Here is a 47,059-nt window from a genome sequence, read left to right on the forward strand (position 1 = left end):
AGGCGGCGGTCGGCAACGTCCCCTGTTGCGGTGCCCGAAATTTTCTGCTCGCTGTTCGCTTCGCAAAATTTCGACCGCTGCCACTCCTTATTGCTCCCTTTATCCGCCACAGGCGGCGGTCGGCAACGTCCCCTGTTGCGGTGCCCGAAATTTTCTGCTCGCTGTTCGCTTCGCAAAATTTCGACCGCTGCCACTCCTTATTGCTCCCTTTATCCGCCACAGGCGGCGGTCGCAAACGTCCCCACTTCGATACGTATCCGTATATACATATATTGTGCCAAATTAGAATATCGCATTTGAAGTTAAAAGTCAATAGCTTTAAATTAAAAAAAAGTGCAAAAAATATTTTTTCAAAATTTGTTATTTTTGACGTTGAAAAAAATATTTAATAGTTATATAATGTATATATGATTTAATGGTATAAAAGCGGCTTTTTGCTGTGTTTACATTGAGGAGGTTTTGTTATGTTTAAAGTTGGAGATAAGGTTTTATGTCCTATGCACGGTGCAGGCTATATAGAGAGCATAACCCGTAAGGAAACGGAAGGCGGAGAGATAGATGTTTATTTTGTTCGTCTTTTAGGTGGGCTTAAGCTTACTATTCCCGAAACAATAGCAGATTCTTCTCATATGAGAGAGATTATAGAGAAGGAGACAGCTCTTTCTGTTATTGAGGGCTTTGAAGCCTTGGAGACCGACTTTGATGATAACTGGTCCAAGCGTTATAAAGAAAACATTGAGCGCATTAAAAGCGGAGATGCGCATGAGGTGTCAAGAGTTTATAAATATCTTTGTCTTCGCAACGTGACAAAGGGGCTGTCTGCAGGGGAAAGAAAAATGTATCAGACAGCGCGTCAAATTTTACTTAGCGAGCTTTCAATGGCGTTGGACACCGACAAAAGTGAAATTGAGAAGCGTCTGTCCGATATGCTTCGCAGAAATTGATTAAAAGATGTGATTTTTTGAATAGATATACTGTTGCTGTTATTGCGGCTGCGGGAAGCGGCTCCCGAATGGGAATGGATAAAAACAAACTTTTTCTTGAATTTGTAGGAAAGCCTGTTCTTTTGCATACTCTGCAGCAATTTCAAGATGCTGAAAATATTGACAGAATTATTATTTCTACACGCCCTGAGTTTATTGATGAAATTAAAAAACAGGTGCATAACAATAAAATAACAAAGGTTTCAGACATAATTGCCGGCGGCAGCACCCGTCAGCAATCAGTTCGTGCGGCTGTTGAGCTTTGTAAGGATGCAGATTTTATTGCAATACACGACGGCGCCCGTCCCTTTGCAGACGGCACTCTTGTTGACAGAATTTGCGAGGCGGCGTATGAGTACAATGCAGCGGCGCCCGGAACAAAGGTTAAGGATACTGTTAAAAAGGTTGACGAAAATGGCTTTATTTGTGCTACTGTTAACCGTAATGAGCTTGTAAATATTCAGACTCCTCAGATTTTCAGCTATAAGCTTTATTGTCAGGCAATAGACAATGCCGAAAAAAACAAGGCTGACTATACCGATGACTGTCAATTGATTGAAAGCTTAGGCGTGAAAATTAAAATTGTTGAAGGCGATTATCTCAACATTAAAATAACTACTCCCGAGGATATTCTCTTTGCACAACAGATTTTTTCAAGCAGGTGTGATAAATGTTCAGAATAGGAAACGGCTACGATGTTCATAAACTTGTAGAGGGCAGAAAGCTTATAATAGGCGGGGTTGATATTCCCTATGAAAAAGGTCTTTTGGGCCATTCTGACGCCGATGTTTTAGTACACGCTGTTATGGATGCTCTTTTGGGAGCTTTATGCTTAGGCGATATAGGAAAGCTTTTTCCAGACAGCGACGAAAAATACAAAGGGGCAGACAGCCTTTTGCTTTTGAAGCACGTTGCTTCTCTTATTAAGGAAAAAGGCTTTTTTATTGAGAATATAGATTCTATTGTTGTTGCTCAGGCTCCGAAAATGGCGCCTCATATTGTTCAAATGCGAGAAAACATTGCAAAGACTTTAGAAATTTCAATAAATCAAGTAAATGTAAAGGCTACAACCGAAGAAAAAATGGGCTTTACAGGTGAGGGCTTGGGAATAAGCTCATATGCAGTTGCTATGCTTAAAAGCAAATAATTTGATTACAAACAGTAGTTTTTATATGTATAAATACATTTAGTATTCAAAAAAGGAGAGGTGAAAAGAGTGAAGCTGAGAATTTTTACGTTTATAATTACAGCTATATTTCTTTTCAGCTCTTTTTGCGTTTTTGCAGAGGAAACAAATCAGCCTGAAATAAATGCGCAATCTGCTATTGCTTTGCATATGGGTACGGGCATAAGCGCTTTTGAAAAAAATGCTGACGAAAAGGTATTTGTTGGCTGTGCGGCAAAAATAATGACGGCAATTCTTGCCATTGAGAAAGACCCTGATATGACACAAAAGGTAGAGGTTTCGGAAGAGGCGCTTAAAGGAATAACCTCTATAAGCTCGGCAAAGATTAAAGAGGGCGAAATTCTGACGGTTGAGGATTTGCTGTATTGTCTTATGGTGGCAACCTCCAATGAAGCGGCGGCAATCCTTGCGGAGTTTGTATCGGGCACAGAGGAAGAATTTGTCAAGCTTATGAATGAAAAGGCTAAGGAGATAGGAGCGCAGAGCACAACCTTTACAAATCCTCAGGGCACTTATTCTGCTTCGGCGCTTACCACTGCCAGAGATGTTGCGAAAATAGTCGGATATGCGTATTCCTTAGACGGCTTTATGGATATTGCAGATGCCACTGTATATAAAATTGATAAAACCAATAAAAACGAAGCAAGAAGAATTTATTCCAACAATCAACTTATAAATAATGTTTCCGATTATTATTCTTCTATTGCAAAGGGTGTTAAAACCTCTGCTACGGCGGAAGGCGGAGCAAGTCTTGCTACAATAGGAGAGAAAAAAATAGGGAACGCTTTAGAAAGAGTTATAGTAGTTGTTATGGGCTGTCAGAAAACTCAGGAAAACTCTGCTCTTAACAATACCTTTGTAGATTGCAAAACCTTGCTCAACTGGTTTTATAACAATCATAAGGTTGTAACCTTAGTTAAAAAGAATGAGCCTGTTACCGAGATAAAGGTTGAGCTGTCTGACACAAAGGATTTTGCTCTTTTGGCTATCAGCGAAAATTTCAGCTCTCTTGTACCTAAAAACTATTCAAGTGACAAGCTTGAGATAACCTTTGACATTCCCGAAAGCATTATGGCACCTGTTCAAAAGGGTCAGGTAGTGGGAAAAGCGTATCTTAAATATGACGGGTATGAATACGGAAGCGTAGATTTAATATCACAGTCGGATATTTCAAGAAGCGCTATGCTATACTATTCTTATCAGCTCAATTTGTTTTTCAAAAACATATGGGTAAGGGTTATATCTATAATTATAGGAATACTTTTTGTTCTATACATTATTTATACCATTCTTTATAACAAATCAAGGCGTAAGCGCAAGCGTGTAAAACGCAGAATTAAATTTTAAAAAAGGACGGCGCAAAAGCAAAAATGAATTTATTGGCTGTTGAATGCTCTGCGGTTGCAGCATCCTGTGCCATATTTACACAGGGTAAGCTGACTGCTGAATTTTTTATAAATAACGGATTGACTCATTCTCAGACGCTTATACCTATGATTGAGGGCGCTTTTGAAATGTCAGGGCAAGCTTTGGACAGTATTGATGCTATTGCAATCAGTATAGGTCCCGGCTCCTTTACAGGCGTCAGAATAGGAATATGCACGGTGAAAGGACTTGCGGCATCAAGAAAAATCCCCTGTATTCCTGTTTCCACTTTAGAAGGAATGGCATATTCCCATCTTAATTTAAAGGGAATACTATGTCCTGCTATGGATGCAAGATGCAGTAGAGTTTATAACGCTCTTTTCAGATGCGAAAACGGCAAAATCACCCGTCTTTGTCCAGATAGGGCAATTACGGTTGAGGATTTATATAAAGAACTTTCCGAATTTAAAGAAGATATATATCTTATGGGGGACGGAGCAGAGCTTTGCTATGAAAGCTTTGAAAAAAAGCTTGCTCTTTTACTTCCCGAAAACGTAAGATTTCAGCACGCATCGGGGGTTGGGCTTGCGGCGCTTGAAAAAAATTACGAAGAAAGTATAATTTCACCCGATAAACTATTGCCTTTTTATTTAAGAGGTGCTAAAATAAATTAGATTTTAAAGTTAAGAAAGGAAAGAATTACAATGATAGCTATCGGTTCAGACCACGGCGGCTATGAGCTTAAACAAGCAATTAAAAAACATCTTGACGAAAGAAAAATTGAATATAAGGATTACGGAACCTATTCCACCGACTCTTGTAATTATGCCGATTTCGGTGAAGCTGTTGCAAATGCTGTTGCGGGCGGAGAATGTGAAAAAGGTATTCTTGTATGCGGAACAGGTATAGGAATTTCCATAGCCGCAAACAAGGTTAACGGAATAAGAGCAGCTTGCTGTTCAGATACCTTCTCAGCACGTATGACAAGACTTCATAATGACGCAAACATTATTTCTATGGGCGGTCGTGTAGTAGGCCCCGGACTTGCTTGCGATATGGTTGACTTGTTCTTAGATACTGAATTTGAAGGCGGAAGACACGCTGAAAGAATAGCTTGCTTTACCAAAATAGAAAATAAGCAAAAATAAATTTATATAAAGGAGAACAGTTATGAAAAAATCACTTTATAACGAGGTTAAAGAAAAGGCACTGGAAATATACAAGAAGGCAAACATTGTGCTGACACAGGAGGAGATAGACAATCTTGAAATAGCAGATTTCGGACTTGATGATATTTACAAAACAGGTCTTGAAATAGTTACTTATGTAAATACCGACAGATGCTGTGCTAAAGAGCTTGCTATGCTTCCCAATCAGACCTGTCCTGAGCACATTCACGTACCGATAGAAAATATCGGATATATAGGCAAGGAAGAGACTTTCAGATGCAGATTCGGTGAAGTATATTTATATGTAAGCGGTCCTAAGGAGAAGGAGCCTTCCGTACAGCATCCCGAAGGAAAATATACAGTTTTCCACGAAATCAAATTATTACCCGGTCAGCAGTACACTCTTGCTCCCAATACATTACACTGGTTCCAGGCAGGAGATGAGGGCGCTGTAGTTTCCGAATTTTCAACCTCAAGCTATGACGAGTGCGACGTATTTACCGACGAAAGAATTTCAAGACTTCCCACAATAGAAGACTAATATAAGGAGAATAAAAAATGAAACCTACAACTCATATAATGACTCACCCCTTGGTACAGCACAAAATTACTCTTTTGAGAGATAAAAACACAGGCTGTAAACAAATCCGTGAGCTTGTAAACGAAATTGCTATGCTTATGTGTTATGAGGCTACAAGAAATCTTCCTTTGGAAGAAATCGAGGTTGAGACACCTGTAGCAAGAACTCGCTCAAAGGTAATAGGCGGAAAGAAAATGGCAGTTGTTCCTGTTTTGCGTGCAGGCTTAGGTATGGTTGACGGTATTCTTTCTCTTATCCCCAGCGCAAAGGTAGGACATATCGGTCTTTACCGTGACCCCGAAACACTCAGCCCTGTTGAGTATTACTGCAAATTGCCCGCAGATATTGAGCAAAGAGAAGTATTTATTATAGATCCTATGCTTGCAACAGGTGCTTCAGCTTCTGCGGCAATTCAGTTTGTTAAAAATCACGGCGCAAAGAAAATTTCCCTTATCAATCTTTTTGCGGCACCTGAGGGAATTGCAGTTATTGAAGAAAATCATCCCGACGTTGAAATGTATATCGCATCTCTTGATGAAAAGCTCAACGACCACGGATATATCGTTCCCGGAATGGGCGATGCCGGAGACAGACTTTTCGGTACAAAATAAGGACTATGATAAAAGCCGAAAAGACACTTCATTATATATGGCTTACTCTTTGCGGCGGTGTCGGAACGGCTCGCACCTCGAAGGTTTTCGGGCATTTTAAAAACGATGCTACCGCTGTCTACAAGGCAAAGCTCAGCAACTATCTTGATGTTGACGGATTGTCGGAAAAAGATGCTCAGCTCTTTTGCAATAAGGACTTGAGTGAGGCAAAAAGAATTGCAGAGCTGTGCAGGAATAAAGGAATTGACATAATAGCCTTTGAGGATGAAAGATATCCTCAAAGGCTAAAAACAATTAAGCCCCTTTGTCCTGTTCTATATGTAAAAGGCGTTATACCTAAAGGCATTGACGGATTTTCAATAGCTGTGGTAGGAACAAGACGTCCTACCGAATACGGCTTTTTCTGTGCTAAATATATCGCACAGGAGCTTGCCGATAATGGAATTATTGTAGTCAGCGGAATGGCAGAGGGTATTGACGGAGCAGCGCAAAGACAGGTGCTTGACAATCAAGGTCAAACGGTGGCAGTGCTTGGCTCATCGGCAGACTATCCCTATCCTTATATAAATAGAGATATCTATAACAGGATTTCAAAAAGCGGAGCAATTATAAGTGAGTATCCGCCTATTACAAAGCCTTTTCGTCAGAATTTTCCTGTAAGAAACCGTATCATTTCGGGTCTTTGTGCAGGAACGGTTGTTATAGAGGCGGGAGAAAGAAGCGGAGCTCTCATAACTGCCCATTGGGCACTTGAACAGGGTAAGGATATTTTTGCAGTGCCCGGAGAAATAACAAGCGCTCAAAGTGCGGGAACTAACCTGCTTATTAAAGACGGCGCAATTATGGTAACAAAAGCGCAGGATATAATTGATTATTATGACGGTATTTATTCAATAAATAAAAAGGAGATTAAAAAAGAAAAAACTTCTGAGCTTGAAGTCAGTTCCGAGGCTCAAAGAGTTTTAAGCTTTCTCTCTAAAACTCCAATTCATATTTCCGAACTGTCGGAACGTTCTCAAATAAGCATAGCTGAGCTGTCAGTTTCTATAATTGAGCTTGAAATTGCAGACAAGATTATTTGTCAGGCAGGCGGATTTATAAGACTTGGGTATGATGAATTCACTAAGTGAATTCATCAACTAAGTTTGCCCTGACGGGCAAGTGAAGTTATCTGAGATAGTGAAGTTTACTTCGTAAGTGAAGTTCTGCCTTGCGGCAGAATGGCAAACTTAACTTCATTTTTGAAAATCAAAAATTTCACTGCGTAAGCAACTTCACTTTGAACGGATGTTCAAAACTTCACAAAATGCTTTGCATTTGAACTGTTCATTTTCAGCGTTGCATAGCAACGCATCAATATAAATTTTGTGAGGAATTTACATCATATCGACAATGAATTTCTCCTGACTTGGCACAAATTTTCCTCAAAAGAAAAAAAGTGCTTGCATTTTCTTTTTAGATGTGGTATAGTATCATTACCTATTTGTCAGGTAATGTATCAATTTCATAAAAAATCCTTTAACAGATGCGGTTTTCCGAGCTGTTTTTTTCAGCGGAAATTGTATCGAGTGATTTTTTATGCGCAAAAATACGGTTGCAGAAAATCTGCTTTTGCACCGTTCTGACAGTGTACTGTGTCAGCAGTATTAGGGAGGCAAAACAGGAGGTGCCGAAAAATGAGAGTAAAAATTACTTTAGCGTGCACAGAGTGCAAGCAGCGCAATTACGACACAATTAAGAACAAGAAAAACGATCCTGACAGACTTGAGATGAACAAGTATTGCAGATTTTGTCGTAAGCACACTCTTCACAGAGAAACAAAATAATGTTAAAGGAGGAAGTTTGAATGTCTACAGAAACAACAAAAAAGTCCTTTTTTAGCAAAATCAAGAATTATCTTAAAGAAAGCAAGAGTGAATTCAAGAAAATAGTTTGGCCTGCAAAGAAGCAGATTATCAATAACAGTATCGTTGTTATCATCGGTATTTTGGTATGCGGCTTGCTCGTTTCGGCTATTGACTTTATATTCACTAAGGGTATCGGTTTTATAATCGGACTTTTTTAATTATCTGAAGAGAGCAGGATGATACCGCTATGTCAGAAGAAGCAAAATGGTATGTTGTCCACACTTATTCGGGATATGAAAACAAGGTAAAGGCAAATCTCGAAAAAATAGTGGAGATACGTAAAATCGAAAACCTTATATGCGATGTTCGTGTTCCTACCGAAATCGTTGAAGAAATAAAGGAGAACAACGAGCGCAAAGAGGTTGAACGTAAAATTTTCCCCGGCTATGTTTTAGTAAAAATGGTTATGAATGACGATACCTGGTATATAGTTCGTAACATCAGAGGCGTAACCTCTTTTGTAGGTCCTGAGTCTGTGCCTGTTCCTCTTACTGAGGCTGAGGTATATGAACTGGGCGTAGAGAAGAAGGTAATAGAAGTAAGCTATAACGTAGGCGACAATGTCAAGGTTGTTGACGGTCCGTTGGACGGCTTTATCGGCGTTGTTGAGGAAATAGATATCATTAAGGAAAAGGTAAGGGTGACCGTTTCCATGTTCGGCAGAGAAACACCCGTTGAGCTTGATTTAAATCAGGTTTTGGCTATAGATTAAATCAAGTTTTTATCCAAGGTAAAAGCGTTTTGCGTTTTTATAATGGTTAAACACCAAATCATTGATTTGGCAATAACCCTTGCAATGAGTGTTGTGTACAAGCAACAATCATTCACAGTGGGAGAGAAATTAAAATTTCTCGAAATTTACCACATATCTTTTAAGGAGGTGTAAGAAATGGCTCAAAAGGTAACAGGCTTTATTAAGCTTCAGATTCCGGCAGGAAAAGCAACCCCTGCTCCCCCCGTCGGCCCCGCATTAGGTCAGCATGGTGTTAACATTATGCAGTTTACAAAGGAATTCAACGAAAGAACAAAAAATGACGCAGGTCTTATAATTCCGGTTGTTATAACCGTTTATGCAGACCGTTCATTTTCCTTTATAACAAAAACTCCGCCTGCAGCAGTTCTTATCAAAAAGGCTTGCGGTATTGAAAGCGGTTCAGGAGTTCCCAACAAGACAAAGGTTGCAAAAATTACACGTGAGCAGGTAAATGCTATCGCTACACAGAAAATGCCCGACCTTAATGCATCCAGCGTTGAATCAGCTGCAAGTATGATTGCAGGTACAGCACGCAGCATGGGTATCGAGGTTGTTGACTAATTTTGTGTGCCATGTCGGATAAAGCTCCGACGCAAATAAGTGGGAGGGGCAAAAAGCTCCGAAAAACCACGAAGGAGGATATATTTTGAAAAGAGGAAAGAAATATCAAGACAGTGTTAAGCTTATAGATAAGTCAAAGCTCTACGATCCCGCAGAGGCTCTTGACATAGCTGTTAAAGCTGCACATGCTAAATTTGATGAAACTGTTGAAGTTCATGTTAAATTGGGTGTTGACTCCCGTCACGCAGACCAGCAGGTTAGAGGTGCTATCGTACTTCCTCACGGAACAGGTAAAACTGTTAAAGTTCTTGTTTTCGCTAAGGGCGACAAGGCTAAGGAAGCAGAGGCAGCAGGTGCTGATTTCGTAGGCGCAGAGGAGCTTATCCCGAAGATCCAGAACGACAACTGGTTTGATTTTGACGTTGTAGTTGCAACTCCCGATATGATGGGCGTTGTAGGTCGTTTGGGTAAGGTGCTCGGTCCTAAGGGACTTATGCCTAACCCCAAAGCAGGTACTGTTACTATGGATGTTACCAAGGCTATTGCAGAAATCAAAGCAGGTAAAATCGAGTACAGACTTGACAAAACAAATATCATTCACTGCCCTATCGGAAAAGTATCTTTCGGCGGCGAAAAGCTTGCTGAAAACTTTTATGCATTACTTGGCGCTATTGTTAAGGCTAAGCCTGCAGCAGCAAAAGGTCAGTATATTAAGAGCTGTGTTGTTGCTTCAACAATGGGCCCTGGCATAAAAATCAATCAGTCTAAAGTAACTGAGTAAAAAAGGGTTGACAAACGTTATACTTTGATGTATAATGTTTTGCGTATCTAAAAAACATCATTTTTGATGTTCATAATGCTCACCGATTTTTATCGGTCCGCAGACAGCAGGTTGTTAAGTCTGTTTTTACAGCGCCCGCCGAGGAAGAGCTTTTCGCATAATGTGATTTTGCGCTCTCTTTGGCTTGCTGTCAGGGAGAGCGTTTTTGTTTTCCAATTTTAAAATAAAAAAACGGTGGTGAAATTAAATGCCAAGTGAAAAGGTTTTAGACCAGAAAAAAGCTGTCGTTGCTTCTCTTATAGAGAAAATGCAGGCTTCCAAATCAGCAGTTCTTGTTGATTACAGAGGTATCACTGTTGAGGACGATACAAAGCTTCGTGCAAAGCTCCGTGAAAATAACGTTGATTATTTCGTAGCAAAGAATACTCTTATTCGCCGTGCTGCAAACGAGCTTGGTTACAGCGAGCTTGATCCCATTCTTAACGGTACAACAGCTATGGCTCTTTGCGCGGAGGATGAAATCGCTCCTGCAAGAGTATTGAACGAGTATGCAAAGGAACACGAAAATTTCGTATTCAAAGGCGGTATTTTCGAGGGCAAGGTTGTAGATGCTGCATTTATTAAATCAATAGCAAATCTTCCTTCCAAGACAACTCTTATTGCAATGACATTGGGCGGCTTGAATGCTCCTATTACAAAGCTTGCTTGTGTTATTAAAGCTATCGCAGAGAAAAAAGAAGCTGCTGAAGCTTAATTAAAAATTAAAAAAACATATTAAAAAATAATCGGAGGTAAATTAAAATGGCATCAGATAAGATTTTAGCACTTATAGAAGAAGTTAAGGCTCTTACAGTATTAGAGCTCAGCGAGCTCGTATCAGCTCTTGAAGAAGAATTTGGCGTAACTGCAGCAGTTGCAGCAGCAGGTGCAGCTCCCGCAGCAGGCGGCGCAGCTCCCGCAGCAGCAGAGCAGACAGAATTCAACGTTGAACTCGTTGAAGCTGGCGCTTCCAAAATCAACGTTATCAAGGTTGTTCGTGAGCTTACAGGTCTTGGCCTTAAGGAAGCAAAAGAGCTTGTTGACGGCGCTCCCAAGACAGTTAAAGAAGGCGTAAGCAAGGAAGATGCTGAAGCTATGAAAGCTAAGCTTGAAGAAGCTGGCGCAAAGGTTGAACTTAAGTAATTTAGCCTTTAATTCACCAATAACAGCCTGAGCTGTCATTATGACAGCCCAGGCTGTTTTTTCATTTCCAAATGTTGACATAATACAAGCATAATGGTATAATATTTACATAAAAGAAATGAGATTTGCAAACATTATAGCTACTTTTTACAATAAAGTAATGTTAAATAATACAAAATAAACAAAAGAGCTGTTTTATGGAGGTAAGCTTATGAGAAGCAGAAGAATATCAAAGGTCTTTGAAATAGCTATTGTTTCATTTTCCGTTATAGTTTCTTTAATTGTTATTGTTTGTGCTATATTGTTCATAAGCGCTCATGCGAAACGTTATTTTTATCATAAAAACTGCCCATCACACCAAGAAAACACAGTATGGGTTTCCGAAAACGGAGAAATTTCAATCTATATTGACGAAAATACCAATGGAAAGATTTTTTTTGAACAAAACGGAGTTGCTATGGAGTGCTCTTTTGTTAGCGGGCTGTTTTATTCTGCCTGCGTTGATTCTTTAGAAAACATTGAGGAAGAGTACGGCTCAACACGCCCTAAAGAACATTACGAAACTTGGACTTATTCAGAAGTAAAAAAAGACTCTTTTACAATTGTTGTTGAAGAAACAACTTATTTTACCAAAGGTCAAAAAATCATTTTTCATAAGGTTTCACAGTAAGAGTAAAAGGACTGTTTTAAGAGGGGGAGATAGGGTGAAAAAATATTTTAATTTTATTTTTAAATGGATAAATTTTAAAAGAAAAAAATATTTATTGGAGTTACAGCACAATCTTGTAAATTTACCGCTGTGTTATGGTATAAAAAGCCCTGATATGTTTTTTTATGATTTTGGATTTGGTGAAATTTTTAAGACTGTAGATTTATATGGCGGTAAAGATAGAGAAATACCCACTTTTGCTTTACACGTTTGCTGTGCATTTGAAGTAATTTGGAAAGATAAAAGTAAACACAGTGATATATTCTCAAATGATACTCCTTGCGATAAATTCAATGCTGTTATGGAGCGTTTAATAGGCATACCTATTAAACGAGTGAGTTTAAGCGAAAAATATGATTTGTGGTTGGACCTCGGTGTATGTTGGATAGTGTTTGCAACAAACGAAGATAAAGAAGAATCTTGGAGATTTTTTTCTCCAAACAATAGGGAACGTCATCTTGTAGCATCAAATAAAAAATTAAAAAAACAATAAACTGACAAGCGGTTTTTTGAACAGTAGTTAAAATGGTTGCTGCTTTAGCAAAGGGGGAGAGATAGGGTGAAAAAGAAGTTAATAGTTATAGCAATAGTATCGGCGTTAGCTATCGGAGCAATTTTTGCTATTGGTTTAATATTTAACAGAAATGAAAAGCTGTCTATTCTCCCACAAGCAATAACAGAGATTAACTATAATAATTATATACTTGATAATTATATTGATTATAAAGAAAATCAATTTGCTTGGCTGAAAGCAAATTTATGGGGTGCAAAATTAACCGTTGTTGACAATGATGGCAATTATAGTTATTTTGATAAAATTGATGCTCCGTTTCAAATCAACAGCAAACAAATTATTTTTGTTAAAAATAATAAATTGCAGACAAAAGATATTGTCAAAAACGAAACCGTTAAAATTGCAAATAATGTTGATAAATTTATTGCGTATCAAAATTATATCATTTATAGCTCTGTCAGCATTTTCGATGATAATGACGGAAAATGGAAAAACAAGCTTTACGTATATGATTTATCGTCAAAAGAGAGCAAAGTTATTTATGAAAATATAACGCAGTTTTATATTCATAAGAAAAAGCTGTTTGCTATCAATGACGATAAATGGCTTGTGGAAATTTCATTGAGTGATTACAACACAAAAAATATTATTGATTTCGAAATAGACCAATACCCTTTTTATGTAATGCCCCAAGGAAATAACATATTATATCGAAGCTCTAATGAATTGAAATTTCTTAATTTAACCGACAAAAGCATAAAAACTGTTTCTATTGTTGAAAGTCAATATGCAAACAATAGGATAAGCTATATTTGTGACGATAATAATGTGTTTTTATCCTTTCAGGCTACAAAAACGAACGGCTCAATCGTAACTGATATCAAAGATGAAAACAACGGAGTGTGGGCAATAAATACGCTAACCTTTGAAAAGAGCAAGCTTTGTTCTGATGTTTTTGACCGATTGTATTTATTTGACGGCGAATGGCTGTTCGGTACAAAAAACAATTCACTTTATAGAATTGATATTAAGACAAAACAAGTAACGAAAGTTTCAAAGGATAGGTAAAGGGGCTAATAGAATGAAAAAGATTGCTTTTATTATGGCAATAGCTGTTTTGTTGAGCTTTTCTGGGTGTCAGAGCAAAGAGCCGGGTGCTTCATCTGAGATAAATGAAAGTGATATATCTTCGCAGATTGCGGAAGCATATGACGGATATTTAGAAAACATATATGATGTCTACGATATTATTGGTTCGGACAGTACTTTTTATGATGCTATGCGGTATAATGATATAGATAAAAAGGCGGATTTGATTTTAAAAGACTTAGTTACAACAAGAGAATTAGAAGCAGGCGCTATATCAATTTATGAAATGTGGAAGGATGAGCTTGAATATTCTCTTAGCGAAATTGAAAAGGTCTTATCAAAAGAAAAATTCGAAAAACTTTTGACATCGCAAAGGGATTGGGAAAAATATGTTCAAAGCACCCTTTCCTGCGATAAAGATATTATGACAGATGAAAACGGCGGTTTTGCATCAGAGCTGTGGTTTAAGTTTCCGCTTGAAAGAGCAAAATTATATCGTGCAAGAACAATAAAAATCAAGTATTTGCATTACCTTGTTGAATCGGAAATGTATGATTCCGAAAGCCAATATAAATCTCTTACTTTTAAAAACAAGGCATAATTACAGCAGAGAAAAGGCGGGCATAAAATGAAATATAAAAAAAGTACTGTTAAAGTTGTTTTATTGCTTATTACTTGTTGCTTAATAGTTTTGTGTGGTGGTATAGCTTGTTATATGATAAAACAAAACAGCAAACACAGTACATTTGGCGGATTTGGAGCAATTATGGTTGCATACATAGTTTTTTTTATATCGGCTTTTTTAAAAATAAAGGCTCAGTTTACACAAACGATTGAATTAAATGACAAAATTGTTTTTTATGATAGTGGAAGTGAGCTTTTTATACAATATAGTGAAATAGAAAAATTATCATACTCGGGAACTAAATTTGTTCCTATGAGTGAAATAATGACAATACATTCAAAAGACAAAAAGATATATATAGACTTTAATTTTTTAGAATACAGAAAAATATGGGCAGAAATTATTAACGAATGTCAAAAACGAAATATAGATTGCAAAATTGATGATAAGCTTATAATGAGAGTTTGTCGAAACGCTTAAAAGCGTTTCAATAAGCCGATTTTATCGGCTTCGTGCAATTGAAATTTCATACTATTCAATTGCACACGACACTCATTTCAATGAATATGTTCAATTACCGTTGGTAATTGTTTGCGAATTCAAAGAATTCGCAGTCGAAATAAGGCTTTGACCTATTTCGACATCCACATAGTCATTATAAAGAGAATAAAAGAATATAAAGGCTGATATACAGCAGGGAAACGGAAAGGTTGATTTTGTGAAAATTTATGCCGAAAAGGATATAGAAACCGATAGTGTTGAGATATTACTTAATTATCAAGAATTAAAAACTTTAGCAAGTGCTTTGACAAAATTTGAAGATGAAGTTAAGCGATTTAAAATAGAAAATGAAGATAAAAAAGAGTTAGGATTTACGCACTTGCATTTTAAAGACTGCGGTTTAATAGGTAAAAACAGCAATTCGGATATTGTTTTTTATGTAGATTTGAACGAAAAGATTGATTAAGATAGCGGTTGTTGTTTTGTTAGCGAAAAGGAGTTGATAGAATGAAAAAGATTGCTTTTATTATGGCAATAGTTGTTTTGTTGAGCTTTTCGGGCTGTCAGAGCTCTGATATAACATCCTCTGAATTTTCAGGTATACCTCTTGATGAAAACTGTAAAAATGTTGAGTTTTCAAGCATTGATAAAAAGCTTATGGTAATTCCGTCGGACTCTGAAAATATGTTTTGCTTATCGGAGGACGGTACATATAACAAAAGAATATTTACAGATTTTTATATTTTTAACCCTTTACGCAGCACTCCGATAATAGAAATGTCTGAAAATAAATGGCTTTTGTTATATAAAATAGAGCCGAGTTATTATCTGACTGAAAACAAAACGATTGTTGATAATGAGGGGAAAATTCTGGCAGATAAAAATAAAAAAGAATTTTCCGATGCACCTGATTATCATACTAAACGCAATCCCGTGAACCTTTGTATTAAATATAATGAGTTTTCTAAAAGCATTGTTGCAACACAACAGTTTCCGTATAATGCATGGAGTGAAATAGCGGCAATAAAACACAGCTTTTTTACAATATCAACAGAAGCAACCGAAAAATATGAATTTTTGGATAGTGATACTGTTGCAATAATGGATATTGACGAGAACTATTTAGACGGAGAAAACAGCTTAGGAGTAGAAAGAGCTTTAAACTGTGGCTGGCTTAAAGAAAAATATACAAATGTATTGGCTGATTGCAGCTTGAATTATCTGTATTATGAAGAGGTTGAAAAAGATTTATCTCCCAAAATATACCGAAGAAACATTGGCGCCGAATACAGCAAAGATAAAAATATAATTCTTTATAAAAAAGATGCCTGCAATCCGATTGTATCGTCAGATGATTCTATTTTTGCGTATAACAGTTGCAAAAATGCTTCTTACAATAGTGAGAATAAATGGCATACAGTAGTAGAAAAAAACGGCAAAGTGATTATTGAATTTGATAACCAACGAATTGTTCTCATTGATGAATTTGATAATGAGCTTTATGTAATTGATCCCAACAGCTTTTCACTTGAAATTTATTCATATGATGCGCTTAAGCAGGTAGGTAAAGCAAAATTAGATAATAATCTGATTTTTCCTCAGATAATTAAAGGTAAGCTACAGTACACTTGTCCTGTATATAAGAACGAAAAAGTTGAAAAGTACATTGTTAAGCAGGAACAGTAAAGCTATAAAAATAGTGGCTTTTGCTACCGTAACCTTTTATATTATAAAAAGGAGTTGATAGAATGAAAAAGATTGCTTTTATTATGGCAATAATTGTTTTGTTGAGCTTTTCGGGGTGTCAGAGCAAAGAGCCGAGCGGGAATGACAATTCAAGCGCTGTTGAGTCAAGGGTTTACAACAACATTGTTACTGCTAAAGAGGTTGTTGAACGTGACGGATATATTTATTTTATTCACTACGGCGTTGTATATAAAAAAGGACTTGAAGAAGAAACGGCGACTAAAATTGCTCCCTATGAAGACTACTATGAAATTAACAAATATAGAAGTGCTTGTTTGCTTGATTATGAGGATTTATACGCTGTTTTTGTTGATAGAGATAGGGTAGACAGCGATAAAAGCCGAGCGACTTTTTATAATATTTCAAAAGAGAAAACAGAAAAAGAGGTTATTTTAAGCGGCTATGTGTTTGAAGAATCAATTACCGCTTGCGATAATGACATTTATTATATTACAAATTTAACATCTTCTTCATCGAGGACTTTATGTCTTCTTAAAAGCAGCGGAGAACAGATGCCTATTGCAACGGATGTGGGTAGTAAATATTTTGTACTAAAAGATAAAATACGCTATTACAGCGAAAGTGAGAAAGTTTTTTATGAATGTGATTTAGACGGTTATAAAAGAACTGTAATTGAAACGGGAATAGACAAAGAGAAAATTTTCATTTCGCATTTTTACATGGATTATATAGTGGTACAAACGCATACAAATGAAACGTTTATTTATAATTTAGAAAATAAAAAATTGCAAATTGTTCCTTTATGGACTAATATTGAAAGAAACGGATTTGCAGATAATTACTGTTATGTAAATAATTATTATACACCGGTTAAAATCAACCTTGATGACGGTACTTACAGTAAAATTTATGACGGTTTATGGGTAAGACTTAAAGTTTATAAGAATTATGTCTATATGGATGCTGTATCTTCAGGTACTGAAGATGAGCCGATTGAAGGACCTTATCCTACAGGACTTTACAGAGTTACTCTTGACGGCAAAGATTTCAAAGAGATTTTTTTGAACAGTAGTTTAAATGGTTAAAATGGTTGCTGCTGACTTTTAGCAAAGGGAGAGATAGAATGAAAAAGATTATACCGTTTATTTTATTTGTGCTTATTATTATGAGTTTTTCTTCCTGTCAACCACAGCAAAAGGAGATTATTTACGGAAATACCATAGGTAATTTTTTGAATACAGGGGGATTTCTTTCTTATAACGGTGGAGTGTTTTTGTCTGAGGAAACAGAAGAAAATAAGCGTGTACTAAAGTGCATAAAAGACTGTCCTTGTGAGGAATATCCTATTCCGTTGGAGGCATCTGAGCTAAATATTATAAAAGATGATTTGTATTTTATTTGCGGTAGCGATATACAAAAAATGAATATGAAAACTAAAAAAATTACAGACATCACAGAGATAAATGCAACTATCAGTAATTTGTTTATTGTAAATGATGATATCTATATGCTGAAAGGATCTAATGGCAATTTAACAAAGTACAATATTAAAACAAAAAAAACAGTCGATTTCAACATCAGCGATATTGGGTATTATGCTGTTTATGATAATTATATTTATTACATACGCAATGCATTTTCAGAAGGCAGGAATTTATACAGGATGTCTGCAAAAGACGGAAGCGATAAAACTTTGATTTCCGACAAAGCTTTTCTCTTTCATATTTTTGATGACAAATTATATATAGTACACAATGATTCTCAAAATATATTTTCTTATGACCTTGACGGAAAGAACGAGCAGCTTGTTTATTCAGGACAAGTGTTCAGACTTAATGATTGGGGAGGAAAGCTTTATATATGCGATAACAAAATAAATCAAATTCTCGCATTGGATATAGCTTCGGGGGAAACCGAAAAAATATGTGATGCTTCTGCACTTTATCTTGATATTACAGACGGAATAATGTCTTATTATGAATGGATAGATAATCCTAAAAATCCTGGTAGCCCTACATTAGTATTGATAGACCTTGAAACTAAAGAAAAGACTATTATATATGAATAGCTTTTGAAAATTTCTTTTAAACACTCAGGGGGAGATAACTTTCTCTGAGTGTTTTGGAAAAGATAAATACAACTTGCGTTTTTGCGAGCTGTATTTTTTTAAAAATAACAGTCGAAAATGTTAAAATTTAAGGTTTTTTTGTGTATTTTTAAATAAAAATATCCTCTTTAGCAGAAAGAAAACTTTAATATATGGAAAATACAAATAAAGTCTTGTTAAAATTATATCAATGTGCTATAATAATTGTAGTTTGTCGAAGCGATAAAATCGTTTCGACAAGCCGATTTTATCGGCTTAATGCAAAATAAATTTTATGAATTTATTTTGCACAACAATTATTGAAATGGGTATGGTCAAGTTTTCTAAGAAAACTTGACACCAAATCAAAGATTTGGTGTCGAAACCACGCAAAAATGCGGGGTTTCGACTAACGATAGCCATTATAATTGATAATTGGAAAGATGTCGCATAAATGCAAGCAAAAGAGATGTTTTTTCACATAAAAAAGTGTTATTTTTTTGTAATTAAAAAGAACATATAAAACGATTTAAAAAAGGCGTGTCGCTCGCCGAAATGCGACAAAAGCATATGCGTATAAGTGTATGCAAAAGAAAGGAAACGGTGGCTTTTATGGGTAAAAAATTTACAATTATCGGAGCAGGAAGCGTTGGTTCAACAATTGCATATACTCTTTCATCTTCTGATATTGCCTCTGAAATCGTATTGATTGACATCAACAAAACAAAGGTTGAAGGCGAAGTTATGGATATTATGCAGGGAACTGCCTTCGGAAATCCTGTTTCAATTGTTGCGGGTGATTATGAGGACGCTGCAGGCTCAGATTTTGTTATTATTACATCGGGTATTGCAAGAAAGCCCGGTCAGACAAGAATTGACCTTTGTCAGACAAATGTTAATATTCTTAAGGACATTACTCCCAAGATTGTAAAGGCTTGTCCTGATGCGCTTTATGTAATCGTAAGCAACCCTGTTGACATTATGACATATGTATTTACAAAGATTTCGGGCTTACCTGAAAAACAGATTATCGGTTCAGGTACAATTCTTGATACCGCAAGACTTCGCTGTAAGCTTGCTGAGCATTTCAAAATTGCTCAAAAGAATATTCACGCATACGTTTTCGGCGAGCACGGTGATACATCCTTTATTCCCTGGTCTACAGCTTACGTTTCCGGTGTTAAATTAGAGGAATATTCCAACATCGCCAACAGAAAGGATAATCTTCCTTATCTTGATGAAGAAGAGATATATACATATGTACGCACCTCCGGCGGCGAGATTATAAAAAAGAAGGGCGCAACCTTCTATGCAGTATCTGCATCGGTTTGCTCTCTTTGTGAGGTTCTTTGCGACTCCTCTGACTCTATTGTTACCGTTTCTACAATGATGCACGGTGAGTACGGAATTGACGATGTATGTATGAGTACTCTTACCCGTGTAGGCGCTGAGGGTTCCAAGGGCAAGGTACATATGGAAATTACAATAGACGAACTCAAAAAGCTACATGCAAGCGCAGACGCATTAAAGGCTGTTATTGCGCAGATTGAAATATAAAGCCCGTTCACTTACAGGCTTGAAGAAAGGATACGGTTTTTATTATGAAGTACAGTTATTATCCCGGTTGTACGTTAAGAACAAAAGCAAAAGAGCTTGATGCCTATGCAAGAGTATCAGCAAAGGCTTTGGGCTTTGAGCTTGAGGAAATTGAAGATTGGCAGTGCTGCGGCGGCGTTTATCCCTTAGGTACTGACGAAATCGCAACAAAGCTTTCCTCTGTTCGTGCACTTAATGATGCAAAGCAAAAGGGAAGAGATTTAGTTACTCTTTGCTCCGCTTGTCATCACGTTATTAAGCGTGTTAATGACGATATGAAAAATGTCGAGGACATCAGAACAAAGGCAAACAACTATATGAAGCTTGATGAGCCTTATGCAGGGGAAACAACGGTTTTGCATTTCCTTGAGGTTTTGCGTGACCGTGTAGGCTTTGATACATTAAAGCAAAAGGTTGTCAATCCTTTGACAGACAAGAAAATAGGCGCTTATTACGGCTGTCTGCTTTTACGTCCCGGAAAGGTTTTAGGCTTTGACAATCCCGAAAATCCTAAGATTATGGAAGATTTTATCCGTGCTTTAGGTGCACAGCCTGTTGTTTATCCTTACCGTAACGAGTGCTGCGGCGGCTACATTTCCTTAAAGGAAAAACAAATGTCCAAAAATATGTGTGAAAAGATTTCAGAAAGCGCTGAGGGCTTCGGTGCGCAGATGCTTATCACTGCTTGTCCCTTGTGTATGTATAATCTTAACAAGACCACCGACAGCAAAATCCCTGTATATTATTTTACAGAGCTTTTGGCAGAGGCTTTAGGTGTTAAAGAAGAGGCTGAAAAGGAGGTAGCAAAGCTGTGAGTACAGGTAATAACAAGGCTGAACTTATTAAACAAATCAGCGGTGTAAATCCTTTGAAATGTATGAAATGCGGAAAATGCTCCGCTTCCTGTCCCTCTTTCAACGAGATGGATATTAAGCCTCATCAGTTTGTTTCCTATGTAGTAAATGACGATATAGAGGCACTTGTAAATTCAAAATCCTTATGGAAATGTCTTTCCTGCTTTGCTTGTATTGAGCGCTGTCCCCGTGACGTTCAGCCCGGCAAGCTTATAGATGCGGCAAGACAGACAGTTATCCGTCAAAAAGGAGAAACCTATCTTTCTCCCAATGAAGTTCCCGAATTACTCGATCCTGAGCTTCCTCAGCAGTTGCTTGTAAGCTCATTCAGAAAATACAGGAGGTAAGCCTGATGCAAAGAATAGGTGTATTTGTCTGCCACTGCGGTACTAATATTGCTGCAACGGTAGACGTTAAAAAAGTTGCTGAAATGGCTCTTTTAGAGCCCGGTGTTGTCCACGCTGAAGACTATCCCTATATGTGTTCAGAGGCAGGACAGGCGAGAATAGCAGAAGCAGTTAAGGAAAAAAATCTGACAGGTATTGTTGTTTGCTCCTGTTCTCCCCGTATGCACGAAGCCACCTTCAGAAAGGCGGCTCAGAAAGCGGGCATAAATCCTTATATGGTTGAAATTGCCAATATCCGTGAGCATTGTTCCTGGATACATAAGGATATGGAGGAAGCTACCAAAAAGGCTGTTATTTTGGCAAGAGCTGCTATTGCAAAGGTAAATCTTAACGCTCCCTTATATCCCGGAGAAAGCAGTGTTACAAAAAGAGCGCTTGTAATAGGCGGCGGTATTGCCGGTATTCAGACAGCGCTTGATATTGCAGATGCAGGCTTTGAGGTTGATATTGTTGAGAAGGAGCCAAGCATCGGCGGAAGAATGTCTCAGCTTGACAAGACCTTCCCCACATTAGACTGCTCAGCTTGTATTCTTACTCCTAAAATGGTTGATGCCGCAGCTCACGAAAAAATAAATATCTATACTTACAGCGAGGTTGAAAACGTTTCCGGCTTTGTCGGTGATTTTACTGTTGACATTCGCAAAAAAGCAAGATATGTAGATATGGACAAATGCACAGGCTGTGGATTATGTCAGGAAAAATGTCCCTCTAAGAAGGCTCCCAGCGAGTTTAACAGAGGTCTTAATACAAGAAGCGCTATCTTCACTCCCTTTGCGCAGGCTATTCCTAACGTACCCGTAATTGATACAGATAGCTGTATCAAGTTTAAAACAGGAAAATGCGGTCTTTGCGCTAAGGTTTGTCAGGCAGGCGCTATTGACTACGAGCAAAAGGACGAAATCATTACTCAGAAATACGGCGCTATCGTTGTTGCAACAGGCTTTGACGTAATTAAGCTTGACAACTATGACGAATATGCTTACAGCCAGAGTAAAGACGTTATAACCTCTTTAGAGCTTGAGCGTATTATGAATGCGGCTGGACCTACAAAGGGACATCTTGAACGTCTTTCTGACGGAAAAGCCCCCAAGGAAATGGTGTTTATTCAGTGCGTGGGAAGCCGTTGCTCAGACAACAGAGGAAAGGGCTACTGCTCCAAAATCTGCTGTATGTATACTGCAAAGCACGCTATGCTTATAAGAGATAAATATCCCGATGTAAATGTTACTGTATTTTATATTGACGTGCGTACCCCCGGTAAAAACTTTGACGAGTTTTACCGCAGAGCTGTTGAGCAGTACGGCGTAAATTATGTAAAGGGTCAGGTTGGTAAGGTATTACCTCAGCCCAACGGCAAGCTTCTTGTTCAGGGTGTTGACCTTCTTGACAACAAGCAAATTCTTAAAGAGGCTGATATGGTTGTTCTTGCAGCCGCTATCGAGCCTAACAAGGATGTAAGAAAAATTGCTACAATGCTTACAGCAAGTATTGACAATGACAATTTCTTAACAGAAGCTCACGCAAAGCTTCGTCCCGTTGAGTCACCTACAGCAGGTATTTTCCTTTCAGGTGTATCTCAAGGACCTAAGGATATCCCCGAAACAGTTGCTCAGGCAGGTGCGGCGGCAGTTAAGGCTATCGGCTTACTCTCTAAGGATAAGCTTACCACTAACCCCTGTACTGCTAAGGCAGACGAGCTTTTGTGTAACGGATGTTCAACTTGTGCAAACGTTTGTCCTTACGGCGCTATCAGCTATGAGGACAAGCAAATAAATGACCACGGAATAAGAGAGACACGCCGTATTGCAGTAGTAAACGGTGCTTTGTGTCAGGGCTGCGGTGCTTGTACCGTTGCTTGTCCTTCAGGTTGTATGGACCTTCAGGGCTTCTCTAACAGACAGATTATAGCGGAGGTTGATGCAATATGTCGATAGAAAATAAAGAATTCAGACCAAAGATTGTAGCCTTTTGTTGTAACTGGTGCAGCTATGCAGGCGCAGACTTGGCGGGAAGCAGCCGTCTTTCATATCCTGCAGACGTTAAAATCATTAAGGTCCCCTGCTCCTGCCGTGTAAACCCTATGTTTATTCTGCGTGCTTTTGAAAAAGGAGCAGACGGTGTAATTATGTGCGGCTGTCACCCCGGCGACTGCCATTACAGCACAGGTAACTACTACGCACGCCGCCGTATGACATTGCTTTTCTCAATGCTTGATTATATCGGCGTTGAAAACGGACGTACCCGTGTTGAATGGGTATCTGCGGCAGAGGGCGTAAAATTCTCTACCGTTATGAATGATTTTGTAGACAAAATCCGTTCATTAGGTGAAAACGTTAGATTGGGGGATTTGAGATGCAAGAATTAGTTAACAGAGCCAAAGAACTGCTTGCAGACGGTACAGTTGTCCGTGTATTAGGCTGGAAAGCCGGCGACTTTACCTTTAACCCCGAGCCTTCCTTCTTTGAAACAGAGGAGGACTTAAAGAATTTTGTTTATAACGGCTTTTGCGGTGCTAACTTAAGCAAATATATGATTGAAGCTTCAAAGCTTGAAGGCAAAACCTTAGTATTTCTTAAGCCCTGCGACTCCTACAGCTTTAATCAGCTTCTTAAGGAGCACAGAATTGACAGAGATAAGGCGTACATTGTAGGCGTAGGCTGTAAGGGTAAGCTTGATGTTGAAAAAATCAAGGCTTCGGGTATCAAGGGTATACTTGAAATTACAGGCGCCGAGATGTCTGACGAGTGCGATACTTTAAGCATCAAAACTCTTTACGGCGACAAAACCTTCCCTTATGCAGACGCTATGCTTGAGCGTTGCCACGTTTGCAAGGGCAAGGAGCACGTTATATATGACGAGCTTATAGGCGAGTCAAAGGACACAAAGGATGCAGAAAGATTTACAGAAATTGAAAAAATCGAAAAAATGAGCCCCGAAGAAAAATTTGAATTTTTCAGAAAAGAGCTCAGCAAATGTATCCGTTGTAACGCTTGCAGAAACGTATGTCCTGCTTGCAGCTGTCGCAAATGTGTGTTTGACAGCACAAAGTTTGACTCTGCTCAAAAAGCTAATACAGACTCTTTTGAAGAGAAAATGTTCCACATTATAAGAGCATTTCACGTTGCGGGCAGATGTACCGACTGCGGAGAGTGTAGCCGTGTATGTCCTCAGGGAATACCTCTTCACCTCTTTAACCGCAAATTTATAAAAGATATCAACGAATTTTACGGCGAGTATCAGGCGGGTGCTGACATTGAGGCGCAGGCACCCCTTACAAACTACACCTTTGACGATGTAGAGCCGAGCATAGTGAAGGAGAGGGGATAATTTATGAAAACAATAGCAAGAAATCAGTTACCCGAATTATTCTCCCTTATTGCTCAGACAAAGGGTCTTTACCTTCCTGTGAAGGTAAGCAATCAAGTTAATTTTGCCCCTTATACAGCGGATGCGGAATTTGATTTGGACACATTAAAAACAGTAAAATCTCCTAAAGATGTTTTCTTTCCTCAAAGTGAGAACCTGTACACCTGCGACCGTAAGGACGGAAAGCTTTCCATAACTCCCGAGGAGCTTGTAAACGAGGACTTTGTTGTTTTCGGAATGAAGGGCTGTGACGTTAAGGGAATAGAGGTTTTGGACAGAGTATTCTTAAGCGAGCCTGTTGACAGCTTCTATGCGGCAAGACGTGAGCACGGAATAATAGTTGCTCTTGCTTGTAACGAGCCTGAGGAGTCTTGCTTCTGTAATGTTTTCGGTGTTGACTGTGCAGAGCCTCTTGCCGATGTTGCAGTATGGCTTGACAGCGAAAGCCTTTATTGGAAAGCGCTTACAGAGAAGGGCGAAGCTCTTACAGCATCTGTTGAAAGCCTTCTTACTGATACTGACGATAAAAAGGTTGAAGACAAAAAGGCGCAAATCAGAGCAATTGTTGAAAAGCTTCCTTATTCCAAGCTTTCTCTTGAGGGCTGGAACGGGGACGTTCTCAGTGAAAAGTTTGACTCTCCCCTTTGGGAAGAGCTTTACAAGCCTTGTCTTGCTTGCGGTACCTGTACCTTTGTATGTCCCACCTGTCAATGCTATGACATAAAGGACTACAACACAGGCAACGGAGTACACCGCTATCGTTGTTGGGATTCCTGTATGTATTCCGATTTTACAATGATGGCGCACGGTAACAACCGTACAAGCCAGATGCAGCGCTTCCGTCAGAGATTTATGCACAAGCTTGTATATTTCCCTGCAAATAATGACGGAATGTATTCCTGCGTAGGCTGCGGACGTTGTGTGGACAAATGTCCTTCTGCGTTAAATATAGTAAAGGTTATAAAAGCATTTTCAAAAGAGGGAGGCAAATAAGATGTGTGATTGTGATTGCCATAAGAATTATAATTTAGATACACTTATTCCAATGGTGGGAGTAATTACAGACATCAGAGAGGAAACTCCCGATGTTAAAACCTTCAGAGTAAATGCGCCCGAGGGCGGAAAGCTTTTTGAGCATATGCCCGGTCAGTGCGCTATGCTATGTATTCCCGGAGTGAGTGAGGGTATGTTCTCCATAACCTCATCTCCCACAAATAAGGAATATCAGGAATTCAGCATTAAAAAATGCGGTATGCTTACCGAACAGCTTCACAGCCTTGAGGTAGGCGACGAAATTACCGTAAGAGGACCTTACGGAAATAATTTCCCCGTTGAAACAGAATTAAAAGGCAAGAATTTGCTTTTTGTTGCAGGCGGTATCGGTCTTGCACCTCTTCGTTCTGTTATAAACTATGTAATTGATAACCGTCAGAATTACGGCACAGTAGATATCATTTACGGCTCACGTTCCGCTGATGATTTAGTTCAGCTAAAGGAAATTCAAGAGGTCTGGATGAAGACTGAGGGCGTAAACGTTTATCTGACCATCGACCGTGAGCAAGAGGGTTGGGACGGTCACGTTGGCTTTGTTCCCGCTTATCTTAAGGAGCTTGAAATAGCGGCTGATAAAACAGCCCTTGTTTGCGGACCTCCTATAATGATTAAATTTGTGCTTGCGGCACTTCAGGAAATGGGCTTTACAAAAGAGCAGGTTTACACCACTCTTGAGTTAAGAATGAAATGCGGAGTAGGAAAATGCGGACGTTGCAACATCGGTTCAAAATACGTTTGCAAGGACGGTCCCGTGTTCCGTTTTGACGAAATAGATGAGCTCCCCAATGAGTATTAATAAAGGAAAGGGTATTTTATAATGGAAAATATGGTAAATGTATATTTTTTCGGTAAAAGATACAGCGTTCCGGCAGACCTTACAATTATGACAGCTATGGAATATGCCGGCTATACCCTCAAAAGAGGTTGCGGCTGCCGTCACGGCTTTTGCGGTGCCTGCGCTACTATTTACAGAATAAAAGGCGATAACGAGCTTAAAACCTGTCTTGCTTGTCAGACACAGGTTCAGGAGGGTATGTACGTAGCAAGTATTCCCTTCTTCCCCACAGATAAGCGTACCTATGACATAAACGAAATTACACCCAATCAGCAGATTATGATGGAGCTTTATCCTGAAATATACAGCTGTATAGGCTGTAATGCCTGCACAAAGGCTTGTACTCAGGACTTGAACGTTATGCAGTACATAGCATACGCTCAGAGAGGCGAATTTGAAAAATGTGCTGAGGAGTCCTTTGACTGTGTAAGCTGCGGCTGCTGTTCAGTAAGATGTCCTGCAGGTATTTCTCATCCTATGGTTGGTCTTCTTGCAAGACGTTTGACAGGAAAATATATTGCTCCTGAAACAGAGCATCTTAAAAACCGTGTTGAAGAAATTAACAGCGGCGCTTTTGATGAGCTTATCGAGCAGATTATGCAAAAGCCCATTACAGAGATGCAAGAACTTTACAACACAAGAGAAATAGAGAAATAAGGAGGGTATATTATGTTTACAGCTGAAATGATGAAATCCGTTGAAAAGGTTGAGGCTACAAGAGCTGCACGTATGGCTACAGAGCCAAGACGTATGACTGCAGAGGAAAAGTCTACCCTTCTTAAAGCTTTTCACCCCGACTACCGTGAAGACGGTTTTGCAGAAATTAAAATAGGTCTTAACAAAGGACAGAAGGCTCCCGCTGAGTTAACCCATCTTATTCATTCCAACAGCCGTCTTTTGAATAAGGATGTAGATTTAAGCAAGGTAGATTATGATGTAGACGTTTTGGTTATCGGCGGCGGCGGCGCAGGCTCTTCTGCGGCTATTGAAGCTCACGAAGCAGGCGCAAACGTTATGATTGTAACAAAGCTTCGTATAGGTGATGCCAATACAATGATGGCAGAGGGCGGTATTCAGGCGGCAGATAAGGAAAATGACTCTCCCGTACAGCACTATCTTGACGCTTTCGGCGGCGGTCACTTTGCGGCAAGACCTGAGCTTTTACGCCGTCTTGTTATGGAAGCTCCCGATGCTATTCAATGGCTTAATAAATTAGGCGTTATGTTTGACAAGGACGCAGACGGAAGAATGGTTACAACCCACGGCGGCGGTACCTCAAGAAAGAGAATGCACGCTTGTAAGGACTATTCCGGCGCAGAAATTATGCGTACCTTGAGAGATGAGGTTATCAACCGTCAGATTCCCGTTGTTGATTTCACCTCTGCAATAGAGCTTATAAAGGACGAAAAGGGTCAGGTTGCAGGCGCAGTTCTTATGAATATGGAAACAGAGGACCTGCTCGTTGCACGTGCTAAGACAGTTATTATTGCAACAGGCGGCGCAGGAAGACTTCACTATCAGGGCTTCCCCACATCAAACCATTACGGCGCAACAGCTGACGGCCTTGTTTTAGGCTACCGTGCAGGCGCTCCTCTTCTTTATCAGGATACAATTCAGTATCATCCCACAGGCGTTGCTTTCCCTTCACAGATATTCGGCGCGCTTGTTACAGAGAAGGTACGTTCCTTGGGCGCTATGCTTGTAAACGTTGACGGTGAAGCATTTATGCATCCCTTAGAGACCCGTGACGTTTCTGCGGCTTCCATTATCCGTGAATGTACAGAGCGCAACAAGGGTGTTACAACTCCTTTGGGCAGCGGTGTATGGCTCGATACTCCTATGATTGAGCTTATCGGCGGCGAAGGCACCATTGAAAAGCGTATTCCTGCTATGATGCGTATGTATATGAACTACGGAATAGATATGCGTAAGCTTCCTATTCTTATTTATCCTACTCTCCACTATCAGAACGGCGGTCTTGAAATCGGCGGAGACGGTTTTACAAAGACTATCAGCAACCTACTCGTTGCAGGCGAGGCTGTCGGCGGAATACACGGAAGAAATCGTCTTATGGGTAATTCACTTCTTGATATTATCGTATTCGGACGTAATGCTGGTAAGGCTGCAGCGGCAAGAGCTAAGGATGTTCAGTTAGGTAATATGACACTATCTCACATCGAGGCTTACGCTGAGGAGCTTAAGAAAGCAGGCGTTGAGGCTGACGACGTTTCACCCTTGCTTTTACCCAAATACGCACGTCACGAGAGATAAATTCGGCAATACACTCAACCAAAATGAAAGGCGGTAAAAAAATGAGAAAAATTTTAGCTGTTCTTTTAGTAGTTATTTTGTTAGTATGCTTTGCAGGCTGTAAAAACAGACCTGCCGAAAGCTCTTCTTGCGTAAGTGATATAAGCAATATGGATAAAACCGATATAAGCAGTACAGAAAACAGCGACAGCGGGATATCCTCAGAGATTATAAGCTCTGAAATATCCTCTGAGGCTTCAAGCTCTGAAAACAAGAATTCTTTTGTATCGGAGTCAAGCTCATCGGATGTCAGCTCGGAGGTTTTTGAAGGGGTAAATCCTTTAGAGTCTTTTCTGAAGCCCGAAGACCGGAATATGTATAGAATGCTGGATGACGAAAAGCGGATATTTAAAGGGGACAAGATGTATATTGTAGAGGTAGGTTTTTCAAAGGGAGAAAAGTGCTATATTTCTGTAGTGGAATATGTAACTACCAATGAAACAAATAACACCTCTTTCCATAACGGTAAATATTACAAGTTTTCCCAAAGAAAAAGTTTTAATTACTATTATAGACTGACTTCAACCGAAATTCTATTAAGACCGGAAAGAGAGTTTAAAATAGAAATAAATATCACTATGCTCAGTGAAAAACAGCTTAAAATCACTCATTGCGAGAACGAACTTTTAAATCAGATTTTGCCTAAAGATACGGTGTTTGTTTTAAACAATCAATGATAACCTTGTTGTTATCACAATAAAAACTTACATTTTACAAAGGAGTAATAAAATGCGTGAAATTGATGTAAGTCAGCTTACTGATGTTATCGAGAGACTTTGCATAGATGCAAACTGTCATCTGCCCTCCGACGTCAAGTGCGCAATTAAAAATTGCCGTGCCTGCGAGGACGGAAAAATCGCTCAGGGTGTACTTGATAACATCATAGAAAATTACGAAATTGCAGATAATGAATGTGTTCCCATCTGTCAGGATACAGGAATGGCTTGCGTTTTCCTTGAGATAGGACAGGACGTTCATCTCGTAGGCGGCAACCTTACCGATGCTGTAAACGAAGGTGTACGCAGAGGCTATGACAAGGGCTATTTGAGAAAGTCCGTAGTTAAAGACCCTGTACGCAGAGGAAACACAGGGGACAATACTCCTGCTATGATTTATACTGAGATTGTACCCGGCGAAAACGTTAAAATCACCGTAGGTCCCAAAGGCTTCGGAAGTGAAAATATGAGCCAAATCCGTATGTTCAAGCCTTCAGCAGGACTTCAGGGCATTAAAGACTTTATTATAGAGGCTGTTGAAACAGCTGGTCCTAACCCCTGTCCTCCCATGGTTGTAGGCGTGGGCATAGGCGGTACCTTTGACAAAGCCGCGCTTCTTGCTAAAAAAGCGCTTATGCGTCCCTTGGATTCTTCAAATGAAGATCCCTTCTATGCGGATTTGGAAAAGGAAATGCTTGAAAAAATAAACGAGCTTGGCATAGGTCCTCAAGGCTTCGGCGGAAAAACTACCGCTATAGGCTTAAATATTGAAACTATGCCTACACATATTGCGGGAATGCCGTGCGCAATTAACATTAACTGCCATGTAACCCGTCATAAGACAGAGGTGATTTAAAATGGCAAAAAAGATTAATTTACCTCTTACTGAGGAGTTGGCAAGAACCCTACACGCAGGAGATGAATTGTTGCTTACAGGAACCATTTATACCTCCCGTGACGCAGGACATAAAAGAATGTGCGAGGCTCTCGCCAGAGGAGAAGAGCTTCCCTTTGACCCTAAGGATGCTACCATTTATTATGTAGGTCCTACCCCTGCAAAGCCCGGAACAGTTATCGGCTCAGCAGGTCCTACCACCAGCGGACGTATGGATGCATACGCTCCTACTATGATGTCGGTAGGTGCAAGAGGAATGATAGGCAAGGGCGCCCGTCTTCCTGAGGTTGTTGAGGCTATGAAAAAATACAGCGGTGTATACTTCGGCGCTATAGGCGGCGCAGGCGCATTGCTTGCAAAGTGTATAAAGAAGGCAGAGCTTATTGCTTTTGAGGATTTGGGAGCAGAGGCTTTGAGAAAGCTGTATGTTGAAGACCTTCCCGTTGTTGTTATTATTGACAGCGAGGGCAACAATCTTTACGAAAGCGGCAGAAAAGCATATTTAGAACAACATAAGTAAGAGGGTTTGTAAAAATGACTTTATTTGGTGGATTAATTACTATCAGTAACATTTCAACATTGTTGCTTGTTGTGTTTGCGGTATTGGCAGTTGGCTACGCTTTGGGCAGAATTACAATTAAAGGCGTTTCCTTAGGAGATGCAGGCGTATTTATTATCGCTTTGCTCGCAGGCGCATTGTTCTTTAAAATGAATGAAAGCGGATTGATTTTCAGCGCTTCATCAAAGCCGTACGATTTTTCAAACGGTCTTTCCATAGTTGAGAGCTTAGGTCTTGTACTGTTCGTAACCTCAGTAGGCTTTATTGCAGGCCCTAAATTCTTTGGAAACTTTAAAAAGAACTTTAAGTCATATGTTTTACTTGGCTTAGTTATTATTATTGCCGGCGGACTTTCGGCAGCAGGCTGCATCGGTCTTGGTGAGGTTATAGGTTACGGCGGCAGCATCACCGAGCAGGACGGTTTTGTAGCTATGATTGTAGGCTTGCTTTCAGGCTCTTTAACTTCAACTCCTGCTTTTTCAGCTGCTAAGGCAACCGTAGCTCCCGAGCTTCAGGGCTTGGTATCGGTAGGACACGGTATTGCGTACATATTCGGTGTAATCGGTGTTGTTCTTTTTGTTCAGCTTATTCCTAAGCTTACAAAGGCTAATATGGAAGAAGAGGTTGCAAAGATTACAGTTAAAGACGATGAAGAAAAGAAAAATATAGTTACAAAGCTTTTCGAAATTGACCATATGGGTATTGCGGCATTTTCTTTAGCGGCAATTTTGGGTACATTTGTAGGTCAGATTAAAATCCCCTTAACCTCTGCAGGCTTCAGCGGCACTTGCTTCTCACTTACAACTACAGGCGGATGCTTACTTGTAAGTCTTATCTTAGGACACTTCGGAAGAATAGGTAAAGTCAGCATTATGCCCAAGGATGTAACACTTAAGCTATTCAGAGAATTAGGTCTTGTATTCTTCCTTGTAGGTGCAGGTATCCCCGGCGGTGCAGAGTTTGTTCAGAACTTTGACGTTATGTACTTTGTATACGGTATTATAATGACAATATTCCCCATGATTATCGGTTACCTCTTTGCAAAGTATGTATTAAAGCTCGAGCTGCTCAACAACTTAGGCTCTCTTACAGGCGGCATGACAAGTACCCCTGCTTTAGGTACACTTATTTCCGTTGCAAAAACGGATAACGTGGCTGCGGCTTACGCTTCAACCTATCCTATAGCATTGATTGCGGTTGTTTTGGTTTCTCAGTTCTTAATTATAATATTCTAATTGAAATCGGACAGTTGAAAATAACTGTCCGATTTTTAAGGGGATAGGAAAAAATGTGCAGAATTTGTCAATTTCGCACCGACAAATTTTTTTGTCGGTGGTTACCCGACGGCGTACAGAAGTACTCCGAGGGCGAAATTGGCAGATAACATAAAACATATATTTAATAAAAGAAACTATCAAAAAAATATTTTTCTATCAATTTTTACTCTTTCTTTAATAAAGTGATAGTATATAGTTTTTTTATTTGCTTGTTTTATGCGATCAGCGCTTTTTTTACATCCCCTTTTGAGGTGATAGAATGAAAAGTGTAAAGATTACTGTTATGAAAACAGCAAGATATGACGATTTAATAGAAAAATATGAAAACCCTATAAAACACGCTTGCAATATGAAAGAGGGTATGGTATTTATCGCAAGGGCTTTTGAAAAGCCCCAGGGTATGTGCGACAGTGCCTGGGAAAGTATGTCCTCTTTTGTAATGGCGCTTTCTTATGGGGCAGAGGATTTCTATGACGGTTGGATGAAAAACAAAAAATCAGCTATGATTTCCTGTAATGACGGTTTCCGTCCCGTTTCCTTTCTTTTAGAAACAATGGAAGATTAGAATTTTATAAAGGAAGAAATATCAGGCTCATTTTGTGTTGAACGGTATAACCCAAAGGGGTCAGGCTTTTTTATTATTTGTACGCTCTTCTGAGGTCGGGACATTATTCCGTATCTCAAAGAGTCGGGAGCGTGAGTTATCTCGTGGGGAGAATTGGCGCAGTCCTCGGGATTGATTTGATTGTGCATAAGCAGGGGAAGGCTTCTTATAACATTGGGGCAGCAGCCTTCAAAGAAAGAAAGCCTTGCCCTTTTTATTCCTTGCTCGTCTTCAAAAGGAATAAGCCATTCCCTAAGGGCACGCCAACCTGAAATTCGTGAATCGTCTGCCTTTATGAGTCTGTCAAGCCCTGCCTCTGTCATTATCTGAAAGCCTGAATATCCCGTTTCCTGCCGTCTGTTCCAAAGGTCAGGAGAGGCTACGATATAAGAAATCTTTTCGTTTGGTGGACATCTTTTTAATATTTCTGAGGCTGCGGCAGATAAATTTAGATTTGGCTTATAAAGCTCTCTGTAAATATAGGCTCGTCCCTGTTCATCAACTGCCCACCACAGAGCCGCTGCCATATCAAGTCCGTAGTCAAGACTTATGAAGCGTTCCCAATAATTAGGTATTTCAAAGGGCTTTATAACGTGTATCTGTCGAGAAAATTCATTGAAATAACGGCCTTCGAAAGCATCCCAATCTCCGTCAAGAAGTTGTCGTCTGTCGTGCTCGGGAAGCTGTTCAAGACGTTTTATGTAATCGGGGTCAGCCTTTAAAAGAAAATGATTATCACGCACGCTGGACGGAATGAAGATATAGCTTCTGCCGTCCTTTTTATATACAGGCTTATTAAAAATTGCACCGTCGATAAATCGCTCCTTTATAAAGCCGTGTCCCACTCCGCCGGGGTTTCCCGTAGCCTTAACCTGCTTGGGACAGGGACAGGTGCCTCTGATACGGGACAGCAGATATGTGTACTGATACTGCGTGAAATGGGTTACCTCATCAAATCTTATAACGTCATATTCGGCAGACTGATATTTATTAACGTCAGTTTCACTGTCGCAGTAGCCGAATTCTATACAGGAGTTATTTTTAAAAAGCCATTTCTTCTCCGATTTTAAAAATTTTGCCGCCTGTCGTGGAAAAAGCTTGATGCTCTCAGCAATAAGGCTTCGGGCAAGCTCGGGAAAGGTGCGGCGCAAAATAAGCTGTTTTGAAGAGGGATAAGTAAGAGCAAATTGTAAAGCATCTATAAGCTGAGCATAGGATTTTCCGCCTCCCGCAGCGCCGCCAAAAAAGACTTCGTCGCATTTGCAGGATATAAAAAGAGCCTGCTTTTTTGTTACTTTAAAATTTATATTGTGCTTGGACACTGATTCACCTCTTTTCCAAATGTTATATTTATGTTAATTTTTCGGCAATTTTCTTGACTTATATTTGCGAATAATATAAAATTTAATTTATATCTATATTTTAAAGGAATTTGTATAATGGGAAAAATATCAGAGAAAATATTGAATTTCATAAAGAAAAATATAACTCAGATATATACTGTTCTGGTGCTTTTTGTTTCTTCTTTAATGCTTACCTTTGTGGTAGAGTTTATTTCAAGAAATGATATAGCCTCTGTATTTGAGTTTATTTTCTATTGGTCTTTTCAGTATTTGCTTTCCACCCTTGTTATTTTTTCAACAGGACTTTTAATTACTTATATTACAAATATTGTGGAAATAGGGGTTATCTTTAACTGTATCTTTTATCCTGTTTTCTCACTTATAAATTACTATAAGCTTGATTACAGAAGCGACCCTGTATTTCCTTGGGATATTTTTGTTGTAAGCGATGCAGCCAATATTCTTCCCGAAATTTCTTTAAGTCTTACCTTGTCAACGGTTATAGGAATTATAATTATAGCCTGGAGAATATGCTTTGTATTCTTTATGCGCTTTTTCTTTAAAATTAAAACAGGCTTTAAAAGAAAAAGAAACAGGCTTATAGGTGCAATAGTGCTTGTAGCTGTTGTTATGGTAGGCGGATACTTTTCATTTTTCAATACCGCCTTTATGAGCTATAACGGCATTTCAATAAATCAATGGGACCAGGCAAAAGGCTATAGAAGAGCGGGGCTTATCCCATCATTTATAATGAATTTTAAATATATTTCAGTAGAAAAGCCTGAGGGCTATTCAAAAGACTCTATACAGGGAATTATTGATAATACCGAGAAATCTGACACTCAAGCTCAAAAAACACCCAATGTTATAGTTATAATGTCGGAAGCCTTTACCGACCTTAACAGAGCTGAAAATTTATCCTTTGAGCGTCCCCTTATGCCGACTGTTGATTATGTCAGAGAAAACTATTTAAGCGGATATCTGTTAGTTTCTGAATTTGGCGGTGGAACATCTAACAGCGAATTTGAAGTGCTTACAGGCTATTCTCTTGCGCATCTGCCCGCAGGCTGTACTCCTTATCAGCAGTTTGTGTTGGGAAAAACAGATTCCATACCCTCATTTTTATCCTCAAAAGGCTATAACACCGTTGCAATACACACCTTTGGCAGACGCTTCTGGAACAGAAACGATGTTTATAAGCGTTTTGGGTTTGATGAATTTGTGGCATCGGATAATTTCTTTAATGCTCAAAGAGAGCGTGGCTTTATCTCCGACTATGAGCTTACACAGCGCATAATAGAGGAGTATGAAAACAGAGCTGCTGATAATAAGCCATTTTTCAATTTTTCTGTTTCGGTGCAAAACCATACCTCCTATAAGCCTGACGAATATTCAATTTATGAACAGCTTACGCTGTCAAGTGATACAGCAACGGAGGATACCTTAGCTAAATTTACAACTCTTGCTACAGGAATAAACCATTCCGACGAGGCTTTAGGAATACTTATAGACTATTTTTCAAATGTTGATGAGCCTACTGTCATTATTTTCTTCGGTGACCATATAGCAAAGCTGGGCGGCGGATATAATCCGTATATAGAAATAGGCTATTATAATCCCGACGATGCAAGCGCCGAAAACTTGTTTAAAATGTTTTCCACTCCCTTTGTGGCTTGGAATAATTTTGATGACACAAGGGAAAGCAATGTAAGAATAAGCGCATATCAGCTTTTGCCCTACGTCTTTAATAAGCTTGATATAGTACGTCCTACCTATTACAATTATCTCAATGAACAGGCACAGTATTATAAAGGCTTTGCAAGAAATATGTATATTGACCAAAACGGTAATGTAACATATAATATCTCAGAAGAGGCGTATGAGTATTTTGAAAAGCACGCATTACTTGAATACGATATGTTTTCAGGCAAAAAATACGCAAACGAATATATGTGGAATTAAGCTTCGGGCTCGTCAATAGTTATGTTTACACATAAATCACCCGAATCGTCATTTTCCTCTTCTTTAGAATAACAAAAAACGTTGTTCAGATAAAAATGAGCAGTTGAATAATTTATTTTCTTAAGCGCACTTCTTGAAATGAAATAGTGCTCTATCTGATTTTTAGCTTTGATAACTGCTTTTTTAAGAATTTCGTCGTCGCCCTTCTCCCAAAGCTCAAGCGTTTGCTTTGAAACCTCAAGATAAACAGCAAGTCCTGCAAGGGTGGGAACGTCGTCTTCTGCTTGAAAAAGATTTGTGATGTATCTGTTAATTTTCTGAGCTATCTGTTTTGATGACATAGTGTATTTGTCTGCCCTCCCTGATTTGTCGTATGCTTTTGTCGTACTGTCTTATACAGCCCGGCACAATGCACATAATATGTACCCCTGCTCTTTTCTTGGAAATGTTTGCAAAGGGACATTTAAGGCATTTCTTCTTTTGATTTTTTTCATTGTTCATAGCAAAATAAAGCTGTCGCACCTTTAATTTTAAAACACTTTGGCGAAAGCCTTCCTCCTGCTGTAAAAATAAAAGGCTCAAAGTGCAATAAAGTGCAAAAAATATGCATTGAAAAATGTAATTTAATGTGGTAAAATTGATTAGATAATAAAAACTAAGGGAGTTTTAAAATATGGCTGGCTTTTTTGGTCTTTTTGATTATAGTAAGGAAGGCCCCGGTGTTTCTAAAAACGAACCTCAAAAACACCGTTTTTTCCTTTTCTTTGATGTATACTTCAGAAAGTTCTGGAAAATATGTATTTTAAGTATGCTTTATGTGGTGTCCTGTATCCCGATTGTTACTATCGGTGCTGCTACCGCAGGCTTTACCTATGTGCTTCGTAATTACGCAAGAGAAGAGCACGCTTTTTTGTGGAGCGATTATATAGACACAGCTAAAAAGAACTGGAAAATGGCAACAGTTGTCTTTCTTATAGATATTGTCGCTTTTATTTTAGGCTTTGTCGCTTTCTCTTTTTATACATCTCCTGATGTGGCTTTGCCCGGAATGTTGAAAACAATTGCGCTGGGACTGCTGTTGATGGTTTCAATTATATATACCTTTATGCACTATTATATCTATGTTTTATTGGTAACCTTTAATGTAACCTTCCGTCAGCTGTATAAAAACTCTTTCATTTTCGCAATAGTAGGCCTTTGGAGAAATATATTAATCACAATTATCTTGGCAATTTTAGGCTTGGCTATCTTCTTATTCTTCCCCTTGTCTATATTTGTGGTTTTCTTTGTTTTGGCAGGAACAATGGGATTTATTATCAATTTCACAGTATATCCTTTAATTAAAAAGCTTATGATAGACCCTATATTAGCTCAGGAAGAGAAAAAAGATGTTGAAGATGATGAAGCAATCTTCGATGACGAACGAAAAATTGGCAACAATGACGAATAAAAAAAAGTCTGAAAAAATTTCAAAAAAAGTATTGACAAAACGAAAAGTTTATAGTATTATATATTAGCCGTTGGGAACAACGGAAAGATGGGAGTTTAGCTCAGCTGGGAGAGCACCTGCCTTACAAGCAGGGGGTCACAGGTTCGAGCCCTGTAACTCCCACCACGTATCTTTACGGGTATTTCGTAAAGATACCATGTGGCTTCGTAGTTCAGTTGGTTAGAACGCCGCCCTGTCACGGCGGAGGTCGAGGGTTCGAGTCCCTTCGGAGTCGCCACTTGTTAATAATCCTTTACGGATTTTTATATATCCGGGACGAAACAAAAGGTTTCAGTCTCCACATGCCTCTGTAGCTCAGTCGGTAGAGCAGGGGACTGAAAATCCCCGTGTCGATGGTTCGATTCCGTCCGGAGGCACCAAAATATGCGGATTTAGCTCATCTGGTAGAGCGCCACCTTGCCAAGGTGGAGGTAGCGAGTTCGAGCCTCGTAATCCGCTCCAGAAGTTTAAAAAAGACGCTTATTAATTAGCGTCTTTTGAATTATAATAAGGCACCATAGCCAAGCGGTAAGGCAGAGGTCTGCAACACCTTTATCCCCAGTTCAATTCTGGGTGGTGCCTCCAAAACAAAAAGCACTTCGAAAGAAGTGCTTTTTGTTTTGGAAACTAAGTGTGCCTTGCGGCACGATAAGCACACCTTCGGTGCGTGAAGTATGCCTGCGGCAAGTGAAGTGCCTGCGGGCATGGGTGGCACACTTAACTTCGCTTTGCGGTGCAACCGCAACACTTCACTATGCGAAGCATAACATCACTTTGGCAAAGCCAAAACTTCACTTCTACTTGTGCACTAACTGCCGATATAATAAGCCGTGAATTTCACGGCTTATTTTTGTATATTAGGGTTGTTTGTTCTGCCTAACAGATAGTCGATAGATATATTAAAATAATCTGCGATTTTAATGAGTTCGTTTATTCCCGGTTCTCGTTCACCGGTTTCATAGCGACTGATTGTGTTTTGATTTGTGTTTAAATCCATAGCCAATTTGAGTTGAGAAATGCCTTTTGATTTTCTGATTTCTTTAAGTCGCATAAAATCACCTCTTGACATTATTATCCCATATTGGTATAATAAAAATATCCCAATTTGGTATACTTAAATTTAAGGTGGTTTTAATTATGAAGAAAATTTTATTATTGGTATTATCGTTGTGTATACTGTTTTGTTTTTAGAACACAGGGGGTGGAAAAATGATTTGCAGTAAATGTGGTAAACAGCTTGAAGATGAATGTTTATTCTGTACGGAATGTGGCAGTTCTATTGGAGTAGCCGAAGAACTTGGTAAGTCAACAACAAATAATAAATTTATAGAAAAAATCAATAATTTTATTTATATATTTGGAGAGATAAAAATCAATAAATATCTTTCTATCATTGCCATTGTTTCTATGATAGCTATTAGGTTTTTTGGTTTTATAGTTACATCGGTTTTAATAACGGTGGTGAATGGATATTTGATTTATTATAGTTATAAAAGAAAATCAAAAATCGATACAAAAATGATTATTTGGAGTATAGCAGCATTTTTTGTAGGATTGCTTATATCACTTTAATCAAAAAATTGAAAGGAATGATAAAAATGGAATGTCCAAAATGTAAATCAACTGTTGGTGAAGGTGCAACTTTTTGCTCAAGCTGTGGTGAAAAACTTGCAGAGCAATTAACCGAAAGTGTTAAATATTGTATTAAGTGTGGACAGGTTATTAAAGAAGAAAATAAATTCTGCGGAAGATGCGGAACAGCAGTCGGTACAAATTTTCAACCTGCTGTTAAGATTGTTTCTAATGCAAACAACTTGTCAAGCGGTAAAATAAAAGGTTCATATTTTATTTCTGTTATAGGTGCAATAATTTCATTTGTAATAAGACTTGCTACCCAGCAAACTTACTATTCGTTGGATAATTTGCTTGATAATAGAAAGGTAGTTGGGATAGACAGTGATATAAAACCATTTTTAACAGCTATTCCCGTTATTGTCGCAATTATTGTAAGTCTTTTGATTGCATCTGATAAAAATACATCTTCACAAAAGAAAATAACAGCATTTATTATTAATGCAATATTTATAGCTTTGGCAATTTTATTTATATGGTTTGATATTCCTTATGCTATTTTTGATTTTTAAGGAGAACAAAAAATGAAAAGAATAATAACACTAATAGTAATTACAATTATGCTATTTGTAAAATGATTTCAGAAAGAATATTATAATTATATTTTTAAGAAAATCAGGTTTTCAGGCACACTTCATTCGTGTCACTAAGTTCAAAACACCCAAAACAAAAAGCACTTCGAAGGGAGACACTTCGTAAGGAAGTTGTCTCCCCTTTGCTTTTGCAATCATAAAAAGGCGGCATGGAAAACAGTTTCCTTGCCGCCGTTGGTTTAATCTTCATCTTCGTCGTTGGACCAACCGGATATAATATGCAATTCGCCTGAATCCATATCCATTGCCATATTATCTCCCATCCTCATCAATAAATCTCCGTCAGAATCTATTGCCATATTGTCGGAGATAGAATGAGCAAAATCGCCATCCTCGAAATCAAAAAAATGTTTTCCCATATAGCACCTCATTTGAAAAATTAAAAATTATATTTGTTTATTTCTAAAACTCTGAAGGTTGCATTTTTGAATTGATTTAATTTTTCTTGATCTACGTATTCAAAGGCTTTCAAATATATCTCTTGTCCAGCACCCAATCTATCAGCGTAAATCATATCTGTTTCAATTCTTGCACCATTTGCATCTACTGCTTCAATTGTTATGTAATAGGTGCATTGTTTTTCAGCTTTGTTTTTTACTGTAATATCAAGGGATGTTTCGGAAAAGTACCCATTATTAATTACTTTGAATTCTCCAAAAGAAACATCAACATATTTTTCTAAAATTTCATCTGTCGTTTCTTCTCTAAATACATCACCAATTGAAGGCACATTGGATTCAATATCATTTGATATGTTGGTGAAAAGCGTAGCAGCAAAAACGACATACAGAATCACAAGAATAATGGATAAAACGATTTTGGTTATAAAGCCAACCAAAGCACCTTTACCTGCCGACTTCGCTCGTTTAGGTTTCTTTCCTTCATATATGAGAAAGAGGATTAAACCAACAATTGGAATAAAAAAGCCCAAGATAGCAAACCCAAAACTTGAACGGTCATCAGTTTCGTTAATATTGTTGTCAAATTTTGTTCCGCAGTTGATACAGTATGTTGCTGAGTCATCTATGATCTTTCCGCAATTTTTACAATACATTTTATTTTCTCCTGTTAGTATTTATTGAATTTGGGTAATTGAGAAATTAGTGCTTTTATTTCGGTGTCGCTTGTTTCTATATCAGCAAAAATAATCAATTCATAAAAATCTTCATCTTTAAACTTTTTTAAAGCACCAAGTTCATTACAAATATAATAATCGCTAAAATCTATATTAGTAGCTTTCTTTCGGTTGTAGTCGATTCCAAATTTTAATATTTCTATTGCTCGTTGTTTATATTTATCTAAATGTTTTAACGCATAACTTAAACAGGTGTTTATTATTGGATTGATTGAATTATACGTAATTGACTCAACCTGTTTTTTTCGTTTCGCGCTATTACTTAATTCAAATACATAAGATTTTTCTTCAAATATTGAATTGAATATCTCATCATTATCTAATATCAATTCCAAAAAATCATTGTTGGCAAAAATACAACCGTCAACATCATAGTAACCACAAGCAAAAAACATATTATAAGAATCATAAATGCTATTAAATAATTCAACGTCCTTCATACTTGCTACAAGACGCGCAAATTCTATACTATTTTCAAAATTAATCCAAGTTATTCCTTTGTCTTTTCTGAATTCAAACTGATTATAAAACCATTTCAATTTTATTCCATACTCTTCATAAAGATATCTCACGCCATTAACCGAATGATATTCAACTACATAATCAAGAAAGGTTTTGCCAAATTCATCTGTTTGAGTGATGATAGGTTTTCCATCGTTTGCCAGTAATAGATTAAATTCGTTTTTGTATAATTGTGGATCATCTAAATATGCATAATATCTAAAGCCTTTGTTAAATGGTACGTTTTCTTTTTCTATAGGTAATTTATACGCATCTTCATCCATCAGTCGTGCTAATGAAACACCGAATATTTTTTCTAAAGGGATAATAAATTCATATTTAAGCGGTCTTTTACCTTTTAACATTTTTGAAAAGTTAGATTTTTCATTATTTGCAAATTTGTATGCTTCTTGACCTTTGATTCCTAATTCATGTGCAATATTCACCAGCAAATGACTATACATTTTTATCCCTTTTAAGTTCATATAATGGTCGATATTTTTCTTCAAATTTGTCATGGCTTATGCCTCCTTTTTTTACATTATAACACATCTCATTCTAAAATGGTAGTCATATTAGACAACTTTTGTTGTCTTTTTTGACGTAGCGCAAAAAACAGGTTAAAAATCATACAGTCATATTTGACAACTTAGTAAGACCACCATCAAAGAGCCCGCCAACAGCTTTGCTCAGAGTATCTGAGAAAGTGTCATAGTGGGTTACACACTTTGAAAAGGTGTGTAACAATAAAAACGGCATAGCCAATAGCTATACCGCTTAACGAAATCAATAATTCAGTTTGAATATAAGAGCTACCCCTTGGGGCACCTTCCTTAGGTCGGGTGCCACAAAGAAGTGCTTTTTGTTTTGGAAACTAAGTGTGCCTTGCGGTACGATAAGCACACCTTCGGTGCGTGAAGTATGCCTGCGGCAAGTGAAGTGCCTGCGGGCATGGGGGGCACATTTAACTTCACTTTGTGCGAAGCACAAAACTTCACTATGGCGTTAGCCATAACTTCACATTCGGCAAGGCCGATACTTCACTTAGCCCCTTGCGTCCCTATTGACGATATGACAAAAAGCACTGCCTATGCAGTGCTTTTTTGTTGTTTATTTGAAGTTACGAACGTGAAATTCGTCGGTGTTTTTAATATTTTCCTTGCCGTCTACAAGAGTCTTAAAGCCGTTTGCCGAGATGTCTTGCAAATCCAATCGGTCAATGGCACCCTGTTCTTTTACAGCCAATAAATGACCGTCGGGTTGTTGTATATTTTTACGAATGACAGTAACATCTTTTAACGCCAATCGTTCAACAGGCAAATATACTTGAATGTACTCTGCATCCGTTGCAGCATCTGTTTCTTCCATAATGGTCAATCCGTCAATAACGATGTTTTCCATACGGGGTAAATTATCGGCAGGAAAGTTGAAATTCAGGTCGTAGAACGGACGTCCGATTTCAAACAAGGTTCGGTTATCAGTGGGTTGATGATGGCGAATATTCTTCATAATCAGCGATTCAATATTGCCGCCGATGCCGAATAAAATGGGGGCACGATAATCATAGTTTGGCTTGGTCTGCCGCAAATCTATGTTTTCGATAAAAATGTTTTTGAAATCGCCGTAGGTATTGCCCGGAAACCAGTTATTGATATAAAAACCGAAACTGCGATAAGTACCGCTTACATTCCGTACGGTAACACGGTCCAAAGTACCCGTATTGCGAGAAAGCATACGAATAGATTGGTCGGCATCTTCCAAATAGACTCCGTCTATCAATACATCGGTAATCGAAGATCTGCAGTCCATTTCGTCCGGCCCCAAATTCATAAAATCATCGCCTACATGACCGCCTGTGTTTTTAACAGTAAGAAATTGACCCGGTCCCCAAAAATGAAATCCGTCTTGGTTTTGACCGTGCATCCGATTGGGCAGGTTTAGCCAAACGTTCTCAATGGTTACATTACGGAAACCGCCGATGGCGGTGGAAAATGTGCGGAAATCCCGCAGGGTAATATCCCGAACGGTTAAATATTCAATACCGTAAAATTCAAGACCGAAGACCCAATGACGATTTCCCGAGAGCAGTACTTTTTTTGCTTCATCGGGATATGGTGTTTCTTCGGCGGTGGTATCGTGCACTTGATTTAAACAGTTTTGATTGTAAGTACCACCTTGTAAAACCACATTTTTGGTTTTGTTCTCATATAAATCCCAATCGTAGTTGGTGATAATGGCTTGGTTGGAATTGTTCATTTGATAAAAACCGCAATCCCGGCTCAGACACTCAATGGTTGTGTTGGAATGCACACGCAGACCGCTGATAAGCGCTGCACCGTCCATAATCAAATGCACACCGCCACAAATGGCTGCTTCATCTAAAGCAGCTTGCAAAGCGGCAGTATCATCGGTGCCGCCGCCGGTATATACATTGCTGTCTAATGCGGCAATATCACTCGCAAGAACTTTTTTGATACGCATAAAACCACTCCATTGTAATAATTATTGTATTCAGTTTATCAAATATCATTATTATTTGCAAGCCGTGAATGCTTGTTCTTCGAATTGATTACATATCACCTACGGTGGATTAATGCTCCGCATTGATTGGTGCCTTTAGGTGTGGAAATAAACCCCCGGTTCTACCGGGGGAAGATAAATACTTTAGTATATGTAAAAATAAAACCTCCGTGATATAATTGTGTAAGGTTTGGCGACCGCATTACACAAAAAAACGGAGGAATTATAACATGATAAAGAAAGATAGAAACGAAATAAAGAGCAGTGCACATTCAAGGTACAGATGTCAGTATCATATAGTATTTGCACCGAAATACAGAAGACAAGAAATATATGGTCAAACAAAGAAAGATATAGGAGAAATACTGAGGAAATTGTGTGAGCAAAAGGGAGTAGAGATAATAGAAGCGGAGGCATGTGTAGATCATATACATATGCTGGTAAGTATCCCGCCGCATATAAGTATAGCACAATTTATGGGATATCTCAAGGGAAAAAGTTCACTAATGATATTTGATAGACATGCAAATTTAAAATATAAGTATGGATCGAGGCGTTTCTGGTGCCGAGGCTATTATGTAGACACGGTGGGAAGAAATAAGAAAGTAATAGCTGAATATATTAGAAATCAATTAGAGGAAGATAACGCCTCGGACCAGATAAGTCTCAAGGAATATATGGACCCGTTTATGGGTGCCAAGAATAAGTAGGCTAAAAAAAGACAGCCGCACGTGAGCGGCTGCCAGTGATTGTAATGCGGTGTCAAACCTTCAGACATCCCTTTTAGGGATGTAGCCTGTATTAGCCCCTTATAGGGGCTGTGCAAGCCACCAGTTTAACTGGTGGTCTTGACTTATTTCCGCTTTTATGCTATAATACACCTAAGGCAGTGATTTTGTGAAAAAATATTTTAATTTATTTTTTTCGATTTTTGCCATGCTTTGCAATTTTATATGTTTTTGGTATTCTGACGTGTTGTTTGACCGTTATTTTGTTTTTGGATTTATCCCTTTAGCTCTTTCAATTTTGGTGCTTCTTGCTATTTTAATTTGTTCAATTATTTTTATTGTTCGTCATCGTTTTGTTGCTACAAATTATGTTTCTTTGGCTATTTCTTTAGTAACACTTGTTGTAATTTTGTTTTTTCCGTTTCGGAGTGCTAAAGTGAATTTAGAATTAGAATTATACGAAAAAGACAGACTTGAAATTGTCGAAATGGTTAAAAATAATGATATTGTTGAAAGCTTGGGGGATGTAAAGCTGCCCAAAGGATACGGAAAGCTTAGCTCAGACGGAAATATTTATATCTATCAAAAAGATAGTGAACAGGTTATTTCCTTTTGGGTGTTCAGAGGTTTTTTAAGCGGTTCTGTTGAGTTAATATATTCATCTAAAGATGAAGCTTTGATATATAAAAATGAAACAGGACATCCGATTACAAGCGTAATAAAATTAAAAGAACATTGGTTTCTGGTAGAAACTGATTATTAAAATATAATGAGGTGTTAGTATTAAATTTATTGTTGACAGTGATTTACACATTCACTCAAAGCTTTCAGATTGTTCTAAGGATGACGGACAGACAACGGAAAGAATTTTGAAGTATGCAAAGGACAATGGGTTAAAAACTGTATGTGTAACCGATCATTTTTGGGATGAGAGTGTTGAAACTGATGACAATTGGTATAGACCGCAGAATTATCAGCATGTGGTACAGTCGAAGCCGTTGCCGCAGACAGAGGGTGTTCGTTTTCTTTTCGGCTGTGAAACTGAGCTTAACAGGTTTCTGACATTGGGAATTTCTCCTGAAAAGTATGATTTATTTGATTTTATAATTGCACCTACTACGCATATGCATAATACATATGCTTTGCTTGAAGAAGAGCTTGTTGATGCAAAAAGCAGGGCTAAAGCTTGGGTAAAACGTCTGGATGCAGTGCTTAATATGGATTTGCCTTTCCATAAAGTCGGCATTCCTCATTTGACCTGCGGATTGATAGCGCCTACAAGAGAGGAGCTATTGGAGGTATTTACATTATTACCCCAAGAGGAGCTTATAAGACTGTTTACCAAGGCAGCAAAGCTTGGTGTAGGAATAGAACTGAATTCTTACGATATGGACTTTAAGGACGAAGAAGCGGATACCGTTTTGAGAATTTACAGAATAGCTAAGAAGTGTAACTGTAAGTTCTATTGTGGAAGTGATGCACATCATCCCGAAACGCTTGATAATGCAAAAAGAATTTTTGAAAGAGCAATAGACTTACTTGAGCTTACTGAAGATGATAAATTTATAATTTAAAAGATAAGAGCAAGAATGGAAGGGATATCCTTTTATTCTTGCTCTTTTTTATTGTGAAAACAACAAGGTTCTGGGGTAGGCGTTGTATCCGTAAGGATACAACGCCAGTTTTATTCGCGGTGAGTTATACTATCAAGTGCAACAGTTAAATAAAAAAAGACAGCTCATATAAATCTATGGTATAATGTAAATGCGACTAAACAAAAACCAAGGAGAATTCATATGAGCTACACCCATCTTACCATAGAAGAACGCTGTTGTCTACGAGAATATTATCTAAAAGGATATAGTTACCGAAAAATTGCTGAGTTAATAGGCCGAAATGTAAGTACGGTTAGTAGAGAAATAAATAGAAATCGAACACATATGTACGATATACCAACATATTATCCATATACCGCACAAAAGAAATACCTACTAAGGCGGTCATATTGTCATAGGGGTATGTTTCAAGATCCTGTAAAATTAGAATATATTAAGGAAAAGCTTCTGCTTACTTGGTCGCCAGAGCAAATAGCAAACGCACCTTGTGAGTTAAATATGCCTTCAGTTAGAACAATTTACCGTTGGATATATGAAAAATATATTGATGTTAACTTAAAGGTCTTAAGACGAAAAGGTAAAAGTCGAGGAAAAAAAGAAACACGCGGGAAGTTTAATCTTGGAAAAACAATACGAAAAAGAGAAAAAAGCGTATACAAACGATTAGAATTTGGACATTGGGAAGCAGACACGGTAGTATCTGGCAGAGGAAAGTCTAAAGTTTGCTTTGCAACATTAGCAGAAAGACAAACAAGGTA

55 protein-coding genes and 5 tRNA genes are annotated in these 47,059 nt (G+C 38.4%); 53 read left to right on the plus strand and 7 right to left on the minus strand.

Translation table 11 applies throughout. The annotated features are described in order from the left end of the window. Positions 1-464 precede the first annotated feature (464 nt). The 40 genes from E7480_04255 (at position 465) to E7480_04450 (ending at position 32,743) form a co-directional block, all read left to right on the plus strand. Positions 465-944: a CarD family transcriptional regulator gene (locus E7480_04255; protein MBE6903803.1), complete on the plus strand. Its 480-nt coding sequence runs from the start codon at positions 465-467 to the stop codon at positions 942-944. Positions 945-961: 17 nt separating this feature from the next. Further along, the gene (gene ispD / locus E7480_04260; GenBank protein MBE6903804.1) at positions 962-1,666 is read left to right on the plus strand and encodes a 2-C-methyl-D-erythritol 4-phosphate cytidylyltransferase; all 705 of its coding nucleotides are present in this window, start codon (positions 962-964) and stop codon (positions 1,664-1,666) included. Further along, positions 1,654-2,130 carry a 2-C-methyl-D-erythritol 2,4-cyclodiphosphate synthase gene (locus E7480_04265; protein MBE6903805.1) on the plus strand — a complete coding sequence of 159 codons (477 nt, stop codon included), beginning with the start codon at positions 1,654-1,656 and terminating at the stop codon, positions 2,128-2,130. Before ispD ends, E7480_04265 begins: the two co-directional genes overlap by 13 nt. A 69-nt stretch (positions 2,131-2,199) precedes the next feature. Then, positions 2,200-3,516 carry a D-alanyl-D-alanine carboxypeptidase gene (locus tag E7480_04270; protein ID MBE6903806.1) on the plus strand — a complete coding sequence of 439 codons (1,317 nt, stop codon included), beginning with the start codon at positions 2,200-2,202 and terminating at the stop codon, positions 3,514-3,516. A 23-nt stretch (positions 3,517-3,539) separates the two neighbouring features. Further along, the gene (tsaB, locus tag E7480_04275) at positions 3,540-4,208 is read left to right on the plus strand and encodes a tRNA (adenosine(37)-N6)-threonylcarbamoyltransferase complex dimerization subunit type 1 TsaB (GenBank protein MBE6903807.1); all 669 of its coding nucleotides are present in this window, start codon (positions 3,540-3,542) and stop codon (positions 4,206-4,208) included. A gap of 30 nt (positions 4,209-4,238) precedes the next feature. After that, on the plus strand, positions 4,239-4,682 hold the full coding sequence (gene rpiB, locus E7480_04280) for a ribose 5-phosphate isomerase B (protein MBE6903808.1): 444 nt from the start codon (positions 4,239-4,241) through the stop codon (positions 4,680-4,682). A 22-nt stretch (positions 4,683-4,704) separates the two neighbouring features. Then, on the plus strand, positions 4,705-5,244 hold the full coding sequence (locus tag E7480_04285; protein ID MBE6903809.1) for a D-lyxose/D-mannose family sugar isomerase: 540 nt from the start codon (positions 4,705-4,707) through the stop codon (positions 5,242-5,244). A 38-nt stretch (positions 5,245-5,282) separates the two neighbouring features. Continuing rightward, on the plus strand, positions 5,283-5,894 hold the full coding sequence (locus tag E7480_04290) for a uracil phosphoribosyltransferase (GenBank protein ID MBE6903810.1): 612 nt from the start codon (positions 5,283-5,285) through the stop codon (positions 5,892-5,894). 5 nt (positions 5,895-5,899) lie between these two features. Further along, on the plus strand, positions 5,900-7,024 hold the full coding sequence (gene dprA, locus E7480_04295; protein MBE6903811.1) for a DNA-protecting protein DprA: 1,125 nt from the start codon (positions 5,900-5,902) through the stop codon (positions 7,022-7,024). A gap of 546 nt (positions 7,025-7,570) precedes the next feature. Beyond that, positions 7,571-7,720, plus strand: a complete 150-nt coding sequence (gene rpmG / locus E7480_04300; GenBank protein ID MBE6903812.1) for a 50S ribosomal protein L33 — start codon at positions 7,571-7,573, stop codon at positions 7,718-7,720. Between the two features lie 20 nt (positions 7,721-7,740). Beyond that, on the plus strand, positions 7,741-7,959 hold the full coding sequence (secE, locus tag E7480_04305) for a preprotein translocase subunit SecE (GenBank protein ID MBE6903813.1): 219 nt from the start codon (positions 7,741-7,743) through the stop codon (positions 7,957-7,959). 29 nt (positions 7,960-7,988) lie between these two features. After that, a complete protein-coding gene (nusG, locus tag E7480_04310) occupies positions 7,989-8,513 on the plus strand; it encodes a transcription termination/antitermination factor NusG (GenBank protein MBE6903814.1) in 525 nt (174 codons plus the stop codon). Between the two features lie 177 nt (positions 8,514-8,690). Then, positions 8,691-9,116 carry a 50S ribosomal protein L11 gene (gene rplK / locus E7480_04315; protein ID MBE6903815.1) on the plus strand — a complete coding sequence of 142 codons (426 nt, stop codon included), beginning with the start codon at positions 8,691-8,693 and terminating at the stop codon, positions 9,114-9,116. A gap of 85 nt (positions 9,117-9,201) precedes the next feature. After that, positions 9,202-9,897 carry a 50S ribosomal protein L1 gene (locus tag E7480_04320; GenBank protein MBE6903816.1) on the plus strand — a complete coding sequence of 232 codons (696 nt, stop codon included), beginning with the start codon at positions 9,202-9,204 and terminating at the stop codon, positions 9,895-9,897. A gap of 247 nt (positions 9,898-10,144) precedes the next feature. Next, positions 10,145-10,651 (plus strand): 50S ribosomal protein L10, encoded by a 507-nt coding sequence (locus tag E7480_04325; GenBank protein MBE6903817.1) that lies wholly within the window; start codon positions 10,145-10,147, stop codon positions 10,649-10,651. Positions 10,652-10,698: 47 nt separating this feature from the next. Then, positions 10,699-11,079, plus strand: a complete 381-nt coding sequence (locus E7480_04330; protein MBE6903818.1) for a 50S ribosomal protein L7/L12 — start codon at positions 10,699-10,701, stop codon at positions 11,077-11,079. Positions 11,080-11,290: 211 nt separating this feature from the next. Beyond that, on the plus strand, positions 11,291-11,749 hold the full coding sequence (locus tag E7480_04335) for a hypothetical protein (protein MBE6903819.1): 459 nt from the start codon (positions 11,291-11,293) through the stop codon (positions 11,747-11,749). Positions 11,750-11,783: 34 nt separating this feature from the next. Further along, entirely contained in the window at positions 11,784-12,281 is a 498-nt protein-coding gene (locus E7480_04340) for a hypothetical protein (GenBank protein ID MBE6903820.1), read from the plus strand. Positions 12,282-12,347: 66 nt separating this feature from the next. Continuing rightward, the gene (locus E7480_04345) at positions 12,348-13,370 is read left to right on the plus strand and encodes a hypothetical protein (GenBank protein ID MBE6903821.1); all 1,023 of its coding nucleotides are present in this window, start codon (positions 12,348-12,350) and stop codon (positions 13,368-13,370) included. A 13-nt stretch (positions 13,371-13,383) separates the two neighbouring features. Next, positions 13,384-13,992, plus strand: a complete 609-nt coding sequence (locus tag E7480_04350; protein ID MBE6903822.1) for a DUF1311 domain-containing protein — start codon at positions 13,384-13,386, stop codon at positions 13,990-13,992. Between the two features lie 27 nt (positions 13,993-14,019). Then, positions 14,020-14,496, plus strand: a complete 477-nt coding sequence (locus tag E7480_04355) for a hypothetical protein (GenBank protein ID MBE6903823.1) — start codon at positions 14,020-14,022, stop codon at positions 14,494-14,496. A 238-nt stretch (positions 14,497-14,734) separates the two neighbouring features. Continuing rightward, positions 14,735-14,983 carry a hypothetical protein gene (locus tag E7480_04360; GenBank protein MBE6903824.1) on the plus strand — a complete coding sequence of 83 codons (249 nt, stop codon included), beginning with the start codon at positions 14,735-14,737 and terminating at the stop codon, positions 14,981-14,983. A 41-nt stretch (positions 14,984-15,024) separates the two neighbouring features. Then, a complete protein-coding gene (locus E7480_04365) occupies positions 15,025-16,203 on the plus strand; it encodes a hypothetical protein (GenBank protein MBE6903825.1) in 1,179 nt (392 codons plus the stop codon). A 62-nt stretch (positions 16,204-16,265) separates the two neighbouring features. After that, on the plus strand, positions 16,266-17,309 hold the full coding sequence (locus E7480_04370) for a hypothetical protein (GenBank protein ID MBE6903826.1): 1,044 nt from the start codon (positions 16,266-16,268) through the stop codon (positions 17,307-17,309). 38 nt (positions 17,310-17,347) lie between these two features. Then, on the plus strand, positions 17,348-18,292 hold the full coding sequence (locus E7480_04375; protein ID MBE6903827.1) for a DUF5050 domain-containing protein: 945 nt from the start codon (positions 17,348-17,350) through the stop codon (positions 18,290-18,292). A 630-nt stretch (positions 18,293-18,922) separates the two neighbouring features. Then, on the plus strand, positions 18,923-19,867 hold the full coding sequence (locus tag E7480_04380; GenBank protein ID MBE6903828.1) for an L-lactate dehydrogenase: 945 nt from the start codon (positions 18,923-18,925) through the stop codon (positions 19,865-19,867). A 44-nt stretch (positions 19,868-19,911) separates the two neighbouring features. Continuing rightward, complete coding sequence (locus E7480_04385) at positions 19,912-20,721, plus strand: disulfide reductase (protein ID MBE6903829.1); 810 nt, start codon at positions 19,912-19,914, stop codon at positions 20,719-20,721. Continuing rightward, a complete protein-coding gene (locus E7480_04390; protein MBE6903830.1) occupies positions 20,718-21,107 on the plus strand; it encodes a 4Fe-4S dicluster domain-containing protein in 390 nt (129 codons plus the stop codon). The genes E7480_04385 and E7480_04390 overlap by 4 nt, the downstream gene beginning before the upstream one ends. Before the next feature lie 5 nt (positions 21,108-21,112). Further along, entirely contained in the window at positions 21,113-23,101 is a 1,989-nt protein-coding gene (locus E7480_04395; protein ID MBE6903831.1) for a CoB--CoM heterodisulfide reductase iron-sulfur subunit A family protein, read from the plus strand. Further along, complete coding sequence (locus tag E7480_04400) at positions 23,092-23,532, plus strand: hydrogenase iron-sulfur subunit (protein MBE6903832.1); 441 nt, start codon at positions 23,092-23,094, stop codon at positions 23,530-23,532. Before E7480_04395 ends, E7480_04400 begins: the two co-directional genes overlap by 10 nt. Beyond that, the gene (locus E7480_04405) at positions 23,520-24,494 is read left to right on the plus strand and encodes a 4Fe-4S ferredoxin (GenBank protein ID MBE6903833.1); all 975 of its coding nucleotides are present in this window, start codon (positions 23,520-23,522) and stop codon (positions 24,492-24,494) included. The genes E7480_04400 and E7480_04405 overlap by 13 nt, the downstream gene beginning before the upstream one ends. 3 nt (positions 24,495-24,497) lie before the next feature. Further along, on the plus strand, positions 24,498-25,526 hold the full coding sequence (locus E7480_04410) for a 4Fe-4S ferredoxin (protein ID MBE6903834.1): 1,029 nt from the start codon (positions 24,498-24,500) through the stop codon (positions 25,524-25,526). Between the two features lies 1 nt (position 25,527). After that, entirely contained in the window at positions 25,528-26,382 is an 855-nt protein-coding gene (locus E7480_04415; GenBank protein MBE6903835.1) for a hydrogenase, read from the plus strand. A 21-nt stretch (positions 26,383-26,403) separates the two neighbouring features. Next, a complete protein-coding gene (locus E7480_04420; protein MBE6903836.1) occupies positions 26,404-27,078 on the plus strand; it encodes a 4Fe-4S ferredoxin in 675 nt (224 codons plus the stop codon). Positions 27,079-27,090: 12 nt separating this feature from the next. Continuing rightward, complete coding sequence (locus tag E7480_04425) at positions 27,091-28,692, plus strand: FAD-dependent oxidoreductase (protein ID MBE6903837.1); 1,602 nt, start codon at positions 27,091-27,093, stop codon at positions 28,690-28,692. Between the two features lie 41 nt (positions 28,693-28,733). Continuing rightward, entirely contained in the window at positions 28,734-29,408 is a 675-nt protein-coding gene (locus E7480_04430) for a hypothetical protein (protein ID MBE6903838.1), read from the plus strand. Between the two features lie 52 nt (positions 29,409-29,460). Continuing rightward, positions 29,461-30,303, plus strand: a complete 843-nt coding sequence (locus tag E7480_04435; protein MBE6903839.1) for a fumarate hydratase — start codon at positions 29,461-29,463, stop codon at positions 30,301-30,303. Between the two features lies 1 nt (position 30,304). Next, positions 30,305-30,862 (plus strand): Fe-S-containing hydro-lyase, encoded by a 558-nt coding sequence (locus E7480_04440; protein ID MBE6903840.1) that lies wholly within the window; start codon positions 30,305-30,307, stop codon positions 30,860-30,862. A gap of 14 nt (positions 30,863-30,876) precedes the next feature. Continuing rightward, complete coding sequence (locus E7480_04445; GenBank protein MBE6903841.1) at positions 30,877-32,136, plus strand: permease; 1,260 nt, start codon at positions 30,877-30,879, stop codon at positions 32,134-32,136. A gap of 301 nt (positions 32,137-32,437) precedes the next feature. Then, positions 32,438-32,743, plus strand: a complete 306-nt coding sequence (locus E7480_04450; GenBank protein ID MBE6903842.1) for a TIGR04076 family protein — start codon at positions 32,438-32,440, stop codon at positions 32,741-32,743. Here the strand turns inward: E7480_04450 and E7480_04455 are convergent. After that, entirely contained in the window at positions 32,740-34,125 is a 1,386-nt protein-coding gene (locus E7480_04455) for a hypothetical protein (protein MBE6903843.1), read from the minus strand. The two genes, E7480_04450 and E7480_04455, sit on opposite strands and share 4 nt — an antisense overlap. 96 nt (positions 34,126-34,221) lie before the next feature. On the opposite strand from E7480_04455, the gene E7480_04460 reads away from it, so the two are divergent. After that, on the plus strand, positions 34,222-36,087 hold the full coding sequence (locus E7480_04460; protein ID MBE6903844.1) for a hypothetical protein: 1,866 nt from the start codon (positions 34,222-34,224) through the stop codon (positions 36,085-36,087). Here the strand turns inward: E7480_04460 and E7480_04465 are convergent. After that, positions 36,084-36,428 (minus strand): hypothetical protein, encoded by a 345-nt coding sequence (locus tag E7480_04465; protein ID MBE6903845.1) that lies wholly within the window; start codon positions 36,426-36,428, stop codon positions 36,084-36,086. The two genes, E7480_04460 and E7480_04465, sit on opposite strands and share 4 nt — an antisense overlap. A gap of 332 nt (positions 36,429-36,760) precedes the next feature. On the opposite strand from E7480_04465, the gene E7480_04470 reads away from it, so the two are divergent. From E7480_04470 to E7480_04495, 6 genes are all read left to right on the plus strand, one after another. Beyond that, positions 36,761-37,537 carry a DUF624 domain-containing protein gene (locus tag E7480_04470; protein MBE6903846.1) on the plus strand — a complete coding sequence of 259 codons (777 nt, stop codon included), beginning with the start codon at positions 36,761-36,763 and terminating at the stop codon, positions 37,535-37,537. Positions 37,538-37,626: 89 nt separating this feature from the next. Further along, positions 37,627-37,702, plus strand: a tRNA-Val gene (locus E7480_04475). Between the two features lie 35 nt (positions 37,703-37,737). Continuing rightward, a tRNA-Asp gene (locus tag E7480_04480) sits at positions 37,738-37,814 on the plus strand. A 66-nt stretch (positions 37,815-37,880) separates the two neighbouring features. Then, a tRNA-Phe gene (locus E7480_04485) sits at positions 37,881-37,956 on the plus strand. Between the two features lie 6 nt (positions 37,957-37,962). Continuing rightward, positions 37,963-38,038, plus strand: a tRNA-Gly gene (locus tag E7480_04490). A 49-nt stretch (positions 38,039-38,087) separates the two neighbouring features. Continuing rightward, a tRNA-Cys gene (locus E7480_04495) sits at positions 38,088-38,161 on the plus strand. 259 nt (positions 38,162-38,420) lie between these two features. Here E7480_04495 and E7480_04500 read toward each other — a convergent pair. Further along, positions 38,421-38,627 (minus strand): helix-turn-helix transcriptional regulator, encoded by a 207-nt coding sequence (locus tag E7480_04500; GenBank protein ID MBE6903847.1) that lies wholly within the window; start codon positions 38,625-38,627, stop codon positions 38,421-38,423. Positions 38,628-38,785: 158 nt separating this feature from the next. Here E7480_04500 and E7480_04505 point away from each other — a divergent pair, with 158 nt between their 5' ends. Then, positions 38,786-39,148, plus strand: coding sequence for a zinc-ribbon domain-containing protein (locus E7480_04505; GenBank protein MBE6903848.1), 363 nt, complete (start codon positions 38,786-38,788; stop codon positions 39,146-39,148). A gap of 17 nt (positions 39,149-39,165) precedes the next feature. Continuing rightward, a complete protein-coding gene (locus E7480_04510) occupies positions 39,166-39,720 on the plus strand; it encodes a zinc ribbon domain-containing protein (protein MBE6903849.1) in 555 nt (184 codons plus the stop codon). A gap of 260 nt (positions 39,721-39,980) precedes the next feature. Here E7480_04510 and E7480_04515 read toward each other — a convergent pair whose 3' ends face one another. The 4 genes from E7480_04515 to E7480_04530 all read right to left on the minus strand — a co-directional run bounded on the left by E7480_04515 (position 39,981) and on the right by E7480_04530 (position 43,918). Next, positions 39,981-40,160 (minus strand): hypothetical protein, encoded by a 180-nt coding sequence (locus E7480_04515; GenBank protein MBE6903850.1) that lies wholly within the window; start codon positions 40,158-40,160, stop codon positions 39,981-39,983. Between the two features lie 20 nt (positions 40,161-40,180). Next, the gene (locus E7480_04520) at positions 40,181-40,855 is read right to left on the minus strand and encodes a zinc-ribbon domain-containing protein (protein ID MBE6903851.1); all 675 of its coding nucleotides are present in this window, start codon (positions 40,853-40,855) and stop codon (positions 40,181-40,183) included. Between the two features lie 14 nt (positions 40,856-40,869). Next, entirely contained in the window at positions 40,870-41,955 is a 1,086-nt protein-coding gene (locus tag E7480_04525; protein ID MBE6903852.1) for a hypothetical protein, read from the minus strand. Positions 41,956-42,547: 592 nt separating this feature from the next. After that, positions 42,548-43,918, minus strand: coding sequence for a hypothetical protein (locus E7480_04530; GenBank protein ID MBE6903853.1), 1,371 nt, complete (start codon positions 43,916-43,918; stop codon positions 42,548-42,550). 269 nt (positions 43,919-44,187) lie between these two features. On the opposite strand from E7480_04530, the gene tnpA reads away from it, so the two are divergent. The 4 genes from tnpA to E7480_04550 all read left to right on the plus strand — a co-directional run. Then, the gene (gene tnpA / locus E7480_04535; protein ID MBE6903854.1) at positions 44,188-44,667 is read left to right on the plus strand and encodes an IS200/IS605 family transposase; all 480 of its coding nucleotides are present in this window, start codon (positions 44,188-44,190) and stop codon (positions 44,665-44,667) included. 505 nt (positions 44,668-45,172) lie between these two features. Continuing rightward, on the plus strand, positions 45,173-45,448 hold the full coding sequence (locus tag E7480_04540) for a hypothetical protein (GenBank protein ID MBE6903855.1): 276 nt from the start codon (positions 45,173-45,175) through the stop codon (positions 45,446-45,448). A gap of 19 nt (positions 45,449-45,467) precedes the next feature. Then, the gene (locus tag E7480_04545) at positions 45,468-46,259 is read left to right on the plus strand and encodes a PHP domain-containing protein (protein MBE6903856.1); all 792 of its coding nucleotides are present in this window, start codon (positions 45,468-45,470) and stop codon (positions 46,257-46,259) included. Positions 46,260-46,481: 222 nt separating this feature from the next. After that, positions 46,482-47,059: IS30 family transposase (locus E7480_04550; protein ID MBE6903857.1), on the plus strand; the 578-nt coding region annotated here is incomplete at its 3' end.

It is taken from the genome of Oscillospiraceae bacterium (genome assembly GCA_015067255.1).
In the GTDB taxonomy this organism is placed as follows: Bacteria; Bacillota; Clostridia; order Oscillospirales; family SIG519; genus SIG519.

What these genes read in the sequence shown, in the direction of transcription:
- E7480_04255 (MBE6903803.1), top strand. Translation starts at nt 465, where the DNA reads ATGTTTAAAGTTGGAGATAAGGTTTTATGTCCTATGCACGGTGCAGGC.
- E7480_04265 (MBE6903805.1), top strand. Translation starts at nt 1,654, where the DNA reads ATGTTCAGAATAGGAAACGGCTACGATGTTCATAAACTTGTAGAGGGC.
- tsaB (MBE6903807.1), top strand. Translation starts at nt 3,540, where the DNA reads ATGAATTTATTGGCTGTTGAATGCTCTGCGGTTGCAGCATCCTGTGCC.
- rpiB (MBE6903808.1), top strand. Translation starts at nt 4,239, where the DNA reads ATGATAGCTATCGGTTCAGACCACGGCGGCTATGAGCTTAAACAAGCA.
- E7480_04285 (MBE6903809.1), top strand. Translation starts at nt 4,705, where the DNA reads ATGAAAAAATCACTTTATAACGAGGTTAAAGAAAAGGCACTGGAAATA.
- E7480_04290 (MBE6903810.1), top strand. Translation starts at nt 5,283, where the DNA reads ATGACTCACCCCTTGGTACAGCACAAAATTACTCTTTTGAGAGATAAA.
- dprA (MBE6903811.1), top strand. Translation starts at nt 5,900, where the DNA reads ATGATAAAAGCCGAAAAGACACTTCATTATATATGGCTTACTCTTTGC.
- rpmG (MBE6903812.1), top strand. Translation starts at nt 7,571, where the DNA reads ATGAGAGTAAAAATTACTTTAGCGTGCACAGAGTGCAAGCAGCGCAAT.
- secE (MBE6903813.1), top strand. Translation starts at nt 7,741, where the DNA reads ATGTCTACAGAAACAACAAAAAAGTCCTTTTTTAGCAAAATCAAGAAT.
- nusG (MBE6903814.1), top strand. Translation starts at nt 7,989, where the DNA reads ATGTCAGAAGAAGCAAAATGGTATGTTGTCCACACTTATTCGGGATAT.
- rplK (MBE6903815.1), top strand. Translation starts at nt 8,691, where the DNA reads ATGGCTCAAAAGGTAACAGGCTTTATTAAGCTTCAGATTCCGGCAGGA.
- E7480_04325 (MBE6903817.1), top strand. Translation starts at nt 10,145, where the DNA reads ATGCCAAGTGAAAAGGTTTTAGACCAGAAAAAAGCTGTCGTTGCTTCT.
- E7480_04330 (MBE6903818.1), top strand. Translation starts at nt 10,699, where the DNA reads ATGGCATCAGATAAGATTTTAGCACTTATAGAAGAAGTTAAGGCTCTT.
- E7480_04335 (MBE6903819.1), top strand. Translation starts at nt 11,291, where the DNA reads ATGAGAAGCAGAAGAATATCAAAGGTCTTTGAAATAGCTATTGTTTCA.
- E7480_04350 (MBE6903822.1), top strand. Translation starts at nt 13,384, where the DNA reads ATGAAAAAGATTGCTTTTATTATGGCAATAGCTGTTTTGTTGAGCTTT.
- E7480_04355 (MBE6903823.1), top strand. Translation starts at nt 14,020, where the DNA reads ATGAAATATAAAAAAAGTACTGTTAAAGTTGTTTTATTGCTTATTACT.
- E7480_04365 (MBE6903825.1), top strand. Translation starts at nt 15,025, where the DNA reads ATGAAAAAGATTGCTTTTATTATGGCAATAGTTGTTTTGTTGAGCTTT.
- E7480_04370 (MBE6903826.1), top strand. Translation starts at nt 16,266, where the DNA reads ATGAAAAAGATTGCTTTTATTATGGCAATAATTGTTTTGTTGAGCTTT.
- E7480_04375 (MBE6903827.1), top strand. Translation starts at nt 17,348, where the DNA reads ATGAAAAAGATTATACCGTTTATTTTATTTGTGCTTATTATTATGAGT.
- E7480_04380 (MBE6903828.1), top strand. Translation starts at nt 18,923, where the DNA reads ATGGGTAAAAAATTTACAATTATCGGAGCAGGAAGCGTTGGTTCAACA.
- E7480_04385 (MBE6903829.1), top strand. Translation starts at nt 19,912, where the DNA reads ATGAAGTACAGTTATTATCCCGGTTGTACGTTAAGAACAAAAGCAAAA.
- E7480_04395 (MBE6903831.1), top strand. Translation starts at nt 21,113, where the DNA reads ATGCAAAGAATAGGTGTATTTGTCTGCCACTGCGGTACTAATATTGCT.
- E7480_04400 (MBE6903832.1), top strand. Translation starts at nt 23,092, where the DNA reads ATGTCGATAGAAAATAAAGAATTCAGACCAAAGATTGTAGCCTTTTGT.
- E7480_04405 (MBE6903833.1), top strand. Translation starts at nt 23,520, where the DNA reads ATGCAAGAATTAGTTAACAGAGCCAAAGAACTGCTTGCAGACGGTACA.
- E7480_04410 (MBE6903834.1), top strand. Translation starts at nt 24,498, where the DNA reads ATGAAAACAATAGCAAGAAATCAGTTACCCGAATTATTCTCCCTTATT.
- E7480_04415 (MBE6903835.1), top strand. Translation starts at nt 25,528, where the DNA reads ATGTGTGATTGTGATTGCCATAAGAATTATAATTTAGATACACTTATT.
- E7480_04420 (MBE6903836.1), top strand. Translation starts at nt 26,404, where the DNA reads ATGGAAAATATGGTAAATGTATATTTTTTCGGTAAAAGATACAGCGTT.
- E7480_04425 (MBE6903837.1), top strand. Translation starts at nt 27,091, where the DNA reads ATGTTTACAGCTGAAATGATGAAATCCGTTGAAAAGGTTGAGGCTACA.
- E7480_04430 (MBE6903838.1), top strand. Translation starts at nt 28,734, where the DNA reads ATGAGAAAAATTTTAGCTGTTCTTTTAGTAGTTATTTTGTTAGTATGC.
- E7480_04435 (MBE6903839.1), top strand. Translation starts at nt 29,461, where the DNA reads ATGCGTGAAATTGATGTAAGTCAGCTTACTGATGTTATCGAGAGACTT.
- E7480_04440 (MBE6903840.1), top strand. Translation starts at nt 30,305, where the DNA reads ATGGCAAAAAAGATTAATTTACCTCTTACTGAGGAGTTGGCAAGAACC.
- E7480_04445 (MBE6903841.1), top strand. Translation starts at nt 30,877, where the DNA reads ATGACTTTATTTGGTGGATTAATTACTATCAGTAACATTTCAACATTG.
- E7480_04450 (MBE6903842.1), top strand. Translation starts at nt 32,438, where the DNA reads ATGAAAAGTGTAAAGATTACTGTTATGAAAACAGCAAGATATGACGAT.
- E7480_04460 (MBE6903844.1), top strand. Translation starts at nt 34,222, where the DNA reads ATGGGAAAAATATCAGAGAAAATATTGAATTTCATAAAGAAAAATATA.
- E7480_04465 (MBE6903845.1), bottom strand. Translation starts at nt 36,428, where the DNA reads ATGTCATCAAAACAGATAGCTCAGAAAATTAACAGATACATCACAAAT.
- E7480_04470 (MBE6903846.1), top strand. Translation starts at nt 36,761, where the DNA reads ATGGCTGGCTTTTTTGGTCTTTTTGATTATAGTAAGGAAGGCCCCGGT.
- E7480_04500 (MBE6903847.1), bottom strand. Translation starts at nt 38,627, where the DNA reads ATGCGACTTAAAGAAATCAGAAAATCAAAAGGCATTTCTCAACTCAAA.
- E7480_04505 (MBE6903848.1), top strand. Translation starts at nt 38,786, where the DNA reads ATGATTTGCAGTAAATGTGGTAAACAGCTTGAAGATGAATGTTTATTC.
- E7480_04510 (MBE6903849.1), top strand. Translation starts at nt 39,166, where the DNA reads ATGATAAAAATGGAATGTCCAAAATGTAAATCAACTGTTGGTGAAGGT.
- E7480_04515 (MBE6903850.1), bottom strand. Translation starts at nt 40,160, where the DNA reads ATGGGAAAACATTTTTTTGATTTCGAGGATGGCGATTTTGCTCATTCT.
- E7480_04520 (MBE6903851.1), bottom strand. Translation starts at nt 40,855, where the DNA reads ATGTATTGTAAAAATTGCGGAAAGATCATAGATGACTCAGCAACATAC.
- E7480_04525 (MBE6903852.1), bottom strand. Translation starts at nt 41,955, where the DNA reads ATGACAAATTTGAAGAAAAATATCGACCATTATATGAACTTAAAAGGG.
- E7480_04530 (MBE6903853.1), bottom strand. Translation starts at nt 43,918, where the DNA reads ATGCGTATCAAAAAAGTTCTTGCGAGTGATATTGCCGCATTAGACAGC.
- tnpA (MBE6903854.1), top strand. Translation starts at nt 44,188, where the DNA reads ATGATAAAGAAAGATAGAAACGAAATAAAGAGCAGTGCACATTCAAGG.
- E7480_04540 (MBE6903855.1), top strand. Translation starts at nt 45,173, where the DNA reads ATGGTTAAAAATAATGATATTGTTGAAAGCTTGGGGGATGTAAAGCTG.